The organism is Methylopila jiangsuensis (assembly GCF_027922305.1).
Lineage (GTDB): Bacteria > Pseudomonadota > Alphaproteobacteria > Rhizobiales > Methylopilaceae > Methylopila > Methylopila jiangsuensis.
In genome coordinates, this window is record NZ_BSFK01000007.1 from 223438 (window position 1) to 280080 (window position 56643).

General features: G+C 63.9%; 54 protein-coding genes (1 of these 54 only partly in view). 10 read left to right on the plus strand and 44 right to left on the minus strand.

The window, feature by feature from the left end:
• From kdpF to PKE85_RS08190, 8 genes are all read left to right on the plus strand, one after another.
• A protein-coding gene (gene kdpF, locus PKE85_RS08155; protein WP_067179871.1) for a K(+)-transporting ATPase subunit F crosses the window boundary here: on the plus strand, positions 1-37 show its 3' end. Its footprint begins 53 nt before the window's first position; only the last 37 of its 90 coding nucleotides appear in the window; its start codon lies beyond the left edge, outside the window; it ends in the stop codon at positions 35-37.
• Positions 38-67: 30 nt separating this feature from the next.
• The gene (gene kdpA, locus PKE85_RS08160; RefSeq protein WP_271204296.1) at positions 68-1771 is read left to right on the plus strand and encodes a potassium-transporting ATPase subunit KdpA; all 1704 of its coding nucleotides are present in this window, start codon (positions 68-70) and stop codon (positions 1769-1771) included.
• A 227-nt stretch (positions 1772-1998) separates the two neighbouring features.
• A complete protein-coding gene (gene kdpB / locus PKE85_RS08165; protein WP_003168930.1) occupies positions 1999-4068 on the plus strand; it encodes a potassium-transporting ATPase subunit KdpB in 2070 nt (689 codons plus the stop codon).
• A 72-nt stretch (positions 4069-4140) separates the two neighbouring features.
• Positions 4141-4713, plus strand: coding sequence for a potassium-transporting ATPase subunit KdpC (gene kdpC, locus PKE85_RS08170; RefSeq protein ID WP_003168929.1), 573 nt, complete (start codon positions 4141-4143; stop codon positions 4711-4713).
• Between the two features lie 58 nt (positions 4714-4771).
• Positions 4772-7477, plus strand: coding sequence for a sensor histidine kinase (locus PKE85_RS08175; RefSeq protein WP_231746267.1), 2706 nt, complete (start codon positions 4772-4774; stop codon positions 7475-7477).
• Positions 7474-8169, plus strand: coding sequence for a response regulator transcription factor (locus PKE85_RS08180; RefSeq protein WP_003168927.1), 696 nt, complete (start codon positions 7474-7476; stop codon positions 8167-8169). Before PKE85_RS08175 ends, PKE85_RS08180 begins: the two co-directional genes overlap by 4 nt.
• Positions 8170-8215: 46 nt before the next feature.
• Positions 8216-8668: a PTS sugar transporter subunit IIA gene (locus PKE85_RS08185; RefSeq protein WP_003168926.1), complete on the plus strand. Its 453-nt coding sequence runs from the start codon at positions 8216-8218 to the stop codon at positions 8666-8668.
• A 103-nt stretch (positions 8669-8771) separates the two neighbouring features.
• Positions 8772-9815: a LysR family transcriptional regulator gene (locus PKE85_RS08190; RefSeq protein WP_082635186.1), complete on the plus strand. Its 1044-nt coding sequence runs from the start codon at positions 8772-8774 to the stop codon at positions 9813-9815.
• 28 nt (positions 9816-9843) lie between these two features.
• On the opposite strand, the gene PKE85_RS08195 is transcribed toward PKE85_RS08190, so the two are convergent.
• The 11 genes from PKE85_RS08195 to trbB all read right to left on the minus strand — a co-directional run bounded on the left by PKE85_RS08195 (position 9844) and on the right by trbB (position 19426).
• Positions 9844-10065, minus strand: a complete 222-nt coding sequence (locus PKE85_RS08195) for a DUF2274 domain-containing protein (protein ID WP_003170511.1) — start codon at positions 10063-10065, stop codon at positions 9844-9846.
• On the minus strand, positions 10062-11186 hold the full coding sequence (locus PKE85_RS08200; protein WP_197413744.1) for a TraB/TrbI/VirB10 family type IV secretion system protein: 1125 nt from the start codon (positions 11184-11186) through the stop codon (positions 10062-10064). Before PKE85_RS08200 ends, PKE85_RS08195 begins: the two co-directional genes overlap by 4 nt.
• Before the next feature lie 68 nt (positions 11187-11254).
• Positions 11255-12223 (minus strand): P-type conjugative transfer protein TrbG, encoded by a 969-nt coding sequence (trbG, locus tag PKE85_RS08205; protein ID WP_271204345.1) that lies wholly within the window; start codon positions 12221-12223, stop codon positions 11255-11257.
• Between the two features lie 11 nt (positions 12224-12234).
• Positions 12235-12924, minus strand: coding sequence for a conjugal transfer protein TrbF (gene trbF, locus PKE85_RS08210; protein ID WP_010395139.1), 690 nt, complete (start codon positions 12922-12924; stop codon positions 12235-12237).
• Positions 12921-14279 (minus strand): P-type conjugative transfer protein TrbL, encoded by a 1359-nt coding sequence (gene trbL / locus PKE85_RS08215; protein WP_003170520.1) that lies wholly within the window; start codon positions 14277-14279, stop codon positions 12921-12923. The genes trbF and trbL overlap by 4 nt, the downstream gene beginning before the upstream one ends.
• A 3-nt stretch (positions 14280-14282) precedes the next feature.
• The gene (trbK-alt, locus tag PKE85_RS08220; protein WP_003170521.1) at positions 14283-14570 is read right to left on the minus strand and encodes a putative entry exclusion protein TrbK-alt; all 288 of its coding nucleotides are present in this window, start codon (positions 14568-14570) and stop codon (positions 14283-14285) included.
• A gap of 10 nt (positions 14571-14580) precedes the next feature.
• The gene (gene trbJ, locus PKE85_RS08225) at positions 14581-15360 is read right to left on the minus strand and encodes a P-type conjugative transfer protein TrbJ (RefSeq protein WP_003170522.1); all 780 of its coding nucleotides are present in this window, start codon (positions 15358-15360) and stop codon (positions 14581-14583) included.
• On the minus strand, positions 15357-17813 hold the full coding sequence (trbE, locus tag PKE85_RS08230; RefSeq protein WP_062064762.1) for a conjugal transfer protein TrbE: 2457 nt from the start codon (positions 17811-17813) through the stop codon (positions 15357-15359). Before trbE ends, trbJ begins: the two co-directional genes overlap by 4 nt.
• Before the next feature lie 13 nt (positions 17814-17826).
• Positions 17827-18108 carry a VirB3 family type IV secretion system protein gene (locus PKE85_RS08235; protein ID WP_003170524.1) on the minus strand — a complete coding sequence of 94 codons (282 nt, stop codon included), beginning with the start codon at positions 18106-18108 and terminating at the stop codon, positions 17827-17829.
• Positions 18108-18440, minus strand: coding sequence for a TrbC/VirB2 family type IV secretion system protein (locus PKE85_RS08240; RefSeq protein ID WP_003170525.1), 333 nt, complete (start codon positions 18438-18440; stop codon positions 18108-18110). The genes PKE85_RS08235 and PKE85_RS08240 overlap by 1 nt, the downstream gene beginning before the upstream one ends.
• The gene (gene trbB, locus PKE85_RS08245; RefSeq protein ID WP_003170526.1) at positions 18437-19426 is read right to left on the minus strand and encodes a P-type conjugative transfer ATPase TrbB; all 990 of its coding nucleotides are present in this window, start codon (positions 19424-19426) and stop codon (positions 18437-18439) included. Before trbB ends, PKE85_RS08240 begins: the two co-directional genes overlap by 4 nt.
• A 331-nt stretch (positions 19427-19757) precedes the next feature.
• Here trbB and nhaA point away from each other — a divergent pair, with 331 nt between their 5' ends.
• Together nhaA and PKE85_RS08255 are read left to right on the plus strand one after the other, a co-directional pair.
• Complete coding sequence (gene nhaA, locus PKE85_RS08250; RefSeq protein ID WP_003170527.1) at positions 19758-20990, plus strand: Na+/H+ antiporter NhaA; 1233 nt, start codon at positions 19758-19760, stop codon at positions 20988-20990.
• 45 nt (positions 20991-21035) lie between these two features.
• A complete protein-coding gene (locus tag PKE85_RS08255; protein WP_003170528.1) occupies positions 21036-22280 on the plus strand; it encodes a glycosyltransferase in 1245 nt (414 codons plus the stop codon).
• A 42-nt stretch (positions 22281-22322) separates the two neighbouring features.
• Here PKE85_RS08255 and PKE85_RS08260 read toward each other — a convergent pair whose 3' ends face one another.
• The 33 genes from PKE85_RS08260 to PKE85_RS08420 all read right to left on the minus strand — a co-directional run bounded on the left by PKE85_RS08260 (position 22323) and on the right by PKE85_RS08420 (position 56589).
• Positions 22323-22745, minus strand: coding sequence for a CopG family transcriptional regulator (locus PKE85_RS08260; RefSeq protein WP_003170529.1), 423 nt, complete (start codon positions 22743-22745; stop codon positions 22323-22325).
• Between the two features lie 3 nt (positions 22746-22748).
• Positions 22749-24740 (minus strand): conjugal transfer protein TraG, encoded by a 1992-nt coding sequence (locus PKE85_RS08265; RefSeq protein WP_062064760.1) that lies wholly within the window; start codon positions 24738-24740, stop codon positions 22749-22751.
• A 30-nt stretch (positions 24741-24770) separates the two neighbouring features.
• Entirely contained in the window at positions 24771-26534 is a 1764-nt protein-coding gene (locus PKE85_RS08270) for a relaxase/mobilization nuclease domain-containing protein (protein ID WP_035285838.1), read from the minus strand.
• Positions 26535-26784: 250 nt separating this feature from the next.
• Entirely contained in the window at positions 26785-27570 is a 786-nt protein-coding gene (locus tag PKE85_RS08275) for a lytic transglycosylase domain-containing protein (protein WP_153874703.1), read from the minus strand.
• Positions 27571-27573: 3 nt separating this feature from the next.
• Entirely contained in the window at positions 27574-27912 is a 339-nt protein-coding gene (locus PKE85_RS08280; protein ID WP_003167733.1) for a DUF736 domain-containing protein, read from the minus strand.
• 68 nt (positions 27913-27980) lie between these two features.
• The gene (locus PKE85_RS08285) at positions 27981-28505 is read right to left on the minus strand and encodes a S26 family signal peptidase (RefSeq protein ID WP_428981333.1); all 525 of its coding nucleotides are present in this window, start codon (positions 28503-28505) and stop codon (positions 27981-27983) included.
• Between the two features lie 17 nt (positions 28506-28522).
• Positions 28523-29044 (minus strand): DUF2840 domain-containing protein, encoded by a 522-nt coding sequence (locus tag PKE85_RS08290; protein WP_003167735.1) that lies wholly within the window; start codon positions 29042-29044, stop codon positions 28523-28525.
• A complete protein-coding gene (locus PKE85_RS08295) occupies positions 29041-29295 on the minus strand; it encodes a hypothetical protein (RefSeq protein WP_062064758.1) in 255 nt (84 codons plus the stop codon). The genes PKE85_RS08290 and PKE85_RS08295 overlap by 4 nt, the downstream gene beginning before the upstream one ends.
• Positions 29292-29930 carry a ParA family partition ATPase gene (gene parA, locus PKE85_RS08300; protein WP_003167737.1) on the minus strand — a complete coding sequence of 213 codons (639 nt, stop codon included), beginning with the start codon at positions 29928-29930 and terminating at the stop codon, positions 29292-29294. Before parA ends, PKE85_RS08295 begins: the two co-directional genes overlap by 4 nt.
• On the minus strand, positions 29927-31087 hold the full coding sequence (locus PKE85_RS08305; RefSeq protein WP_003167738.1) for a replication initiator protein A: 1161 nt from the start codon (positions 31085-31087) through the stop codon (positions 29927-29929). The genes parA and PKE85_RS08305 overlap by 4 nt, the downstream gene beginning before the upstream one ends.
• Before the next feature lie 17 nt (positions 31088-31104).
• Positions 31105-31386, minus strand: a complete 282-nt coding sequence (locus PKE85_RS08310) for a helix-turn-helix transcriptional regulator (protein WP_003167739.1) — start codon at positions 31384-31386, stop codon at positions 31105-31107.
• A 135-nt stretch (positions 31387-31521) separates the two neighbouring features.
• A complete protein-coding gene (locus PKE85_RS08315; protein ID WP_271204346.1) occupies positions 31522-32139 on the minus strand; it encodes a DUF2285 domain-containing protein in 618 nt (205 codons plus the stop codon).
• The gene (locus PKE85_RS08320) at positions 32039-32293 is read right to left on the minus strand and encodes a transcriptional regulator domain-containing protein (RefSeq protein WP_003167742.1); all 255 of its coding nucleotides are present in this window, start codon (positions 32291-32293) and stop codon (positions 32039-32041) included. Before PKE85_RS08320 ends, PKE85_RS08315 begins: the two co-directional genes overlap by 101 nt.
• Before the next feature lie 112 nt (positions 32294-32405).
• Entirely contained in the window at positions 32406-32669 is a 264-nt protein-coding gene (locus tag PKE85_RS08325; RefSeq protein WP_171218693.1) for a DNA -binding domain-containing protein, read from the minus strand.
• 94 nt (positions 32670-32763) lie between these two features.
• On the minus strand, positions 32764-33024 hold the full coding sequence (locus PKE85_RS08330) for a helix-turn-helix domain-containing protein (RefSeq protein WP_029371814.1): 261 nt from the start codon (positions 33022-33024) through the stop codon (positions 32764-32766).
• Positions 33025-33303: 279 nt separating this feature from the next.
• On the minus strand, positions 33304-33705 hold the full coding sequence (locus tag PKE85_RS08335; RefSeq protein WP_003167746.1) for a single-stranded DNA-binding protein: 402 nt from the start codon (positions 33703-33705) through the stop codon (positions 33304-33306).
• A 707-nt stretch (positions 33706-34412) separates the two neighbouring features.
• The gene (locus tag PKE85_RS08340; RefSeq protein WP_003167748.1) at positions 34413-34829 is read right to left on the minus strand and encodes a hypothetical protein; all 417 of its coding nucleotides are present in this window, start codon (positions 34827-34829) and stop codon (positions 34413-34415) included.
• Positions 34830-34993: 164 nt separating this feature from the next.
• Complete coding sequence (locus PKE85_RS08345; protein ID WP_035284205.1) at positions 34994-35926, minus strand: DUF2493 domain-containing protein; 933 nt, start codon at positions 35924-35926, stop codon at positions 34994-34996.
• A 334-nt stretch (positions 35927-36260) separates the two neighbouring features.
• Positions 36261-37298, minus strand: a complete 1038-nt coding sequence (locus PKE85_RS08350; RefSeq protein WP_003167750.1) for a DUF7146 domain-containing protein — start codon at positions 37296-37298, stop codon at positions 36261-36263.
• Complete coding sequence (locus PKE85_RS08355; protein ID WP_003167751.1) at positions 37299-41645, minus strand: bifunctional class I SAM-dependent methyltransferase/DEAD/DEAH box helicase; 4347 nt, start codon at positions 41643-41645, stop codon at positions 37299-37301.
• Between the two features lie 158 nt (positions 41646-41803).
• Entirely contained in the window at positions 41804-42448 is a 645-nt protein-coding gene (locus tag PKE85_RS08360; protein ID WP_035284194.1) for a hypothetical protein, read from the minus strand.
• Positions 42441-42857: a hypothetical protein gene (locus PKE85_RS08365; protein ID WP_003167753.1), complete on the minus strand. Its 417-nt coding sequence runs from the start codon at positions 42855-42857 to the stop codon at positions 42441-42443. Before PKE85_RS08365 ends, PKE85_RS08360 begins: the two co-directional genes overlap by 8 nt.
• Before the next feature lie 74 nt (positions 42858-42931).
• Positions 42932-43126, minus strand: a complete 195-nt coding sequence (locus PKE85_RS08370) for a hypothetical protein (protein ID WP_035284207.1) — start codon at positions 43124-43126, stop codon at positions 42932-42934.
• Between the two features lie 9 nt (positions 43127-43135).
• Entirely contained in the window at positions 43136-43537 is a 402-nt protein-coding gene (locus PKE85_RS08375; protein WP_003167755.1) for a hypothetical protein, read from the minus strand.
• Positions 43538-43609: 72 nt separating this feature from the next.
• On the minus strand, positions 43610-44167 hold the full coding sequence (locus PKE85_RS08380) for a hypothetical protein (protein WP_062064756.1): 558 nt from the start codon (positions 44165-44167) through the stop codon (positions 43610-43612).
• A 195-nt stretch (positions 44168-44362) separates the two neighbouring features.
• Positions 44363-44527 carry a hypothetical protein gene (locus PKE85_RS08385; RefSeq protein ID WP_003167757.1) on the minus strand — a complete coding sequence of 55 codons (165 nt, stop codon included), beginning with the start codon at positions 44525-44527 and terminating at the stop codon, positions 44363-44365.
• 971 nt (positions 44528-45498) lie between these two features.
• Complete coding sequence (locus PKE85_RS08390; protein WP_003167758.1) at positions 45499-47646, minus strand: ParB/RepB/Spo0J family partition protein; 2148 nt, start codon at positions 47644-47646, stop codon at positions 45499-45501.
• A 379-nt stretch (positions 47647-48025) separates the two neighbouring features.
• On the minus strand, positions 48026-48979 hold the full coding sequence (locus tag PKE85_RS08395) for an ArdC family protein (protein ID WP_003167760.1): 954 nt from the start codon (positions 48977-48979) through the stop codon (positions 48026-48028).
• A 256-nt stretch (positions 48980-49235) separates the two neighbouring features.
• On the minus strand, positions 49236-50027 hold the full coding sequence (locus tag PKE85_RS08400; protein ID WP_197413587.1) for a hypothetical protein: 792 nt from the start codon (positions 50025-50027) through the stop codon (positions 49236-49238).
• A 79-nt stretch (positions 50028-50106) separates the two neighbouring features.
• Complete coding sequence (locus PKE85_RS08405) at positions 50107-53379, minus strand: error-prone DNA polymerase (RefSeq protein WP_062064752.1); 3273 nt, start codon at positions 53377-53379, stop codon at positions 50107-50109.
• Positions 53376-54896, minus strand: a complete 1521-nt coding sequence (locus PKE85_RS08410; RefSeq protein ID WP_003167763.1) for a Y-family DNA polymerase — start codon at positions 54894-54896, stop codon at positions 53376-53378. The genes PKE85_RS08405 and PKE85_RS08410 overlap by 4 nt, the downstream gene beginning before the upstream one ends.
• On the minus strand, positions 54811-55563 hold the full coding sequence (locus PKE85_RS08415) for an ImuA family protein (RefSeq protein ID WP_003167764.1): 753 nt from the start codon (positions 55561-55563) through the stop codon (positions 54811-54813). Before PKE85_RS08415 ends, PKE85_RS08410 begins: the two co-directional genes overlap by 86 nt.
• A gap of 99 nt (positions 55564-55662) precedes the next feature.
• Entirely contained in the window at positions 55663-56589 is a 927-nt protein-coding gene (locus PKE85_RS08420) for a hypothetical protein (protein WP_003167766.1), read from the minus strand.
• Positions 56590-56643 lie beyond the last annotated feature (54 nt).

Sequence of the window (56643 nt, forward strand, 5' to 3'; positions counted from 1 at the left end):
TCTGCTCTATGCCCTCGCTCGTCCCGAGCGGTTCTGATCAAGACAGTAGCTCGGAAAGAAACCACCGATGACAATAAATGGATGGATACAGATCCTGGTCTTCGCCGGGATCATCATCGCGCTGGTGAAGCCGCTCGGCGGCTATCTCACCCGCGTCCTGAACGGCGAGCGTACACTCCTTTCGGTCATTTTTGGACCGCTCGAACGGGGACTGTACCGCGTCGCTGGAACGAATGAGAAAGAGGAGCAGCATTGGACGACCTATGCGCTGGCCATGCTGCTCTTCAACCTCGCCGGCTTCACGGTTCTCTACGTCGTTCAACGTCTCCAGGGAGGGTTGCCGTTCAACCCTCAGGGTCTGGGGGCGGTTGAGCCGACCAGCGCTTTCAATACCGCTGTCAGCTTCATGACCAATACCAACTGGCAGGGCTATGGCGGCGAGACCACCATGAGCTACCTGACCCAGATGGCCGGTCTTACCGTGCAGAACTTCGTGTCGGCAGCGACAGGCATCGCGATTGCGGTCGCATTGATCCGCGGCTTCTCTCGGGCATCTGGCAAAACGGTCGGCAATTTTTGGGTCGATCTCACCCGCATCACGCTCTACGTCCTATTGCCGATCTGCTTTGTCGGCAGCCTGGTGCTTGTATGGCAGGGCGTCCCGCAGAACCTCAACCCATACACTATCGCAACGACCGTCGAAGGCGCGCAGCAAACCATTGCTCAGGGTCCGGTCGCATCTCAGATGATGATCAAGCATCTGGGAACCAACGGTGGCGGCTTCTTCAACGTCAACGCCGCGCACCCGTTCGAGAATCCTAATGCCTTCACCAACCTCATCCACATGGTCTCGATCTTTGCCATTGGCGCGGCTCTGACCAACGTGTTTGGACGCATGGTCGGCAGCGAGAAGAAGGGCTGGGCCATCTTCACCGCCATGGGCGTTCTGTTCCTCGCCGGTGTCGCAATCACCTATTGGGCCGAGGCCGCGGGCAATCCGCTTCTCCATTCGCTTGGCCTTGAGGGCGGCAACATGGAAGGAAAGGAAACCCGTTTCGGCATCCTCACGTCGGCACTCTTTGCAGTCGTTACGACCGCTGCATCGTGCGGCGCGGTCATATCGATGCACGACAGCTTCATGCCGCTGGGCGGGATGATCCCGATCATCAACATGATGCTCGGCGAGATCATCATTGGCGGTGTCGGCGCAGGCTTCTACGGCATCATCCTGTTCGTCGTCGTCGCGATCTTCGTGGCAGGGCTCATGGTCGGGCGGACACCCGAGTATCTCGGCAAGAAGATTGAGGCGAAGGAAGTGAAGATGGCCATGCTGGCCGTCTTGTGCCTGCCTCTTTCGATACTTGGCTTCACCGCGATAGCCGTAGTGCTCGACACGGGCGTGGCTTCGATGGCGAACGCAGGTCCGCACGGGTTCTCCGAAGTTCTCTATGCCTACACATCCGGCACGGCGAACAATGGTTCGGCCTTTGCAGGTCTTTCCGCCAACACGCCCTGGTACAACATCACGATTGGCCTGGCGATGTTGATGGGACGCTTCATGGTGATCGTTCCGGCGCTGGCTATCGCTGGCTCCTTGGCCGCCAAGAAAACGGTTCCTGAATCCAGCGGCACCCTGCCTACGACCGGGCCTCTGTTTGTCGGTCTTCTGGTGGGCGTGATCCTGATCGTCGGCGGCCTGACGTTCTTCCCTGCCTTGGCGTTGGGTCCGATCGTCGAGCACTTCGCCATGTTGGCGGGCCAGACTTTCTGAGAGCCGCGATGACGGCCAAATGGCTGAGATCGATCCGATTTGTCGTGAACCCTCGCTCCTGGTTTGAGGAGCGAGGGGCGGCCAGACCGCCCAGGGCATCGACGATCATTCTCGGCATGACACTGGCTTTGGGGGGCGTGGTGCTCCTCGCCAAACTTATCACTGAATTGCTCGCGGCGGCGTGACCGAGTGGTTGGCCCCCAAGAACAAACTCGCTGGAGTTTCTTATGAACCAGTCCAAATCCGCGAGCATGCTGGACGCTCGCATACTCGTTCCGGCCATAGGAGATGCGTTTCGGAAACTGAATCCGAAAAGCCTCGCTAAAAACCCGGTCATGTTCGTCGTCGCCGTCGTGTCGGTCCTGACGACGGTGCTCCTGCTCAAGGACATTGCTACAGGAGCCGAAAGCGTTGGCTTCTCTCTGCAGATCGTGCTGTGGCTTTGGTTCACCGTGCTGTTCGCCAATTTCGCAGAGGCCGTGGCCGAAGGGCGCGGCAAGGCGCAGGCTGAATCGCTTCGGCGAACCCGCACGGAGACCCAGGCCAAGCTGCTCTCGAACGGCGGCTCCGACTACAAAATGGTGCCGGGCGCCACGCTGAAGGTCGGTGACGTCGTTCTCGTCGAGCCGGGCGACATCATCCCCTCTGATGGCGAAGTCATCGAGGGTGTGGCCTCGGTGAACGAAGCGGCGATTACGGGCGAGTCAGCTCCGGTCATCCGCGAGTCTGGCGGGGATCGCTCTGCCGTCACAGGTGGCACCCAGGTCCTTTCCGACTGGATCAAGGTCCGGATCACGGCTGCGGCCGGCTCGACCTTCATCGATAAGATGATTGCTCTGGTCGAAGGCGCCGAACGCCAGAAAACGCCGAACGAGATCGCGCTCAACATCCTGCTTGCGGGAATGACGTTGATCTTCGTCCTGGCCGTGGTGACCATTCCGAGCTTCGCGACCTATGCGGGCGGGTATGTTCCCATCATCGTTCTGGTCGCCCTGTTCGTCACGCTGATTCCGACCACCATTGGCGCGCTGCTGTCGGCCATCGGCATTGCCGGTATGGACCGGCTGGTCCGCTTCAATGTTCTGGCCATGTCCGGCCGCGCCGTTGAGGCCGCCGGCGACGTCGACACGCTGCTGCTCGACAAGACCGGCACGATCACGCTCGGCAACCGTCAGGCGAGCGAGTTCCGGCCGATCCGGGGCGTCACCGAAAAGGAACTCGCCGATGCAGCGCAGCTTGCTTCGCTTGCCGACGAGACCCCCGAAGGCCGCTCGATCGTCGTGCTCGCTAAGGAAAAATACGGCATCCGCGCACGCGACATGGCGAGCCTCAACGCGACGTTCGTGCCGTTCACGGCGCAGACCCGCATGAGCGGCGTCGACCTGGAGAGCTCTTCCGTCCGTAAAGGCGCGGTCGATGCGGTCTTGAAGCATGTCGAGCTTGCCACGGTTGCGACAGGCAGCCCCCGTGCTTCTGCTGAAAGCGTCCGTGAGCTCCAGGCTATCGCCGACGAGATCGCCAAGGCAGGCGGCACGCCGCTCGCCGTGGTGAAGGATGGCCGCTTGCTCGGCGTCATCTATCTCAAGGACATCGTCAAGGGCGGCATCAAGGAACGTTTCGCCGAGCTGCGCCGCATGGGCATTCGCACGGTGATGATCACCGGCGACAACCCGATGACCGCGGCGGCTATCGCTGCCGAAGCCGGTGTCGACGACTTCCTGGCGCAGGCGACGCCGGAGAACAAGCTGGCCCTGATCCGTGAGGAACAGGCCAAGGGCAAGCTGGTCGCCATGTGCGGCGACGGCACCAATGACGCCCCGGCGCTCGCCCAGGCGGATGTCGGCGTCGCCATGAACACCGGCACGGTCGCAGCCCGCGAGGCCGGCAACATGGTGGATCTCGACAGCGATCCGACCAAGCTGATCGAAATCGTGGAAATCGGTAAGCAGTTGCTGATGACGCGCGGCGCGCTGACGACGTTCTCGATCGCCAACGATATCGCGAAGTATTTCGCGATCATCCCGGCGATGTTCCTGGCGTTCTATCCGCAGCTTGGTGCGCTCAACATCATGGGCCTTGCTTCACCGCAGAGCGCTATCCTGTCGGCGATCATCTTCAATGCCCTCATCATCGTGGCGCTGATCCCGCTGTCGCTGAAAGGCGTGAAGTATCGCGCGATCGGAGCCGGTTCGCTGCTGTCCCGGAATCTCCTGATTTACGGGCTGGGCGGCATTCTCGTGCCCTTCGCCGGTATCAAGCTCATCGACATGGCCATCACAGCCGCTGGCCTCGTTTAGTCGAAAGCGGTCACCAGAGACACAATCCGCGAAGCGATATCCATCAGCAGCGGACCATTCAGGACAGAAACGATGCTCAAGCAAATCAGACCCGCGATTTTCTTTATTGTCGCACTAACCGTCATCACCGGTCTCATCTACCCCCTTAGCGTGACCGGTATCGCGCAGGCCATTTTTCCCCAACAGGCCAATGGGAGCCTCATTGAACGTGAAGGCGTGGTCATAGGCTCCGAACTCATCGGCCAGAACTTTGCCGGCGAGCGCTACTTCCACCCGCGTCCTTCGGCTGCCGGTTCAGATGGCTACGATGCCGGCGCTTCCAGCGGCTCCAATCTTGGCCCCACCAGCCAGGCGCTTCGTGATCGCGTCGCAGCCGATACTGAGGCTCAGCGGGCCGCGAACGGTGGCGCAGCGGTCCCCATGAACCTTGTTACGGCCTCTGGCAGCGGCCTCGATCCCCATATTACGCCTGAGGCCGCCTACTTCCAGGTGGGCCGTGTCGCCAGAGCGCGCGGCATCGATGAGGCCACGGTGCGCGTACTGGTCGATCAGCACGTCGAGCAGCGCATACTCGGCTTCCTGGGAGAACCCGTGGTCAACGTTCTCAAGCTGAACCTGGCGCTCGACAGCGCCAATAGAGGCTGAATGAAGTTGTCAGGACGGCTATAATAGCCGTCCTGACCGTTGATCCGGAGTTCATGAAGTGTCTGACGACCCAATACGAGAGCAGAGCCGTCCATCGCCCGATGCATTGCTGGAAAGTGCGCAGCGGGAGACGCGCGGCCACCTCAAGATCTTTCTTGGGGCGGCGCCGGGTGTGGGCAAGACGTACGAGATGCTCATGTCGGGCCGGGCCCAGCGCGCAGACGGCGTCGATGTTGTCATCGGGGTGGTCGAGACCCACGGGCGGGCGGAGACCGAGGCTCTGGTCGAGGGGTTCGAGATCGTTCCGCGCCGCACTGTGCCGTATCGAGGGCATGTGCTCGATGAGATGGATATCGACGCAATTCTGGCGCGCAAGCCGGCGCTGGTCCTGGTGGACGAGCTCGCCCATACCAACGCGCCGGGCAGTCGCCATCCGAAGCGCTATCTCGATGTCGAGGAACTGCTCGCGAACGGCATAGACGTCTACAGCACCCTCAACATCCAGCACGTCGAAAGCCTCAACGACGTGGTGGCGCAGATCACACGGATTCGGGTGCGCGAGACCGTTCCGGATTCGATCATTGACCGCGCCGACGATATCGAAATCATCGACATCACGCCGGGCGACCTGATCAAGCGCTTGAACGAGGGCAAGGTCTATCTGCCCAAGACCGCGAAGCGTGCGACGCAGAACTACTTTTCGCCGAGCAACCTGACCGCGCTGCGCGAACTTGCGCTTAGGCGGACAGCGCAGCGCGTTGACGATCAACTGGTGACGCACATGCAGGCGCATGCGATCGCCGGGCCGTGGTCGGCCGGCGAACGCGTCCTGGTTTGCATCAACGAACGCCCTGGAGCGATGGCGCTTGTGCGCTCTGGCCGGCGTCAGGCGGACCGCTTTCGTGCGCCATGGGCCGCGGTTCACGTCGAGACGAGCAAGGACGCCCGACTCTCCGAGCAGGATAAGGACAAGATTGCCAGCGCCTTGCGTCTTGCCGAGCAGCTCGGTGCCGAGACTGTTACCCTGCCCGGCGAGAACGTTGCGCAAGAGATCCTGGCCTACGCATCCACCAACAACTACACACACGTCATCGTCGGCATGCCGACCTCGCCCAGGTGGCGGGAGATCTTCGCGGGCTCCGTTTCGCATGATCTGATCCGCGCCAAGACGGATGTGAGCGTTCATGTCATCTCGCCGGGCAACGGCGAGGAAACGCGATCTCCAGCGACAGTCAGCGCGCGGCCCAAACGACGAGTCGACTTCGGCGACTATCTGTGGAGTTCGCTCTACGTCGCCATGGCGTTGGGTATTGGAACGGCGCTGTCGCGCTTTCTGGATGTCCGCAACATCGCCCTCGTCTTTCTGATGGCCGTGCTGGCCTCGGCGATGGGCGGCGGCCTCTGGCCGGCGCTGTTCGCTTCCGTATTGGGCGCGCTAGTCTTCAACTTCTTTTTCCTCGAACCGCGCTACACGCTGGATATCGGCGATCCCGAGAGCGTCGTGGCCTTCGCGTTTTTTCTCGGCGTTGCGGTTGTTGCCAGCAATCTGGCGGGCCGGGTGCAAAGGCAAGCCGTGACGGCGCGCCAGCGGGCCAAAACGACCGAGGGCCTTTATCTCTTCAGCAAGAAGCTCGCCGGCGCCGGGACCTTGGGCGACGTTCTCTGGGCCACGGTCTATCAGATCGCTTCCATGCTTCAGGTCAGGGTCGTCGCTCTGCTGCCTGAGAACGGCCGTATCGCGGTCCAGGCGGGTTTCCCGCCCGATGACACGCTCGACGATGCCGATATTGCGGCGGCCCAGTGGGCCTGGGAGCATGACAAGCCTGCAGGGCGTGGGGCGGATACGCTGCCGGGAGCGAAGCGCCTTTACCTCCCTCTGAAGACCGGCAGAACACGGGTCGGCGTCATCGGTCTGGACAATGACAAGCAAGGGCCGGTTCTGACGCCCGCAGAACAGCGGCTTTTCGATTCTCTGGCGGATCAGGCTGCTCTGGCGATCGAGCGGATCCAACTTGTCGCCGATGTCGACAATGCGCGTCTGGCCGCCGAGGCGGACAAGCTGCGCTCCGCGCTTTTGACGTCACTATCGCATGACCTCAAGACGCCTTTGGCGTCGATCCTCGGTTCGGCGGGAGCGCTGAGAGACTATTCGACGTCCCTGACGGACTCCGGCCGGGTCGAACTGCTAACGACGATTGTCGAAGAGGCCGAACGGCTGAACCGGTTCATCGCGAACCTGCTTGACATGACCCGGCTGGAATCCGGCGCTGCGGCGGTGTCGCTGACGCCACTGTTCATCGGTGACAGCGTCGGCAGCGCCCTGCGCCGAGCTGAGAAGATTTTGGCTCTCCATCGGGTCGACCTTGCCGTGCCGCCCGATCTGCCGATGGTCCGGCTCGATCCGGTCTTGTTTGAGCAAGTGCTGTTCAATCTGCTCGACAATGCCCGCAAATACGCACCTTCAGGGTCGCGGATCGGGCTTCGGGCGTGGGCCGACGAAAGCCACGTCACATTGCAGGTCGTCGATGAAGGGCCTGGCATTCCGCCCGACGATCTCACCAGAATTTTCGACAGTTTCTATCGCGTCCGGAAGAAGGACCACGTCCAGGCTGGAACCGGGCTTGGACTTTCCATCTGCAAGGGATTTGTCGAGGCGATGGGCGGAACGATTTTCGCGACCAACCGGGCCGACAGACCCGGCGCCATTTTCACGCTGCGGTTTCCGATCGGACCGGAGCCCTCGACTTTGGAAGGAAGGATATGAGTACGTCCGTAGTCAAGATTCTCGTCGTCGATGACGAGCCGCCGATCAGGAAACTTCTGCGCGTCGGCCTGACAGCCGAGGGCTATGCCATGGTCGAGGCTGCAAACGGCGAGGACGCCGTCGCGCTGCTCACAGAGGAAAAGCCCGATCTCATTCTGCTTGATCTCGGGCTGCCCGATATTTCCGGCCATGAGTTGCTTGAAAGGTGGCGGGCCGAGCTTGTCGAACTGCCGATCGTCATCCTCTCCAGCCGGACCGATGAAACGGGCATCGTCAAGGCGCTGGAACTGGGTGCCGATGACTATCTCACCAAACCATTCGGGATGCGCGAGCTGGCGGCGCGCATTCGGGTGGCGCTCAGGCACAAGCTCCAGCAGCAGGGCGAACGCCCGATATTCCAGGTCGGCGATCTCTCGGTCGACCTGGTGAAGCGGATCGTCAAGGTCGCAGACAAGGAGGTGAAGCTCTCACCCAAGGAATACGAAATCCTGCGCATTCTCGTGCAGCACGCTGGCAAGGTCATCACGCACCAGCACATCCTCAAGCATGTGTGGGGCGGCTCGACCGATGTCCAATATCTGCGGGTCTATGTCCGCCAGTTGCGGCAGAAGATCGAGGCCACGCCCGATCAGCCGCAATATATCCTTACTGAAACTGGTGTCGGTTACCGCCTCCGTGAGCCGGAGCAGTGACCGCGCGCGCTCGTCCACGGGCGGGCGACTTAACGTGAGTACTCCTATGAACCTGTCATCTGCCATCGCACCAGAGGACGTGATCCTTGATCTATCCATCTCGACAAAAGCCGTCCTGATCAAGAAGCTGGCCGCGCATGCGGCCGCCCGCACCGGGCTGACTGAGGAAACGATCCATACAGCTTTGCTAGGGCGCGAGCGTCTGGGTTCGACCGGCATCGGCCATGGCGTCGCCATGCCTCATGCGCCGGTTCCCGGACTTCAGGCATCCTTCGCCGCGCTGATGGTGCTGAAGAAGCCCATTGAATTCGAGGCAGTGGACGACCTTCCGGTCGATGTTGTCTTTCTCCTGCTCTCGGCCCCCGAAGGCAGCAACGAGTACCTGAAGATTCTCGCCGCGGTCGCACGCCGGACCCGCGATGAGCAGGTCATGAAAATGCTGCGCGGCGCGAAGACCGCGACTGCCGCGTATTCGGTCCTGGTAGAGCAGCCGGTATGAGGAGTTTCCGACGACCGGATCGACAAGAGGTCGCGGAAGTCGATGGCTTCGCCCGAAAGGCGGGACCGGGACAGATCGTAGTTGTTTTTTTCAAAGGGGACCGTTGCCCAAGGCCAATGGTCTTGAGGGAGTTATCGCTTCCTCCGCCGACAGACTGAAGGTCGAGTGGATGGAGGAGGAAAACCAGGACTCAGAGGGGCCTTCTTTTCCTCCTGTGTCCGCGAAGATCCCGTTTGACCTGAGCTCGCTTCAGTATGTCGTGGCGGCGGCGGACTACCGCTCCTTTCGGCGAGCTGCGGAGGCGTTGGGCCAGTATCCGGCGACAGTGAGCCGGGGCGTGCAACGCATTGAGGATGTGGTGGGCGTTTCGTTCTTCGAGCGATGCCCTTCCGGGATTCGCCTGACTCATGCCGGAGAGCAATTTGTCGCCGCCGTCCGTCCAGCGATTGAGCAGATCATGCGAGCGACCCAAACCGCCGGCGCGGCGGGCCGCGGCGAAAACGGAAGCCTGAGCATCGGCGTTCTGACGTCGCTTGCGGGCGGCTTTCTGAGGGAGCTCATCGAACAGTATGCCTTGTTGCACCCCGACGTATCCATAGAGATCAGGGATGGAGGAAGGGCCGAACACATAGCCGCACTGCGGTCCCGGCAACTGGATATCGCTTTCTTTACCGGGAAGGGCGCGATCGCCGATTGTGAAACTGCCGAGCTCTGGCAAGAGCGGGTACATGTTGCCTTCTCGGCGGATCATCATCTAGCCGAGCGTGAGTCGATTGAATGGTCGTGGCTCCGCGACCAGAAATTCCTGGCGACGAAATGCGCGCCCGGACTCGAGGTCCACGATTACATCGTTCGTCGGTTGGCGGATTACAGCACCTATCCCGCCATCAAAATCATGCCATGCAACCAAGAGACCTTGATGAACATGGTCGCTATCGGCAGAGGCATAACCGTGGTGTCGGCCGGCTGGAGCTTTGTTTCCGTCCCCCGGCTCGTACTGCGACCTCTGGTCGAGGACGAAGACATAGTCCCGTTCAGCGCAGTTTGGGCGCCTGGCCGGGATAACCCGTCACTTCGACGTTTTCTTTCGCTAGCCTCGAGACTAGCGTCCAAAGACTCTGGAGAGCGCCTGCGGCGGCTTATCTGATCTTGCCGAACCGGGGTCCGGGTCGCGATCACTCGCGATTTCGGCGCGCTTTGGCGAACCCCCGGTCCGTCGCCATGAACCGCTCAAGCATCGGAATAATGAGCTTTTTGGGGTCGATGACCGGCTGGCCGGATTCACGGCCAAGCGCCTCCGCATAGGCACTGAGGTCACGGTGAAGGGCGCCGGGCAGATCCAGGGTTATCTTCACCGGTTTATCCTCAGCGATCGGGCCGAGCTTCAGTTTTGTCATTGCGCTGCTCCATAGGGTTCGAGCACCAGGTCGCGAGTGACGATCACGCGGACCGGGAATCCCGGCCGGATTGTCAAAGTGGGCGCGACCTGCAACTGACGGCGGATGATCTGCTGGCCAGCGTCATTGATGGTGTCCTGGGCGCCGTCGCGAATGGCGCGGATCAGACGGTCCTCATCGTCTACGGCGATCTCGGCGCCCACGGCGAGAAGGGTCGACAACCCGGCGGCTTTCGCAAGGTCCCACCAATGGTAGTCGACTCCGTCCTCAAGGCCGGCATAACCTTGCGTGTCGGCGCCGGGCTGGCGTTCCAGGACGATAGAGCGCCCGTTCGGCAAGATCAGCCGGTTCCAGACCAAGAGCACGCGGCGCTGTCCGAAACCGACATCATTGCTGTATTCGCCGATGATACGGGTGCCCTGGGGGACGAGCAGGATGCGGCCGGTGGGACTGTCATAGATGTGCTCGGTCACCTGCGCGGTGATCTGGCCGGGAAGGGCGGAGCGGATGCCGGTGATGAGGGCGGCGGATATCACTGCGCCGGCCTGAAGCACATAGGGCGATGCCGGCGCCATGACGCGATCTGGCGACACCGTTCGCCGATCGACGGCGGCATTGAGGAAAGCGCTCTGCCGGTCTTGGGCGGTTGGCGTTCCAACCTGCCCCGGGAGACCGAGACCCGCCAGTGACGGATTGCTCATGCCGGGGCTTGCGGGCGGCGCGCCCGTTCCGGGTCCGGTTTGGAAGAACACCCGGCTCGTTCGGGCAGCTTCTTCCTCGGCGAGACGACGTTGCTCCTCGGGATCGACCTGAGGTGTCACCATTGCTGGCGGCACGACGGGCTGGCCGCGGTTCTGGGCGTCGAGGATCGGACCGCCGAGATCGCCCGGCAAAGGCGGGCCGAGGACCGGTCCGGTATAGTCGCGCGGCAGTCCCGCAAGACCGTCGGCAGTGGTTCTGTTCTCCGTGGAATAGAGCTCCTCGTTGCCAGGCCCGCCTTGGCGCGTCTGCAACGCATAAATCAGAGCGCTGCCGATGCCGATGCTGGCGACGAGGCCGACACCAGCCAATACCTTTCGGGACAGCCGGGTGACGCGCGGAGGCTCAGCGCGCAGCCGCATGGTCGAGGTTGACTCGACAGTGGGACCGGCGGGCGCCAGGCTATCATCGCGGTTATCTTCCTTGTTGCTCATGACGCTGGCCTCCCGTCGGTACGGACAATCCTGACGGTTTGCTGGCGGTCGCCGCTGCCGAGTCTCAACTCGGCCGCGCCGAAGAGGCGATCGACGATCAGGATGTGCTGGAAAATGCGGCTGTTGACGATCTGCGCTTCGCCATCGGAACCAATGACGAAGAGCGGCGGCATCTCGCCCTGCACGATGCCGCGCGGGAACTCGACATAGACCCGCCGCCCGTCATCATAGACCGACACGGGCCGCCAGGGCGGTGAATCACCGGTCAAGCCGTAGCGATAGTTGCGCGCCGAGGCGACGGGGATGACGGGCGTCGCCGGGACGCTCTGCCTCTGACCTGCGGGCGGCTGCGGGTAGGCCCAAGCGACGGCGGGCATATAGGGCGCTTCGCCGGAGCGCAGTTCGATCATGTAAACCCGCCGATCGGTCGTGATGACGAGGTTGGTCGTGATGTCAGCGCGACTTGGTTTGACGAGGATATGGACGCGACGGGTCGCGCCGCTGCCGCTTTCGGTATCGCCGATGATCCATCGTGCCGTGTCGCCAGCGGCGATGGGGCCGGCTCCGGTCAGGCTCTCCCCTGGCTCCAGCGCGATATTGGTGATCTGGCCGGGCGCGGCATAGACCTGATAGAGCGCGCCTTCGCTCCAGGGATAGATCTGGATCGAGTTGAAATAGCCTTCGCGGCGAGGCTGAACGCGGGCGGCCGAGTTGGCGTTCTGGACGCGTCCCTCCGGGGTGTTGGCGGCTGTCCCCCCTCTTGCCGGCGTCCATGCCGGAGGGACATGCAATGGCCTCGGCTGCGCGTCCGTGACGACTGCCGGCACGGCGGGCAGCGGCGGCACGTCCGAATCGTAACTGATTTGCGGCGGCCGATTGGTCGCGCAACCGGCAAGTACGGTCGCGGAAAGCAGAACGATCGCGAGGCCAGATCTGGATAAACCCTGAAACGCGGATTTGCTCATCGGAAGGCGGCTCATTGGCTCATCTCCCGCGACCAGTTGATGGCATTGACATAGATGCCCAGAGGATTGGCGCGGAGGCGTTCTGCGTCGCGCGGCGTCTGGATGACGATGGTCAGGATGGCGGTCCAGCGTTCCGTTCGGGCGAGCTGGCCGTTTTCATAATGACGCTCTGTCCAGGCGACACGGAAGCTGTCGGGGGAAGCCCGGATCACACTTGAGACTTCTACGGCGACTTGCTGGCGGCCGACCCGTGTGAAGGGGTCGTTGGAGCGGGCGTAGTCGTTCAGCGCTGCGGCGCCGCGATCAGTGGTCCATTCATAAGCGCGAAGCCAGTTCTGGCGAACGATGATGGCGTCAGACGGGATCGCGCGGGTCTGTTCGATGAAGCGAGCAAGGTGGAAAGCGATCTGAGGGTCGTTGGGCCGATAGTCCGCGGAGGCTGGCGCGACGGTTTGCGCTTGGCCGAGATTATCGACCTGCACGACCCAAGGCACGACGGTCCCGCGAGCTGACTGCCAGACCAGGGCTGCGGCAAACCCCGCAGTGAGAATCAGGCTGCCGAACGCCATGTAGCGCCAGTTCTTCGCCTGCACGCGGGCCGAGCCGATGCGTTCGTCCCAGACCTGAGCAGCCTTCTGATAAGGCGTCTCAGGCTCGGGTGTCTTGCCATAGTGGGTTGCGGGTCGTTTGAAGAGGCTCATGAGCGATCACTTTCAGAAAGGTTGACGGAAGAGCCGCCGCCATGGCTGTCGCCGGAGCGCACGGCGTGACCGGCCGCTGAGACGCCGTGGCTGAGGGCCTGGCTGCGTTTCATGCGCTTCGCCCAGTCAGGGGCTCCATCTCGCGGGGGGCTGGCGGAAGCAGCGGCAGCGTCGGCGCCGCCGATGGTCCCCATGGTCGAGGACCCGCCGGTGGCTCCGAAACCGGCCTTCGCGCCGTCCGCGAAGCTGGACTTGACGCTTTCGCCAGCTTTCGTTGCGGCGCGCTTGAGCGGCGATGCGGCAGCCGAACCTGCTGCGCGTGCGACGCCTCCGAGGCCCGAGGCCACGCCCGACGCGCCAGTCTGACCAAGAGAACCGAGACTGTAGGCCGACGATGCGGCGCCGGCAGCGGCAGCGCCACCACGCACGGCGGCGGCTCCACCGGACATGGCGGCGGCGCCGCCTTTGACGGCCAGACCCGCTGCACCACCTGCGGCCAGCGCCGCGCCGCCGACGGCAAGCCCCGTGCCCACAGCGGCGCCGGCGCCGAGCTGCGGACCGCCTGAGACGAGGCCGCTGGCGATGCCAGGACCGAAGATTCCCAGGCCGAGCAGCGAAAGCGCAGCGAGGACCACGGCCATGGCCTCGTCAATCGTAGGGGTCTCGCCGCCGAAGCCAGCGGTAAACTGGGAGAAGAGGGTCGATCCGATGCCGATGATGACGGCAAGCACCAGGACCTTGATGCCGGATGACACGACATTGCCCAGCACGCGTTCGGCCATGAAGGCGGTCTTGCCGAACAGCCCGAAGGGTATCAGCACAAAGCCCGCAAGCGTCGTCAGCTTGAACTCGATCAGCGTTACGAAGAGCTGCACGGCCAGGATGAAGAAGGCGAGAAGCACCAGAGCCCATGCGAACAGCAGGCAGGCGATCTGGATGAAGTTCTCGAAGAAGGCGATCCACCCCATCAGATCGGAAATGGATTCGAGCAATGGACGGGCGGCATCGAGGCCGGTCTGCGCCACCTTGCCGGGGCGCAAAAGATCCTGAACGGTGAAGCTGGTGCCCGAACCCTTCAGACCGAGGCCGGCGAAACTGTCGAAGACGATGTTCGCCAGATTGTTCCAGTTGCCGATGATGTAGGCGAAGACGCCGACGAAAAGTGTCTTCTTTACAAGGCGCGCGATGATGTCGTCGTCGGCTCCCCAGGACCAGAAGAGCGCGGCCAGCGTCACGTCGATGACGATGAGGGTTGTGGCGATGAAGGCGACTTCGCCGCCAAGCAGGCCGAAGCCGGAATCAATGTAGCGGGTGAAGGTCCCGAGGAATGTGTCGATGACGCCGGTGCCGCCCATGGATCACTGTCCTTGATTCTGAGGTGGGGCTGTGGGAGCCGGCGCACGGCCGAGGAAGCGGTCGCGGGTTTCGGCCCAGACGCGCATGCAGTCCGTATCGCTTGCGGCGCTCTGACCAAGCTGCTGGCACCGGCGTTGAGCCTCGCGCAGGGGATCTCGCACGGGGTCTGCGAGACGCGCGGGCTCCTCTGCGGGAGCTCCCTCCTTCCGGGTCATCTCGATCGCCGTCGCAGTGATCGCGATGGCGACGAAGACGACCGCGCCGAGCCGGGCCAGCAGCTTGCCATCCATGCTTGCGCCCTCAGTTGCCGTTGTTGAACATCTGGGCGTTGCCGGGCTGATAGCCGGAGCCAGGCGTCAGGAACCGGCGGCGTTGTTCGCGCCCCTGTTCGGCTGCGGCAGCCCTTTCTGCTTCGGTCAGCGCCCCGGCACGTCCATCGGCCGCGAGCAATGCGACAAGATCGGAGAGCTGCTGCGACTGGAGAGCGAGAAGCTGGTTGCCGGCCTGGGTCGCCTGGAGCGCGCCTGTCGCCCCCTGGCTTTGGCCGACCAGCGTCGAAACTTCGGCGCGGTTCGTGTCGATGTTGCCGACCACGCCGGCCTGGACGCGCATTGCGTCCTGCAGTCCGCCCACGGTGTTCTGCCAGCGTGAGCGTGCATCGGCGACGAGCTGTTGTTCCGTCGTCGACAGTGAGACATTGCCGTATTGTTGCTGAAAGGCCCGATCGATGCTCTGAACATCGAACGCGATGTTCTGAGCCTGGCTCAGAAGCTGTTGCGTGCGCTGAAAGCCCTGTTGAAGCTGCTGGAGCGAGGAATGCGGCAGGCTCGCGAGATTGCGCGCCTGATTGATGAGCATCTGCGCTTCATTCTGGAGCTGTGTGATCTGGTTGTTGATCTGCTCCAGCGTGCGCGCGGCAGTGAGCACGTTTTGCGCGTAATTGGACGGATCATAGACGATCCGTCCGAAGCCAAATTGAGCTTGCGCCGGAGAGATGAATATCGGCGACAGGGCGACGGGCATCGCCAGCATTGTCGCGGCCATGAATAGTGCGCGCGAGCGGGAACGATGGATGGTCATGACGTAGTCTCCTTGGGGGCTGGGGGAACGAGATTGGCGAGATCGGGGATAAGGTCGGCGGCCCAGTCGACGCCGCGCAGGCGCAGCCATGCGGGGAGGAACCCGTCTGGCCCATGCTCGGCGAAGATCCTGGCGATGGCCGTCTGATCGGTTTTGGAAGAAGCTGCGGTGAGCGCGAGGCCCACTTCGGAGAGGCCCAGGTCGAACAAGCGATTGCCTCGTCGCGACTGGCAGTAATAGTCCCGCTTCGGGGTGGCCCGCGCGAGGATCTCGATCTGCCGATCATTCAAGCCGAAGCGACGATAGATTGCGGTGATCTGGGGCTCGATCGCCCGCTCGTTAGGCAGCAGCAGCCGCGTCGGGCAGCTTTCGATGATGGCCGGCGCGATCGCCGAGCCATCAATGTCGCTGAGCGATTGGGTGGCGAAGATGACCGATGCGTTCTTCTTGCGAAGGGTCTTCAGCCATTCGCGGAGCTGACCTGCGAAGCCTTCGTCATCGAGGGCGAGCCAGCCTTCGTCGATGATCAGCAGTGTGGGCGATCCGTCGAGGCGGTCGCCGATGCGATGAAAGAGATAGGCGAGAACAGCGGGCGCTGAGCCTGTGCCGACAAGGCCCTCGATCTCGAACGCCTGCACCGCTGCATGCCCAAGATGCTCGTTCTCGGCATCAAGAAGCCGACCATAAGGCCCGCCGACGCAATAGGACCGCAAGGCTTGCTTGAGATCGTTCGATTGCAGCAGCACGCACAGGCCGGTGATGGTCCGTTCTTGGACAGGGGCGGAGGCGAGCGACGTTAAGGCGGACCAGAGGTGTTCCTTTACCTCTGGCGTGATCTGGATGCCTTCGCGCATGAGGATGGCGATGAGCCAGTCAGCGGCCCAGGCGCGTTCGGGCACGTCATGGACGCGCGCGAGAGGCTGAAGTGATACGGAAGACTCGGCGCCGTCCGTCAGATCACCGCCAAGGTCGTGCCAATCGCCGCCCATCGCCAATGCCGCGGCCCGAATGGAGCCGCCGAAGTCGAAGGCGAAAACCTGAGAATTTTCGTAGCGGCGGAATTGGAGCGCCATCAGCGCCAGCAGCACGGACTTGCCCGCACCAGTCGGACCGACGACGAGCGTATGGCCGACATCTCCGACATGAAGGGAAAACCGGAACGGGGTGCTTCCTTCGGTCTTGCCGAACAGCAAGGGGGGCGACCCGAAGTGCTCGTCCCGTTCCGGCCCCGCCCACACCGCTGAAAGCGGGATCATGTGGGCGAGATTGAGCGTGGAAATCGGCGGCTGCCGAACATTGGCGTAGACATTGCCCGGCAGCGAGCCGAGCCATGCGTCTACGGCGTTGATGGTCTCGGGCATGGCGGTGAAGTCGCGGCCCTGGACCACCTTCTCGACCAAACGCAGCTTTTCGTCAGCGATCCGCGGGTCTTTGTCCCAGACGGTGATGGTCGCCGTGACATAAGCCTGGCCGGCATAGTCGGCCCCTAGTTCCTGAAGTGCGAGATCGGCGTCTGCGGCCTTATTGGCTGCGTCGGTGTCAACGAGGGCGGACGCCTCGTTGGTCATGACCTCTTTCAGGATTGCGGCGATGGATTTGCGCTTGGCGAACCATTGCCGCCGGATCTTTGTCAGCAGCTTGGTGGCGTCGGTCTTGTCGAGCAGGATTGCCCGTGTCGACCAGCGATAGGGGAATGCAAGACGGTTCAGCTCGTCCAGGATTCCGGGTGTCGTCGCGGTGGGAAAGCCGACGATAGTGAGGATGCGCAGATCGGAATGTCCCAGACGCGGCTCAAGCCCGCCGGTAAGCGGCTGATCGGCGAGCAGCGCATCCAGATAGATCGGCGTTTCGGGGACCCGCACCCGATGACGGTTGGTTGAAACGCAGGAATGCAGATAGGTCAGCGTCTCGGCGTCATCGAGCCAGCCGCATTCCGGCATAAAGCCATCGAGCAGCGACAGCACCCGGTCGGTGCGATCGATGAAGCCGCGCAGGACCTCATGCGGATCGACGCCGTTTCGGTCGCGTCCCTCATAGAGCCATGCTTCAGTCCGCGCCGCATCTTCGGCCGGCGGGAGATAGGTGAAGGTGAGGAAGTAGCCGGAAATGAAATGGGCGCCGGCTTCCTCGAAGTCCGCCTTGCGCTCGGCATCGACCAAGGCCGACGCCGGATCGGGAAAACGGCTCTCGGGATAGGTCGAGGCTTCGTGCCGTTGCGCTTCAACGAAGATCGCCCAGCCGGAGCCGAGCCGACGGAAGGCGTTGTTGAGGCGTCCCGCGACCGCGACTAATTCGGCCGCAACGGCACTGTCGAGGTCAGGGCCGCGGAAGCGTGCGGTGCGCTGGAACGAACCGTCCTTGTTGAGGACGGCGCCCTGGCCCACCAGAGCCGCCCAAGGCAGGAAATCCGCCAGGCGGCTGGAAGTGCGGCGATATTCAGCGAGGTTCATCATGAGCGCTGCTCCTTCAGACCGACAGGTGGCCGGGGATGCGCAGATGCCTTCGGCCGACCTCGACGAAGAGCGGGTCGCGCTTGGCGGCCCAGACGGCGGCGAAGTGGCCGACAACCCAGATGGCCAGGCCGACAAGCCAGAGGCGCAGACCGAGGCCAACGGCTCCGGCCAAAGTGCCGTTCATGATGGCGATGGAGCGCGGTGCGCCGCCGAGCAGGATGTGCTCGGTTAGCGCCCGGTGGACCTGCACGGTGAAGCCCGGCACCTCGTCGAGCTGTTCCAGCCTCCCCGCCATCACACGAGCGCCCCGCCGCCGAACGAGAAGAAGGAGAGAAAGAAGCTGGATGCGGCGAACGCGATCGACAGACCGAACACGATCTGAATCAGACGGCGGAACCCGCCGGACGAGTCGCCGAAGGCCAGTGTGAGGCCGGTGACGATGATGATGATGACAGCGACGATCTTGGCGACCGGGCCCTCGATCGATTGCAGTATCGATTGAAGCGGCGCTTCCCAGGGCATGGACGAACCGGAAGCGTGAGCGGCGGGGGTGAGGATCAGGGTCGCATAGGTGACGGCTGCTGCTGCCGTGACATGGCGGCGGATGCGCCGGGCGTGACGGATCATGAGGGATCTCCTGTTGGGCTTGAGGCTGAGGTTGCGGGAGTGACGCGGTAGTCGCCGTCCGGGCCGAGGCCATCGACGCGCGCGAGTTCGGCGAGCCGGCGTTGCGAGCCACGACCAGCGAGGACAGCGACGAGGTCGATGGTCTCGGCGATCAGCGCCCTTGGGACGGTGACGACGGCTTCCTGGATGAGTTGCTCGAGGCGGCGCAGCGCACCGATCCCTGTGCCGGCATGGATGGTGCCGATGCCGCCCGGGTGACCGGTCCCCCAAGCCTTGAGCAGGTCGAGAGCTTCGGAGCCGCGGACCTCTCCGATCGGAATGCGGTCTGGTCGCAATCGCAGCGAGGACCGCACCAGATCCGACAAGGTGGCGACACCGTCTTTGGTGCGCATGGCGACGAGGTTGGGTGCGGAGCATTGCAGCTCGCGCGTGTCCTCGATGATGACGACGCGATCCGTGGTCTTGGAGACCTCGGCGAGCAACGCATTGGTGAGTGTGGTCTTGCCGGTCGAGGTGCCGCCGGCGACAAGGATGTTGGCCCGGGCGGCGACCGCCTCGCGCAGAGCCTCGGCCTGGTCCGCCGACATGATTCCGGCGGCCACATAGTCGTCGAGCGTGAAGACTGCGACGGCAGGTTTGCGGATCGCGAAAGCCGGCGCCGCAACAACTGGGGGCAACAGGCCCTCAAACCGCTCCCCCGTCTCGGGCAGTTCGGCCGACACCCGCGGATTGCCGGGATGGACCTCGGCGCCGACATGGTGCGCGACGAGTCGCACGATCCGTTCGCCATCTGCGGGCGCCAGCTGCTCGCCTGTGTCAGACAGGCCTTCGGACAGCCGGTCGATCCAGAGCCGGCCGTCAGGATTGAGCATCACCTCGACGATCGACGGATCTTCCAGAAACCGCGCGATGGCCGGTCCAAGGGCCGTGCGCAGCATGCGCGCGCCGCGCGTGATCGCTTCCGATTTCTGGTGAGATGCCGCCATGTCGTCCCCTTGCGGCCAGGGACCGTTCAGCCGGCCCTGGATCGGGGACGATTAAAAGAGCCCGAAGTTGGGCTGATTCAACAAGTCTTTGTCGGAGTAGTAGCGTGGCGTGCAAATACAGGAGAACGGCGGACAGTGCTTTACTGAAAAGCATGGGCGGTCAGGGAGTGGTTGCGACGCGAATCCAAAAAATGCGACGCAATCGACACGGTTTCGCTGGCGATGTCGGACGGTTTGAGTATGATAGGAACACCACGGCGTGTGCTGCGTGCGCCAGGGTCTCGCCCTCATACGGAGAAGAGAATAACTCTTACCCAGAGGACGCAGCCCTATGGCCTCAACGCAGCCTGTCAGCCCCAATCGCGGGCGTATCAATTCCACGCTTCGGCAGTTTCTCGACAATGAGGCCTCTGGCGGCATCATTCTCATGGGCGTTGCAGCGCTCGCCATTCTGACGGCGAATTCGCCACTCGCCGAGGGCTACTTCGCCGCACTACACGCCTATGTCGGTCCATTAAGCGTCCAGCACTGGATAAACGACGCGCTAATGGCCGTATTCTTTCTGCTGGTCGGGCTTGAGATCAAACGGGAGATGCTGGACGGGCAATTGTCCAGTTGGAGCCGAAGGCTACTTCCCGGCGCTGCGGCCGCGGGCGGAATGGCTGTTCCCGCATTGATCTATATTGCCTTCAATCTCGGCAACACGGCCGCCCTGCGCGGATGGGCGATCCCTGCCGCAACAGATATAGCTTTTGCACTCGGTGTGCTGTCGCTGCTCGGGCCAAAGGTCCCAGCGTCGTTGAAAATCTTCCTCGCGGCGCTCGCAATCATAGACGATCTCGGGGCCGTCATCGTGATTGCCCTGTTTTATACCGCCGATTTGAGTCTTCCCGCGTTAGCTGGTGCGGTGCTCGTTGTCGGTGCGCTGACTGTGATGAACAGGTCCGGCGTCATGCGCCTTTGGCCTTACCTGATTCTTGGTGCCGTGCTTTGGGTGCTGGTGCTGCGCTCAGGTATTCATGCCACCCTGGCCGGCGTCATACTGGCGTTGACCGTTCCTATCCGTCTCACACCCGGAACCCCGGAAGCCTCGCCGTCGGTTTCCCCTCTGCATCAGCTCGAACATTTTCTGCAAAAGCCAGTCGCCTTTCTGATCGTCCCGATTTTCGGCTTTGCTAATGCCGGGGTTTCCTTCGCGGGCGTGACGCCTGCGGTCTTGATCGAGCCGCTCACACTTGGCGTGGCGGCTGGTCTAGTTGTCGGGAAGCTGGTTGGGGTGTTCGGCACCGTAGCCATTCTGGTAAAAGCCCGGCTTGCCGATCTCCCTGCCGCCGCAAGCTGGGGACAGACGCTTGGCGTTGCGCTGCTGTGCGGAATAGGCTTCACGATGAGCCTGTTCATCGGCTTATTGGCGTTTGACGATCCTGCATTGCAGGACCGAGCCAAGTTCGGGATTTTGTTTGGTTCGCTGATCGCCGGATTGGCGGGTTACTTCATCCTGAGGATTTCTAATCGCAGGCAGGCCAGTTCCGCCTTGCCCACGTCGGTGGAGCGCAAATCGTAACACTCACTACGTTGCATCATCGGCGACCTTTACAGGGATAAGAGGATGCGTTTTTCCATCCATACGCTCGGCACGCGCGGCGACATTCAGCCTTATCTGGCGCTTTCTCGTGGACTCAAGGCGCGCGGGCACGAGTTGCTGATTGTTGCGCCTGCTCAATTCGCCGAGATGGCAGCGGCGGAAGGCGTTGCGTTTGCGCCTTTGCCAGCCGAGTTCCTAGAGCTCCTTGAAACCGCTGAAGCGAAAAAGGCTATCGGCAGCTCGGGCGCTGGTTTTGGAGCCGGCTTCAAGCTGCTGCGGTATTATCGCGAGATAGGCCGAAAGCTGCTTGATGCCGAGTGGGATGCCGCTCGTATGTTCGCTCCCGAAGCGATTTTATTCCACCCCAAGGCGCTCGGCGCACCCCATATCGCGGCGAAGCTCGGCATTCCACTCTTCCTCGCATCGCCGCTGTCGGGCTTCACCTACACGTCGGCTTTTCCAACACCTATCCTTCCGTTCGGTTCGCTTGGACCGCTCAATCGGGTAAGTCATGCGCTGATGATCCACGGCGGACGCATCCTGTTTGCAAAGACAATCCGGGCTTGGCGAGCTGAGGCGCTCGGGGCTTCTGCTCGCGGCAAAACGGCTCCGCTGAGTGGAACACTCTATGGTTACAGTCCGCATGTACTGCCGAAGCCGAAAGACTGGGGCGCAGACGTTGCAGTGACCGGCTATTGGTTCCTCGATACGCCGGATTGGAAGCCCGACGCGGAGCTTGCTGATTTCCTCGCGGCTGGCGATCCGCCGATCTATATCGGCTTCGGCAGCATCCCCGGTGTTGATCCGCAACGGCTGGCAAGTCTCGTGGTCGACGGTTTGAAGCGAGCGGGCAAGCGGGGGTTGCTCGCGACCGCGGGCGGTGCGCTCGGGCAGATCGAGCCGAGTCGGCATATCCATGTCATCTCGGGCGCTCCGCACGACCGGCTCCTTCCGCTTATGCACGCAACGCTACATCACGGCGGTGCTGGGACCACTGGCGCTGCTTTGCGTTCGGGCAACCCCACGGCCATTTGTCCATTTCTCGGTGATCAGCCCTTCTGGGCGCGTCTTGTCGTTGCTCTTGGGGTGGGGCCAAAGCCCCTCGTCAAGGATGCGATGACAGCCGAGGACCTGGCTTCCGCCTTTCTGGCGATGGACGATGTCGGCATGCGCGCCCGTGCCGCCGAAATTGGAACAGCTATCCGTGCCGAGGACGGGGTCGCGGCCGCCATCGACTTTATCGAGAGAAAGCTGAACCAAGCCAGATGACAGCAATGTGCTCAAAAGCCGTCGCTGCCACACCGCCACTCTTCAGCTCTCGCGTTGATCGTCCGAACCGATATCGTCGGGTATCTCACGCAAGAAGCTCTGACCCTGTTGGAGGCGCCGTCCGATCGTCTCGATAAACCCTTCGTAGCGTTCGCGGCCCTTCGCCTGCGCAGCTGAGTTGGCGTCGCCGGTCAGCGGCGGCGTGACCGACAGCCAGAAGCGAACGTATAGGGCAAGCGTCTCGGCCGTGATGCCGAGATCGCGTTCGATGCGGTGGATCTGCCTGGTCATGCGGTCGAGACGGCGTGTGAGGGCGGCTTCGCGCTTGTCTGCTCCATCAGGCGAAAGGAACGATGCGACCGCAGCCTCGACGATCGCCGAGCGCGAGATCTTCTTGCGGTCCGCGAGGTCGGCGATCTGGCGCAGCATCTCAGGCGGAAAGTACACATTCATGCGGTCGCGCATGGCTCAGAGCTCCATATTGTCGTTGGGGTCCATGGCGACCTGGCGGGCGATTCCAGTCATGTGGCGGCGAAGCGCTTGCCGTTGGCGCGCGGCGTCCTCGGGTTCGTCGTCGAGCAGAGCTTTGAACTCGTCGGCAGGGTTCGGATCGGTCGTTTCCTTGACGATGGCGACATGATCGGGAAGCTCGGGTTCTCGACGAAGGCCGCTATTGGCCGCGTCTTGCTCGGCCTTCTGGATCTCGGCGAGCAGCGCAGCGTCCGGCGCCTGCGGCTTCAGCTCTGTCCAGGCGTCCTTGCGCGTCGTGCGACTGGTTTGGGCCGGGTCCGGCGGGGGCAGTACGCGCTCGACGAAGCGCTTGTCCTCGAAGTAGCGCGCCTTGTTGGCCCGGATTGGCGGGGTCGCCGCCAACATGACGATTTCATCGTTGGGCGGAAGCTGCATGATCTCACCGGGGGTCAGCAGCGGACGCGCGGTTTCAGAGCGCGACACCATGAGATGACCGAGCCAGGGCGACAGACGGTGCCCGGCGTAGTTTTTCATCGCCTTCATTTCGGTGGCTGTGCCGAGCGCATCCGAGACGCGCTTTGCGGTGCGCTCGTCATTGGTCGCGAAGCTCACGCGGACATGGCAGTTGTCGAGGATCGAGTTATTGGCGCCGTAGGCCTTTTCGATCTGGTTGAGCGACTGGGCGATGAGGAAGGCTTTCATGCCGTAGCCGGCCATGAAGGCGAGCGCGCTTTCGAAGAAGTCGAGGCGGCCGAGAGCCGGAAACTCGTCGAGCATCATCAGCACGCGGTGCCGCCGGGCCTTGGTGTGCAGATCCTCGGTCAGGCGGCGACCGATCTGGTTGAGCACAAGCCGGATCAACGGCTTGGTGCGCGAGATGTCGGATGGCGGGACCACCAGGTAGAGGGTGGCCGGCCGCGCGTCCTCGATCAGGTCGGCGATGCGCCAGTCGCAGCGGCGTGTCACTTCAGCGACGACGGGATCGCGATACAGGCCTAAAAAGGACATGGCGGTGGACAGGACGCCGGAGCGCTCGTTGTCGGATTTGTTGAGCAGTTCGCGGGCCGTTGAAGCGATGACGGGGTGCGGGCCGGCCTCGCCGAGATGTGGCGTGGTCATCATCGCCGCCAGCGTGGTTTCGATCGGGCGCTTCGGGTCGGACAGGAAACCTGCGACGCCGGCGAGGGTCTTGTCCTTCTCGGCATAGAGGACGTGAAGGATGGCGCCGACCAGCAAAGAGTGACTGGTCTTCTCCCAGTGATTGCGTTTCTCCAGCGAACCCTCGGGGTCGACCAGGACGTCAGCGACGTTCTGAACGTCGCGCACCTCCCACTCGCCGCGCCGCACTTCGAGCAGAGGATTGTAGGCGGCCGATTTCGGATTGGTGGGGTCGAACAGCAGCACCCGACCGTGCTTCGATCGGAAGCCGGCGGTGAGCTGCCAGTTTTCGCCCTTGATGTCGTGGACGACGACGGAGCCCGGCCAGGTCAGCAGGGTTGGGACGACGAGGCCGACACCCTTGCCGGATCGGGTCGGAGCAAAACACAGAACATGCTCCGGTCCGTCGTGGCGAAGATAGTCACGATCGAGCTTACCAAGGACGACGCCGTCAGGGTTGAGCAGCCCCGCCGCCTTCACCTCCTGCGGCTTCGCCCATCGAGCCGAGCCATAGGTTTCGATGTTCTTCTGTTCGCGGGCGCGCCACACCGACATGCCGATGGCGACCGCGATGGCGATGAAGCCGCCTGATGCGGCGATGACGCCGCCCTTGGCGAACACGCCCGGCGCATATGCGTCGAAGAAGTACCACCACCAGAAGATCGCAGGGGGATAATAGATCGGCGTCCTGGCAAGCTCGAACCATGGTGTGCCGAGCTGGGCCTGATAGCCAAGTTGCCAGGCGACATATTGCGTCGCGCCCCAGGTGGTGAGGAGGATGATCAGAAAGACGGTGAGGATCTGGCCCCAGAGGATTTTGGTGGCGGACATTCGCCGGGTCCTTTCTTGCTGCTTGTGGTGCTAGAGGCCCAGGCCGCGCTGGCGGCCCAGGCTCCACTCGATGCCGCCATGCCCCTTGGCGACGCCGGCGATATGCTGGCCGAGCTTCTTTTCGAGCGGCGGTGTCCAGGGCACGAGCTGGAAGCCGAGCCCATTGTCGATCATGGCGAAGCGGCCCGAGGTGAGCGCGATACGCTGGCGATAGACACCGGCGACATGCTCGCCGGCCTGCGCTTTCTGGTACGGCAGTCCGTGTTCGCTCTGGAGCTTCGTGCCAACGGCATCGAGCTCGCGCTGCCGCAGCGTATTGAGGAGATCGCGTTGCAGCAGGATGCGTTGGCCATGCCGGTGGGCAAGGCCTTCATCGGCCAGATGCTCGGCGCGCGCCTGCATGGCGTCGCGCACCTCGGCGCCGAAGCCTCCCATCGACATGGGCATCGCCTCGCGCTCAACCAGGCGATGATCCAGCCAGGTCGCGCCCGGCGCCGTGATCTGGCGGTTGAGATCGAAATCCGATCGGTTGGCGAGCGCCAGCGTCGGCCGGGGATCGTCGGGGCCGCCGAAGCGACGTACCTCGACGATGCCGCCAATCGGGGGCGCATGCTCGAAGGCCTCGATCCCGCGGAAGCGGACATGGTGCGCGCGGCCGTCCGTGCCGTCGATCACGGCATAGGCTTCGCCGGTCAGCTCGTCATGCAGGCCGCGATCGACCAGGCGGCCAATAACGGGTGAACCCGCCCCGCCGCCGTCGATCGTGTAATCGCTGACGCCGCGATCCTGACCACGCTCGGTGAAGGCGCGGTGCATGGTCTTGATGATGTCGCCGCGAATGCCGAGATCGCGCAGTGTGCGTTCGGCCTGCAACCCGACGGTCCATTCCCCTGGAGCGCCTTGTGCCGCGAGCTCCATCCTTTCGAGATGCTGGAGTCTGCCGATCATCAGGCGGCGCAGCGAGGGATCGGTCTTGCCGTTCGCCTCGGGGCGCAGGTCGATAAAGCCGGTCTCGTCGGCGGCGATGCGGATTTCAACATCGAGCCGTGTCCAGCGCTCGGCGGTGACTTCCTTTTCCAGCGCGTTGCGGATTTCATGTTCGGGCTTGGGGCCGAGCTCGATGGAGACAAGATCCTCGGCGCGGGAGCGCAGGCCGCGGCTGATGTAATCGCGCGAGATGACCAGATCGGCGCCGGTCTCGTCGACGCCGCGCACAAGCAAATGCACATGTGGATTGTCGGTGTTCCAGTGATCGACGGCGACCCAGTCGAGCTTGGTGCCCAGATCCGATTCCATCTGATTGGCGAGGTCGCGGGTGAACTCTCGCAGATCGGTCATGTCCCCCGCGTCTTCGGGCGAGACGATGAATCGAAAATGATGCCGGTCATCCCTGCATCGGTCGGAGAAGGCGAGATCGTCGGCGCGCTCGTTCGTCGCGTCGAACAAGACCCCCTTCTCCCCGTCACGGCTGACGCCTTCGCGCTTCAGGTAGGACACATGAGCCGAGAGTGGCGCGGAGCGGAATGACTTGCCCTGATGGCGGACCACGCGCGCCTTGATGACGACACGGCGCAAAGCAGTGAATATGCGCGAACGGCTGAAGCTGGTTCGTCCACGCCCGAAGGTTGAATGACCACGGCCGGCGCTTCTCTTGGCGGTCTGCCCTTCGCCAGAGCTGTGCCCGGCCTTCTTCGAAGCCCTCAGCACTTGATTGATGAAGCTCTTGGACTTGGGTGCGCGCGTGGATTTGATGCGTCCTGGGCGGACGCGGAAATCGCTGTCGCCCTCGCTCATGGGAGGGCCCCCCGAGACGGCGCGAAGGCGCACAGTGCCGAAAACAGCGTTGAAATCGCTGGGTAAAACAGCAGTCGCGGCACGCGACCCGACCGACCGGCACGCCAAAAGCCAAGCCATGTCAATGGCTTGTGCGAATATGGCGAGGCCCTTTTATCTCGCCGTCCTGCTGTCGTTGCTCTCTGCTCCTCCCACCCTTCCGCACAACGCTCTCTGGAACACGCCAAGGTGCGCCATGATGCGAACCGGCTCATTGCGGGTCTCCATCGTCGGCACGGGCAACGAAAATGCTGCCGCTTTGCACAGAATTGGTGGGACCTTCGCCCGATGACGGCGCAGTCCGGGCGTCGTTTTCTTGCGGTTCGGATATCGTTTTGCGCGCATCCAGACCGTGGGCTGACGGCGTGACGAAGAGCGGAGCTCGCCGCCAAGCGTGCGGATCGGCGGCGGCAACAGCGACGGTCCCCGGTGCGGGTGGCGACAGGTTAGCCCCCCCGATCAATGGCGCGAGCGTGGCGACATAGGCGCGGGTTTCTGCCGGAAGGGGGCGGCCCGCGAGGTATTCCTCATAGCGTCCGGGTCCAGCGCTATAGGCTGCAAGAAAGCCCGGCGATCCGTAGCGATCGTACATTTCGCGCAGATAGGCCGTACCAGCGATGATGTTGTCGCGCGGGTCGAACGGATCGCGTCCAAGGCCATAACGGACGCGCAATTCCGCCCAGGTGGCGGGCATGACCTGCATCAGGCCCATTGCGCCCGCCGATGAGACGGCGCGCACGTCGTCGGCGCTTTCGACGCGGCGCACCGACCTGATCCAGTGTTCGGGAATGCCGAAACGCTGCGAGGCTTCGGTCACGAAGGCGGCGTGAGGATCGTGGATTGGCTGCGCGATCGACTGAGCGCTCTGCGCCAGTACAGCGAGCGGCGGCGCGGCGGAAACAGACAGGCCGGAAAGGAGGAAGAGGATGATGCACCGGGCAGCGCGAGGCCGCCCGGTTAACATCGGCGATGCGGGGTTCGTGCGAGCGATCCGCATGCGCTATTCCCGTTCGCCGCGCTTCTGAGGGCGGCTCCAGTGCAAAGACCAGGAGGTCGTATCAGCCCCGTTCTGGAACAGGCGGGCACGGATCGGCTGCGCAAAGCTGGGGTCGTCGATCAGCAGTGACAGATATTCGCCAGCCTTTTCGCTGGACTCCGTCCAAGCCGCGCCGATCTCCGGTGCGTTATCGTCCGCGCCGTGATGGACGCGGTAGCTCGGCGCGTTCTCGACGTCCGAAGGATCGACGGGAACGATGGTGATCTCGCGAAACAGGGTGAGCGTATGAATGCGGCCGGTGAAGCCAGATTCCTCGCGGGTGAACTCGCCGATTTGCGGCATGGCGGTTTCCTTTCAAGATGCGGTGGAGAAGGATTGGGCGAGCACTACGCCCGCCTCAGGCTGGGCGATCACCGCGTTGGCGCCCGCCATTCGAAGCGGCCGTGGCCGTCCTCGTCGGTCCACAAGGGAACCGCGCGGCCGATGACGGCGCTGGCCGGGATCGGGCCGAAATAGCGGCCGTCCAGACTGTCGGGAACGTCCCAGTTCATGAGGAAGATCTCGCCGTCCGCGACGATGCGGCAGCCCTGCCAATCGGGGAGCGGTCGGTCGATGCGGTCGCGTTGGAGTGCCGTTCCCATCGCGACGCCGTCGACACTGATCAGGACGCCGGAGCGGCAGACGGTCTGCCCGGGAAGGCCAAGGACCCGTTTCAGGAGCGGCGTGTCGCGCGGCAGGTATCCGCCATCGGCGAGGAAGCTCGCAATCGGTTCCGGCGCAGCGACGGCGACCAGATCGGTGACTTCGAGCCGCTTTGCAGGTTCGACCGAATAGAAACCGATCGGGGTGCTGGCCGAGGCATTCCAGATGAGTTTGGTGGGGGCGTCGATCCACGTCGTCACGGCGATCGCGCTGGACGCTACGAACGTCGCCATGGCCCATTTGAGGTCGGTCATGGCGCGATCCTCCGACGCTTAAGCCACGCCTGGTGCTGATCGCGCGAGTAGCGGCGTGCGTCCTGGCCGGCGCTCAGTCGGTTGTGTACATGCCGCCAATAGTCTGGCGCGGCTTCGGCCGGATCGAGCGAAAGGGCCTCGATCGCGTCGATGAGCTGCAGCACGCGTTCAACCTTCGGCCAGCTTTCGATCTTGAGCAGGATGTCGCCGCCGGGGCGTACAAAGGGCAGCGTCTGATAGGCTTCGCCGGGCGTGATGGCGCGCACGATATCGATGCGCGAGATGATCGTGCCGAAGTCGTTGGACGCCCACCGGACGAAGGCGAAAGTCGTGCCGGGCCTGAAGGAGAGGACGCGGCGGCGGCGATCAAGGATCGTCTCCTGCACGTCTTGACCGAACCTGATCCAGTATTCGATCTGCTTTTCCACCCATGTCAGCTCGACGTGGGTGAGACGGTCGGTTTGAAAAGACGACGGCATCGAGCCGCCGCGCATGCGGGGGGCCGCGATGCCGGTCATGACGGGTCTCCTGGCGATTGGGGGAATTCGCGCGCGAGCAATTCGCGAAGCATGTCGGCGACGGTGACGCCGCGTTGAAAGGCGGCGATCTTGATGCGACCGCGCACCTCCGGCGTAACGTCGATGGTCAGCCTTGCGGTGAAGCCCGTGCTGGAAGCTGGACCGGGCGACCCCGGTTCAGCGGACTTGATCCAGTCGTCTGGATTGGAAGGCCGGGCGACGAAGCCGCGCCGGGCGCTGGCTTTGGTCATGGCGCCAACCTCCCGACTTCCGCAGTCAGGGCGGCGATCTCGCGCGCGGCCGCGCTATTGTCGTCGGCCTCAAAAACGAGGCGCCCGGACTGTGCTAGGTCGGCGAAGGCGACACGCTGGCCGATCGTCGCCGACAGCAGGGGCGGATCGTGGTCGGCCAATGTCTCGGCGGTCTCGCGGGCGATGACGGTGCGTGCAGCGCAGCGGTTGAGTACGAAGCGGGCCATGAGTTGCGGCCGATAGATTCGGGCCTCTGCGAGCAGCGCCAGCATTTCGGCCGAGGCCCAGCCATCGAGCGGTGACGGCTGCACAGGGATCAGGACAAGATCGGCGGCGAGCAGCGCCGAACGCATAAGACCTGCAACGCGCGGTGGTCCGTCGATGACGATGTGATCGGCGTCACGCGCGAGCTCGGGCGCTTCGCGATGAAGTGTGTCGCGCGCCAAGCCGATGACGCCGAACAGGCGAGGCAGGCCCTCGCGGGTGCGTTGCTGCGACCAGTCGAGCGCCGATCCCTGTGGGTCGGCATCGATCAGGGTGATGCGCTTGCCTTCACGCGCCCATTGACCGGAAAGATGCAGCGCGAGCGTCGTTTTGCCGACGCCGCCTTTCTGATTGAGAAGCGCGACGATCATTTCGCGCCTCCAGGCTCGTCGCCGAAGGTGCGATGCGCGTGGCCGGAAGAGCGGTCCGTACAGGCGGAGCTACGAAGAGCCTGATCGGTTACATGCGCTTGAAGTGATGGCTTTTTGGCCTGGTTCGGCCGCCTTCCGGCGATGTTTTCCACATCGCGCGCGCGCTCTAAGAAGTTAGATTCTTGGTTAGACTCTAAGTTAAGGGCGCGATTTCGCTTTTTGTTTCCAGAGCTTACACCCTGTTTCGGTTCCCGATAGCACGAGCCTCCGGTTCCCGATAGCACGATAGGTCGGGTTCCTGATAGCACGAGGCCGTCCACAGGTTGTCCACAGGCCGCCGATGGTTCAAAAGCAAGCAGCAACCGGCCGCCGACTTCGACCTCAAGGAACAGCGAGTAGCCGGGCAATGGCTGGCGGCGAATGATGTCGCGCAGCTCGAACGCGAAGCGCTTGAATGGCGAAAGACTGCCGGATTTCTGATGCAGGTGGCGGAAGTCGAAGCGCCAGCCATTGCGTTGTTTGCCGCCATGCTTGCGCACAATGCGGTAGAGCCAGCGGTCGAGGCCTCCAGTGAGACCGAAATAGTCCCGGTCGATGGTCAGGACGAGCGCATCGTCGAGAACGGCGCGGTAGAACCAGTCCGGCACGATCAGCTCGATGCCGGCGGGACGCCCATGGCGATCGGTGCGCTCCTGCCATTCATTGATCCAGGAGAAACGGTGGCGGCGGCCTTCGGCCGCTTGCCGTATCGAGGTTGCGACCGTGGTCGACTGCAGCCGGTCGAGGGCAGCCTTGAGGCGCTGATAATCGCGCATCGATACGCCGCGGCCGATGAAATTGAGGATCTCGTAGGGGGTGGCGGCCATCAGGCGCGAAGTGCGAAGACCTTTGTCGCGCGCTTCGACGATCTGGCTCGCCGCCCAGATGAGGATGTCGGCATCCCAGATTGTGGCCATGCCATGATCGGGAACCGCCTCGACGCGGATGCTCACGTCGCCGGCGACGAAATCGATCGGCGCGGTGCGGTGTGACTTGGAGAGGGAGAAGAACGGATAGGCCATGAGGTCCTGCGCGTCGCGGGGCGCGAAATCGCCAGGGAGCGCGTGGAACAGATCGAGTTGTCCGCGCTCCGGAGATGGGCGATGCCGCGTCGTCATTGAAAAGACCGCGCGGATCAGCGGGCGTGACGGCCGGCATGGGATGCCGGTGCGGGCTCATGGCGTTTCGCGGGCAGCACGCTGCCCCGCGGATCGGAGGTGGACGTCACGGCGCCGCGTTCAGCCCATGCCTCAAGCTCATTGACGGAATAGACGACGCGCCCGCCAAGCTTGCGATAGGCCGGCCCGGTGCCGTAGGTCCGGTGCTTTTCGAGAGTACGGGCCGAGAGACTGAGGAATTCTGCGGCTTCCTTGGTGCGGAGGAAGCGCGGCGGCAGGGTCGCGAGATTGGCGTTCATGGTGGCCTCCGTGGCTTTCGTTGGAGCCGCTGGCGATCAGCGGCGAACGAAGGCCACGGTGGCGAAGAAGAATAGCGAAGGGGGAGTGCGAACTTGGGGGGGCCTAATTCGCACACCTTGCCCTAGTAGCGCAGGTTACGAACGACGGCGGTGACGAAGAAGCTTGCGGTAACCGCCGTCGATCATCGCGAAGCCGTCCTTGACCAGATCGAGGACAGCGTCCCGGAGCGCGGACGTTTTCCATGGGTCGCTGGCAACGCGTTCAACGCCGAAAATCGCTTCGGCGATCTCGCGATAGTCGGCATTGTGCAAACGGCCGTCAGCGGCGCGGAGCATGTTTTTGAGACGACGGCGCTGCTGCGCCGTCATCCGGCTGTCCTGTGACACAGGCAGGCCGTGAAGGCTTCGCCAGAGTCTGATCAGTGACTGGACACGATCCAGGCTGTGGGCGTCGAGCGGAATGATGGCGGCGATGGACTGCGTCGGCTCGAGACCCGCTCTCGCGACAAGGTGCAGGCGACCGCTTCCGGTGAGAACCGATATATGCAGTCCTTCCTCTGAACTGCGGCTGATTTCCGAGCGAATATCCTCGAAAATGCGAGGGCTGACCTGCTCAATTTCCGGGGCGGGTCCGATATGGACTACGCTGGTGTCAGCTTCCGGCGTCCAGAAAACCGGTTGTTCGAGTGCATTCAGGCTGGGCCTGGCGGGGAAATCGGAGACCCCAGCGACCGCCGATCGCTTCGGTCTCAGGCCCGAGTTCGGAGGCCGTGCGGATGGAGTTTGCGTAGTCGCGCTGGTAATCGAGATTGCGCCGAAGGCACTCCCACGCCAGTGCATTCACATCTGCCCGATCGAGATAGTCGTATGTAGTTGATGATCGCCATTCTCTTGTATCGGGCGTCATTTAATCCTCCCCGTTCAGCGAATACGCGTACAGAGCGAATTGATTCCGGGGATTCTATTTCTTGGGAAGGTTGCAAGGCGCAACAGGCGTTGCACTTGAGACAACACGGGATCTAATGAGGCCGGCCGCGCCTGAGCTGCCGGTAGCCATGCTCGGTCATCCAGTGTGCGCGAGCCAGATGGCTGTCGTGGACGCGGCGAGCGCGGTCCGGCTCAGTCCTTGGACAGATGCCGAAAAGAACCTCGGCCGCTTCCCGCCAGTCTGCTCCATCTGCCTCTGCGTCCAGCAGACGAGCATAGAGTTTGATGTGCTGTCGGTCATATTCGGTGAGCGACAGCATGGAAGGGGCTTCGTCGAGGAAATCAATTGTGGTCATTAGTCGGCACGTGACACTCTGGGATGGCGGTTGCTATTCTTAAGCACCATTACAGCGCGACGATGACAAGCGGGAGGCGGTAGAAGGGTGGGAATTACCGGACTCTGCTGCGTTCGGCTGCTTCGTGCACATCGACAAGCATAACCCCTTCGTTGCGGCCCGATCTGATGAAGGCGATTCCTTCGGCCTCAAGCGCTCTGCGGACCTGGTCGCTGGTGCTTTCATACACACGCAGTTCAGCGGCCGACTCCATGCGCTTGAGCGCCGTCAGCGAAACCTTGGCCTTGTCAGCGAGCATCTCCTGTGTCCAACCCAGTAATGCGCGCGCGGCCCGTGTTTGTCGGGAAGTGATCATGCATGATCACCTCCCACCGTGCGTCAACGTCACGCCAGAACTACGGCTATTATAGACGGAGTTGGAGTGGAAAGCGACCCAGAATCGGTGTTCCTAGAGATTTGACGTCTGGTCAGCGGCGGGGGCGATTCGGGCAGTGCTGGGTTCTCTCCAAGCCAAGGCGAGCAGGAGAGATTGTTCGAGGCTTATCGTGCTGCCGGGAGACGACGACCCATGCCAGGAACGCCAGACAATTAGGAAATCCCGGCGGCTTGCGCCGCCGGGCTCCCGGTATCCCGCTCAGAACGGGATGTCATCGTCGTCGATGAACTTGCCGTCTTCGTTCTGGGTCTGCTTTGCCCGGCTGAGGAAGTCCACCGTCTCGGCGATGATCTCGCAGCCGTAGCGCTCAACGCCCTGCTGATCGGTCCACTTGGTGTAGTGGATGCGGCCGCGAACCAGAACCTTCATGCCCTTCTCGCAATGCTGCTGGATCGTCTTACCGAGGCCGTTGAAGGCGGTGATCCGGTGCCATTCGGTGTCCTGGACGCGATAGCCGTCCTTGTCTCGGACAACCTTGCCTTCCGAGTAGCGGGGGCGCGAGGTGGCCAGCGTGAAGTGGGTGATCGAGGTGCCGCTCTGGGTGTTGCGGGTTTCGGGGTCCTGGCCGATGTTGCCGGCAAGAATGACGATGTTCTGCATTGTAAGTCTCCGTTGCTTCTCGAAGGGACCATCCCTCCGACGAGACCCGGCCAAGGCCGTCGGGAGACGCCAGCAAGTGCCGCCTTGGCGGCACCTCGCCCTTAAGGCCCGGAGTGGAGCGGGCAGCCGCGCTTGCGCGGCAACACGGTCCGGAGCCGCGGGGGTTGCGGTCGGAAACCGAACGGACTTAGGGGATCAGTCAGTCGGAGGGATTGGCGCCTCGGAAAGCTCACACCGGGGACGCACAGCAGAACCGTTCGTCCTTCCCGGCAACGAGGGCACTACAGGCCCCGATATGAAACCCGCATCAGAGCGGGGTGCGCGCCGCCGGGATCGCCGTCACGAGCCGCAGCACGCCGCCAGTCGGAAGGCGAGCCGGGACCAGGACGAAACGGCTATTGGGCTCGAGGATGTATGGCGTTGTTCCACCCCGTCGGCCGAAGGTGCGATCTAGTGAATTGCAGGGCTGGAGAGCATGAAGGTGTTCGCGGACGCCACGACACGGAGGGGAACGAAGCAGAGAGTGGCGACCTTGCTAAGGCTGGGAGGGTATCAGCCGATGACCGACTTCCACAGCGGGGCCAATCGGAGCGAAGACCCTGGCCCTTACAGCGCCGGTGGCGCCATTCCTCAGAGCAGGATGCCGGAAGCCCAACAGTGCAAACCGGCGCAGATTTTTTTGTGACGAGCGGCGATTCGCGATCGCATCAGCGAGACAGGACGCCTGTACCGAGCGCATTGAGATTGAGCATCGCCGCTATGCCGATGAAGAGACCGCCGGCGCCGCCGAGCAGGTTCAGCATAATCGTCGAGTCGACGAAATTCTTCGTGACGCCATGCACGAGCGCATAACCGGCGATCATCGCCGGCACCGCGAATACGGCGAGGGCGATAAGCCCCAAGGCCGGGTTCTTGGCAAAGCCTACGACGGCGATGACCAGCGCCACGGATAGCAGCGCCGCGCCGAGGGCGGCGAGCGCCGACAGCAGGAAGCCGGCCTCCATTCCATAGACATATTGAAAGGCCGTCAGCCCGACCATGAACGGCAAGGCGTAGATGGCAAAGTTGTAGGCGATGACGCAAAGCGCGATCGTCAGGGAGATGGCAAGCAGGATGAGGGTCACGGCAGCCTCCGCATGAACGATTGAGGATCACCACAGGCTGCCGGATAATACGCTCCGCCTGCGACTATGCCAGTTCGCCGTTGCTGCAAATATTCTTCAAGAAAGCCATCAACCTCGTGTTCAGTCAAGTAGAGGCGGCTGGCAGGCCGCCGAGCGGCGGCGCTTTACGCGCCGCCGTCGAACTTCATGACTGGAATGCCGAGCTTGCGCGCCTTATCCGCAAGGTTCTCCTGAATCCCGGTGCCGGGGAAGACCAGGACGCCGACCGGCAGGACATCGAGCATGGCGTCGTTGCGCTTGAAGGGCGCGGCCTTGGCGTGCTTCGTCCAGTCGGGCTTGAAGGCGACCTGCGGCACCTTGCGACTGTCAGCCCAGCGGGAGGCGATCAGTTCGGCGCCCTTCGGCGAGCCGCCGTGCAGGAGCACCATGTCCGTGTGCTTGGCATGAACCTGATCGAGCTTCGTCCAGATCAGGTTGTGATCGTTGAAGTCCGCACCGCCCGTGACGGCGACTCTGGGACCGGCGGGCAGCAGCACCTCGGTCTCGGTCCGGCGCTTAGCGGCGAGGAAATCGCGGCTGTCGATCATTGCCGAGGTGAGGTTGCGATGGTTGACCATCGAACCGCTGCGCGGCCGCCAGGGCGTGCCGGTGTGGTGCTCGAAGGCGTCCGCCGAGAGGTCGCGGAAGAGTTCCATGCTGTTGCGCCGTTCGACCAGGGTCTGTCCCTCCGCCGTGAGGCGTTCGAGTTCGACGCTCTTGACCTCGCTGCCATCCTGTTCCCGCTGAAGGCGGCGCTGCCCCTGCTCGTTGTCGTCGAGTTCGCGTTCGACCCGGTCGGCGGCGCGATGGAAGAGATTGACCGTCGACCAGAGGAGATCGTCGAGATCGGGTTCGAGGCGGGTGTCGCCGAGCGTCGAGACGAGGGCGTCGAAGATGTCTGCGACGGCTGCGGCGACGGCGTTGCCCTCCGGTAGCGGACGCGGATCGGGTTCGTCCTGGAAAGCGCGGTAGCCATAGAGCTGGAGTTCGGTGAGGACGTGATCGGTGGGGGATGAGGTGTGGAACGGCTCGAAGCCTGCGTCATCGTCTTCGTTCATCATCGGGAGCATCCTTCGTCTGGAGACCGCGCCCATCGCGGCCTTCGCAGGCGTCGAAGCTCACGGGCGGGACGGCCTGGCAGCCCTCGTGCTCCCGCGAGGGCCTTGATGGCCAAGCCGGCTATTTTGCTTCGCGATGCAAAGGCGGGGCTTGCCCCGCCGGCGGAAAATAGCCGAAAGCGCAGCGCCATTGCCCGGCTGGCCCGTTTGTGAGCCGATCGCCCCCTCAGAAGGCCGTGGGCGCCCTCTCCGACGCGGGAAGGGTGTTCCCGATGATGACTGGAGACGGCAGGCGGAGCCTTTCAGTGCTTTGCCCCATCCCCCGCCGATCCTCTCACCCCTCCATGAACCGGCTGACGTCCACGGGATGAAGCTGATCCTTCAGGGCCGCCCGGAGGGCATCGACGCCGCGCCAGCGCAGATCCTCGTTGAAGTCCTCGCGCGCTGGCGACATCGCAACCGCTTCGATCCCGACGCTCGCAGCTCGGGCGATCAGGCTGTCTCTCGCGCCGTCCCCAGCCGGATCACGATCGCGAAGGACATAGAGCCTGCGTAGCGTCGCCGGGAACAGGATGGCGGCGAGGTGTGCGGCCGAGAGCGCCGCCAGCATCGGCATGTGCGGCAGAACCTGACGGGGCGACAGCACGGTCTCGATGCCCTCTCCGGCGACCAGCACATCGCCGGCAACGCCAAAGCGGACGCCGTGTCCGAGAAGGTCGCCCATCGCCCGCCTCGGCGTTTCGACAGGCGCCTTGCCCGAGCCGTCCGGGGCGAGCCAGGTGCGGTGCGCGCCGGTCTGTCGCCCGTCAAGGTCGGTGACGGACGCGATCATCGCCGGCCAGATCTCCGTGGGCGAAGGCTCGTCGGGCCGGTAATAGCACCGGGGATGGTAGCGCAGTGCGGTGCCGCCGATGAGCGACGTGATTGCCCGCCCGCTGAGGTAGGTCGCCGCGAGCGTGCCGGGGATCGGCTGCGACATGGCGAACAGCCGCCGCGACGCTTCGGGCGAACCGACGGCAATGCTCGATGTCCTGCCGGTCGGTGTCCCTGTCTGTTCCGGCGAGGGATGCGGGAGACTGAGGAAACGGCGCGCTTCCTCGGCCACATCCTTGAAATCGACGAGGCCAAGCGCCTCGCGGATGATGTCGAGCAGATCGCCATGGTCGCCGGTGGCGGCGTCGGTCCATTTCCCGGCCGGACCTTTGGGGGTGTCCCTGAGCCGGACATAGAGGGAGCGGCCGGGGCTGTTCTGCGCGTCCCCGACCTGCCAGTAATTGCCTGCCCTCCGACCGGAGGACAGGTATTCGCGGCAGACCGCCTCGGCCTCGCGGCCGAGGCGATGCGCCAGTTCTGAGGCGTGACGCGAAGCCATTTATGCGGCCTCCCGTTCGCCGATGCGTTCGACCGGCCAGCGGTCGAAGAGCTTGCCGATGATTACCGGCCCCTGAGCATCCACCGGCACGAAGAAGCGCAGCTTCCACGAGATGATCTCGTGATAGAGGCCATAGGCCGTGAGGCGCTGGCGCATCGTGTCGGTGAAGCCGGTGAGTTCGATGCGCAGCGCGCCCATGACGCGGACCCGGCGAAGCTGAAGGCCCTCGGCGAGATCGAGGATCGTCTTTCCGTCCATAAGGGCGGTGAAGGCATCCTCCGGCGTGATCGACGCGACGCCGGTCGCGGTCGCGTGGGCGACCCAGGCAGGCGAAACGCGGCGGCCGATGATCCGCTCGCCAGCATCGGTCTGGAGCCGATAGACGCGGGTGGATTCGTTCGGCAACCGCTTCCAGATAGGCAACAGGAGACCTGTCACCATATGCAGGGTGCTGTCGGAAAACTCCGGCACCTCGGCAATCTCGGCATTCCAGGCAGAGGCGAAGGCGTCCCGGTCGGCTTCGACCCAATGGGTCTCGGGCATGGTCTTGACCGGGATGTTGTGCGCTTCCATCGGCCGGATCAGCCGGACACGGCGCTCGATCTCGCCATCGTCCAGCATGACGCTGGTGGTCGGAACCTGCACGGCGGCGCGGCCCGACCGCTCGTTGACCAACAGGACCGCGCGCGGATCGTCCAGGTTGCCTATGGCCTCCGCCAGCGTGACCGGATGGTTGCGCTTGCGCTCGGTGATGGTCAGCAGGCGGGTCTGGGCGCCGGTGCGCGGGTGCGTATAGATCGTCTGGCGGTCGGTGACGACAAAGCTCTCCGCTCGCAGCGTCTCCAGCCCGGCGTCATAGGTGCCCGACGCGATGGCGCCCTCGATGCGCGCCGTCAGAAGTTGCTCGAAGGCGGTGAACAGCACGCCCTGAAGCTCAATCGTCAAGGCCAGCAGCCGGTTCAGGAAGGTCGTGATGGCTGGGAGGTCATCCTTGATGCCGTTGGAGTCCATCAGCTTCAAGCCGGTGGCGCTCTCAAAGCGGTCGAGCGAGCATCCCTCGACCTTACCGCGCACCAGCAGGAGATAGAGCTGGCGCAGCGCGTCGCGTGCGTAATGGGACTCCAGGTTGTCTTCCGGTCTGAACAGTCCCTGACCGCCGGTCTGTCGCTGGCCGCGCGTGATCGCGCCCAGGGTGTCGAGACGGCGGGCGATGGTCGAGAGGAAGCGCTTTTCGGCTTTGACGTTCGTGGTGATCGGCCGGAACAGGGGCGCTTGCTTCTGGTTGGTCCGGTGCGTTCGGCCAAGCCCCTGGATCGCAGTATCGGCCTTCCATCCGGCTTCGAGCAGGTAATGGACGCGCAACCGCGTGTTCCGGGCCGACAGTTCGGCATGATAGCTGCGGCCTGTGCCGCCGGCGTCGGAGAACACCAGAACCTGCTTGCCGTCGTCCATGAACGCTTGGGTTTCGGCCAGGTTGGCCGAAGCTGCGCGGTTTTCGACGACAAGGCGATCAACAGTGACGCCCTTGCCAGCCTTGCGGATGATGCGCCGCGACCGGCCCGTCACTTCAGCCACGGTATCGGTGCCGAAATGCTGGATGAGCTGGTCCAGCGCACCGGGGACCGGCGGCAGGCTGGCGAGCTTTGCGATCAGTTCGTCGCGGCGGGCGACCGCTTCACGGCTTTCGACGGGCTGGCCGTCGCGCATGACGGGCCGCGACGACATATTGCCCTCCGAGTCGGTGAACGGCTCGTAGAGCTGCACCGGGAAAGAATGGGCAAGGTAGTCCAGGACATATTCCCTCGGGGTGATGTCCACGCGGACGTCGTTCCATTCCTCGGTCGGCAGCTCGGCCAGCCGGCGTTCCATAAGCGCCTCGCCGGTCGAGACGATCTGGATGACGGCCGAATGGCCCGCCTCCAGATCGGCTGCGATGGAGCGGAGCAGCGTCGGGGTTTTCATGCTGGTCAGGAGGTGGCCGAAAAACCGCTGCTTGGCCGACTCGAAGGCCGAGCGCGCGGCGGATTTCGCCTGCCGATTCAGGGTGCCGGTGCTGCCGGTGATATTGGCCGCTTCCATCGCCGCATCCAGATTGTTGTGAATGATGGCGAAGGCCCCGGCATAGGCATCGTAGATGCGGGTCTGTTCCGGGGTCAGCTCATGCTCGACCAGCTCGTATTCGACGCCGGCGAAGGACAGCGACCGGGCGGTGTAGAGGCCGAGGGCGCGCATGTCGCGGGCCAGAACCTCCATCGCCGCGACGCCGCCGCCCTCGATGGCCTCGACGAATTCGGCCCGCGTGGCGAACGGGAAATCCTCGCCGCCCCAAAGGCCAAGGCGCTGGGCATAGGCGAGGTTGTGGACCGTAGTGGCGCCGGTCGCGGAGACATAGACGATGCGGGCATCCGGCAGGGCGTGCTGGAGGCGAAGCCCGGCTCGGCCCTGCTGGCTGGCGGCGACATCGCCCCGTTCTCCCTTGCCGCCTGCGGCGTTCTGCATCGAATGCGCCTCGTCGAAGATGATCACTCCATCGAAATCCTCGCCCAACCATTCGACGATCTGCTTGACGCGGGAAACCCTATCGCCGCGGTCGTCGGAGCGTAGCGTGGCATAGGTCGTGAACAGGATGCCTTCGGGCAGCGTCACGGGCTTGCCCTGCGGGAAGCGCGACAGCGGCGTAACCAGGAGGCGCTCCATGCCGAGCGCAGACCAGTCGCGTTGTGCGTCTTCCAGCAATTTGTCGGATTTGGAGATCCAGACGGCCTTCCGGCGGCCCTGCATCCAGTTGTCGAGGATGATGGCGGCGGATTCCCGACCCTTGCCGACGCCGGTGCCGTCACCGACGAAGAAGCCTTGCCGGAAGCGGACGGCGTTCTTGGCGTCCTCGGCCGCCGCGCTGACCACATCGCAGGTCTCGTCGACGGTCCAGGCCCCGGCGAGATGGTCGGCATGGGCCTGGCCGGCATAGATGACGGTCTCAAGCTGCGCGTCGGACAGAAGACCGAGAATGATCCTCGGCAGATGCGGCCGGTAGTTGGGCTTCGGCGGGGCGACGCTCGCCATCGCCGCCGACTGGACGAGCTGGGTTGGATGAGGCTGGGCGCCGGGAATACGGATGACCTGAAGCGCGTATTCCTCATAGATGGCGTCGGTGATGTGGCCGCCCTCGGCCGGCTGCCAATCGACGATCTCATAGTCGAGCGGTGCGGCTTCCGGTTCGGTCTGCGGCGCCGGGCGGGCGGCTTTCGCCGTGGCGGCGATATAGCCGCGCACGGTGCGAGGCGTAGGCGCTGCGGCAACCGGAACAACGACTGAAGGATCGACAGGCTGACGCGCGGGCAGGCTCGCGCCGATCCAGACCATCAGTGTGGCGGCATCCGGTGCGGCGCCGGGAGAGGTCGGGAAGACTGCCGGATCGTCGGCGGGCAGCTTGTCGATGACGGTGATCCGGGTATCGATCGTCGTGCCATGCTTGGCATAGACAGAACCATCGACTGCGGCGGAGAAGACCACGCGACCGCGCTCCTGCAGCCGGACGAAGGCCGGGGTCCAGGCAGGATTATCGGGGGCGAAGCTCGCGCCGGTGATCGTCACCAGCCGCCCGCCGGGCGCAAGGCGCGCAAGCGCCGAAGCGACGTGGCGGAAGGCGGCATCGGCGACGCGGCCCTGGACATTCGCCAGCGCCGAGAACGGCGGGTTCATCAGCACCACGGACGGGACCAGGGCGGGATCGAGGTGATCGTCGATCTGCGCCGCGTCGAAACGCGCGACGGACAAGGCGGGAAAGAGGGAAGTAAGAAGACCGGCGCGCATCTCGGCCAGCTCGTTGAGGACGAGCGCGCCGCCAGCGATCTCGGCCAGGATGGCGAGCAGTCCGGTCCCGGCCGAGGGTTCCAGAACCCGGTCGGCGGGCGTGATGGCGGCCGCGGTCGCCGCTGCCAGCCCCAGCGGGATCGGGGTGGAGAATTGCTGGAAGGTCTGCGCCTCCTCCGAGCGGCGTGTATGGGTCGGCAGCAGCCCGGCGATCCGCGTCAGCAGCGGCAGGCTATCGGCTGGCGAACCGGCTTTACGCAAAAGCGCCTTTCCGTACTTGCGCAGGAACAGGACGATCGCGGCCTCGCAGGCGTCATAGGCGGTTTTCCAGTCCCAGGCGCCAGCGGTATCGGACGCGCCGAAGGCGGTTTCCATCGCGCTGCGAAGCGTGGCGGCGTCGATGCGCTGGCCGCGCTCGAGGTGAGGCAGAAGAAGACCTGCCGCCGAAAAGACGGACGTGGCGGCATGGCTGTCGGGGACAAGCGGAAGCGGCCCGGCGACCGATGCCGCCGCAGATGCGGAAATCATGTTCATGGAGGAGACCTCGGGAGAGCAGGACAGGATTGACCCGCGCAGCGCTCTCTCTCGACCGCACAGGCTCAAACCCGTCCCGGCCTCCTCTGACTCTCGAAAGGTGGGCCGTGGCTGGCATGCAAAAAGCGCCCTGCCGAATGGCAGGACGCTTGCCTGGTTCAGCCGAAGCGACGGCCCGTTGCCGTGAACGTGTATTCGTTGGCGGCGATGACCTCATCGACGGCCTCGTCCGTGGTGAGATATTCGTGTTCACGTTCGAGCTGCCGATAGAGCCAACGGGCCAGGTCGCGCAGCGCCTCGGCCACGGCGTCTTCCGCATCGGCCGTCATATCCTGATAGGTTGGACTGTCGCGCTCGACCGAGATCGTCATGCAGTATTCGTGGTAGTAGTGACCGCGATGGCTCGCCTCGGCGCGAAGCTGGTAGAAATTACGCCGCTGGACCGCCTGAAGTGCATCGGCGATGCGGTGCAGTTCGGCGTCTTGCGGCGCGTGTTCCCTGATCCGGCGCGGGGCGTTTTTCCGGTAGGAATAGAAGGTCTCGAAGCAGGCGCCGTCGCCCTGGCTCCAGAACCCCCGAAACCAGATGCAGGGCTTCTGCCGGGAGCCGACGCCGTTGAGCCGCATGCTGCGGGTTTTCAGCCGAAGGCCGAGGATTTCCGCGATCTGTTGGAAATCCTCGTAAACGGCATCATACCAGTCGTAGTCGAAGCCGCCTTCGCGATACCAATCGCGGGCCTTCTCCTTGGCGGCGTCAGCAAGCTCGTCGAGCTGATAGACCGTGGTTTCGATGACCTTACTCATCTGAGCCGCCTCCATCGAGAACCTGGGCGAGCCAGCCATCGGTGTAGGTCCATGCCACCGTCTCGCCGGTGGCGAGGTCGAGGACATGAGCGCCGCCGCCGAAACCGTCGAGGCGTGGCCGCGAGCAGGTGTTGGCGTATTGGAAGCCCCAGAGACCACTGAGGCGGAACTCGGTCGCGCAGATCTTCACGAACCGGAGCAGACGCTCGGGATCGCCTGTCTGGTCATCGCGCATCCAAAGCCGGGCACCCCCGTGCTCCGGCTGGATCGATAGGAGAAACCCCTCGGACGGCGGTTCGTCGGAAGCGCCTTCCTCCGAAAGCTTGTTGTAGAGGTCAAGCGCTCGGGCGGCATTATCGGGCGTGCCGACGTCAAGCAGGCACGAGAAATGGGTAAAGTAGTTGGCCATGTCAGGCTCCTGAAACGAGAAAGCCCGGCGCGATGGCCGGGCGAGGTTCAAGGGATGGACGCGGTGCGGAAGCGTCAGAGGCGGAACTGCGCCACAAGCCGCTGGGCATCGGCATGGTGGCGCAGCATGTCGCGATAGAACCGCTTTCGCGCGCCCCGCAGTGCGGGATCGCGCCGGGCCGATAAAGCCAGCTTGCAGCGCGCGGCGCGGATTACGGCGCGCTGGCTGTCCCAGACCAGGATGTCGAGGCGCAGGTAGGTCGCATACATCGCCACCACCTAGACGTTGATGCGTTCGCACAGAGCGTCGATACGAGTCGGATCGAGGCCGGTATGCGCGCCGTCATTGGTGACGATGTTTTCGAGCGCAGGTTCGAGATCGCCGCGCCCAAGGGCGAGCTGGAGGAGGCGCAGCCCCGCCAGCAAGGCGTCGCGCTCCTGGGCGGTGACGCCGATGTTCAGGAAGGCCTCTACGGCTTCACCGTCTTCGAGGAGGCGAACGCCGCTATGCTCGTCGATCTCGTAATCGTCGAACTCCTGCACATAGCCGGTGGGGAGCCATGCGCCTTCGTAATGAACGCTCCGGACGAGACTTCGCGCCTCTTCGGGCGTGTCGGCCTCTAGGACGGTTTCGTAATAGACGAAGGCGTCGTGGCCTTTGCTGACGACGAATTTCGGCATGGGAAAACTCCATAGGTGAGAACCCGGCGAAGCGAAGCGCCGGGTCGGATGGGTGGAAATCGGGGGATGGGATCAGGCGGCCTGTGGCAGCCGGAGCAGATCGGCGGCGGCCTCGCGCCAGAAGGGGTCGACCAGGCGTGCTTCGAGCAGGCCTGCTTGGTGGCGATGATTGCGGGCAGCACGCTGCTCGCCCCGGCCGGAGGCGGCGAAAGCCAGTCCGCGCAGGCGGCTGGCTTCGGTCACGATCCGGCGGGCCTCGCCGTCGCTGGCGACGGGCTGTTGCCAGAGAATGATCCCGGCGCGGATTTCGCCGGCCAGAACCAGATTCTGATCGTTATCCTGGATGACGGCGAAGCGTGGATGAAAGCGCAGCGTCTTATCTTGTCTCACGCCAATGCCGCCGCGCCTGACCGAAACGGCCGCGAAGCTGGTGGCGTTCTCCAGCGACGGGCGGTCGCCGAGAAAGACGCTGCGGTCGAAGCTGTCGGCCTCGTCGGTACCGACATAGCGGGCCGTGCCGATGCAGGTGATGCGCAGCGGCAGCTTCGCGGCAAGGCGCAGCCGGGGCAGGATCTGATGCGCGAGGATGTCGCCGACCGGGGCGAAGGTGGTTTGAGGTGCAAGGGCCATCGCAGGATGCTCCAGGACGGGCGCCGGGAGCTCTCTCTCCGGCAACCAACCCGTCACGGAAAACCCGTCCGCACTCTCACTCTCCCTTGTCGGGGCATGAGCCGGCGCCGCTGCCGGCGATGAGCGGTAGCGCAGCGCTGAAGGCCCGGACGCGATCTTGCGCTCCGAGCCGTCGGGGTGAGGCGCTGTCGCGCCTCAGCCGAATGGATCAAGTTCCAGCCTGACCATTTCTTCGTCGCCATCGAATTCGTCGGCGGGCATGGCGCCGTGAGTGCCGTCCCCGGCCTGGAAGACGATGATCGAAACCATCAGCGTGGTGGCTAGGCTTGCGGCGAAGGCGGTGGCATTTGCATAGGACATGGTTCCGGCTCCTGTCTTGGGAGGCGGGGGACCATCCCCCGCGCGACAGGCGCCCGAAGTGTCTGACCGGCTCTGCAATCACCCTCGGGCGTTCGGACCTTTTCCGAATCCCCGAAGGCGGCACGCGCGCGTAAGCCGACCCCTTGCGGGTTGATTGACAAGGAGACGGATCGGACCAAGGTTTGCGAATGGAAGCGGGATGGTGTCCGGCATCAGACAGCAGCCGGATCATCAATCTAGAGGGATGCCATTGCCCCGCACTTCCCGCCTAATGGTGAAGCGAAGATGTTTGAGGGTCTGAGCTGTCCGGGCACGAGCTTGGCCCGCTATGGCGTTGCATGGCGCCGAGGTCCACCGGTCGAATTGATGAGAATACTATGAGCGGCCGGTTGCGTCAGGATGGAATTCATACGCGCTCGAAGCTTTGATGCGGCCTCTTGTTGAGGTGAAACCATGAGCAGAAATGCACTTTTGCGGGCAACGATGAAGACGAACGAGAGCAGCCGATCATCCTGGCGTATGGCGATGGCGGTTATCGGGGCGGCCTTCGGGGTTTGGACGAAGTCCGACACACCGAATCAACGAAGCGATCGACGCTCATGATGAGTGGCTATGTGACGGGTAAGTCCGCCAATGTCGGTGGAGAGCGACGGCGTTATACGGTCATTGAGAAGCCCGATGGGTGGTGCGTAAGCCTGAACGGGATGACAACAGGGGCGTTTCCGAACCGGGCCGCGGCTGCAACGGTGGCGAGGAGCCTCCAGCACCAAGCCGATAACCTCAATCACGTCTATGAGCGGAAATCCCACTGAGAGGGGAACCGGCTACCGCCATTTGACGGCCGGCTGGTAGATAAATGTCGGAGGTGGGAGTTCCCTGAAAATGAAAAAAGGCCCGACGACGGATCGCCGGGCCTTGAAGCTGAAAATGAAGACGGCGGGGCGGCTTCGACCGCCCGCCGGGGTTTGGCGTCATTCCGCGGCGATCATCGCTGGCGCCTCGGCTTCCGGGTCTTCGGCGGTTTCCTCGTCCTCGTCCTCACAGGCAAGGAAGGCTGGGAGCGCAGTCTCGGCCTCGCCTTCCGAGGTATCGGATGTGGTCGGCTCGTCATGGTCGATCAGGCGCAGCGGCTCCGGTAGCCAGCCACTGTCGGCCAGCAGGCGTTCGGCCTCCTTGGCCATGTCGCCCTTCTTCAAGTGGTCGATGAGCTGGGCCGCGCGTTCGCCCGCGCCTTCGCGGACGGCCGCAAGAATGCGGGGCTTGGTGACGCGGCCGAGATAGTTCTCGACCGTGGGTCGGAAGCCGACGTCCACCATGTCGAGGCCGGTGGCGCGGGCCAGTCGATCGGCCTCTGCCATACGCCGGTCGAGGCCCGACTGCGACACGCCGCTGCCGCTGTAGGGATTCGGCCGTTCATAGAGGGCGTTGATCCCATAGCTGACGCAATGCGCGAGCAGCGCCATGCGGCTGGCGTCGTCGAGCACGGCGAGCCAGTCCCACAGCGCATCCTCATCGGCTGGTAGGTCAGCCTTCCAGTCCTCATGCCGCTGGATGACGGACTTGGCATAGGCCGTCTCGGCGAGATCCTTGCCCTGTTCGCGGAAGAAGACGTGATTGACGGACGCCTGCAGGCTGGCGCCGGAGGTGGCCGTCCGCTGGAAGGTGTCGCGCACGAGCTTGTGCAGCAAGGCGGTAAACGCGACCTGGGGATTGGCGCCCACGGCATCGCGGAGCGCCAGGGTGCGGTGCGCAGTCAGCTCGGTAACGAGCCGTTCGGGCAGCGGCTTGATGACGTCTTCCTCGTCGTCATCCTCCGGTTCGGCCGACTGGCCGCCGATGGTGATGACGGCGCGCTGAACGGTGCCGGATGCCGCGACTTCGGTACCGGTGGCTTCGGCCTCGCCGTCGGGGTCCTCGACGCCGACCGGCGTCTCGTCCTCCGGGCGCACATAGCCGCGATCGACGACGGGCTCGCCATTGCGGTCGACGCTGATGAAGACGCCGCCACGCGCGATGTCGGCCGGATCGTAGATGACCGGGCGCTTCTCGAAGGCTTCGAGCGCCGTCTCGATCTCGCCGAGACGCTGGTCGATCTCGTCCGGCAGCTCATCGGCTTCCGAGTATTCAGCCTCGATCCGTTCGTATTCCTCACGCAGGGCTTCTCGGGCCGCGCGCTCGTCATCGTTCAGATCGACGAGGGTGAAGTCGAGCGCCCGCAGCCCCTGATCGTAGCCATAGGGCAGATCGGTATCGACGGTGATCCACTTCCAGCCCTCGGCGGCGATTTCCTCGGCGAGGGTCTTGAGCTTCTCCGCGACCAGGCGGTCGAGAAGCGCGGGGTCCTGAAGCCAGCCGCCTCTATCGGTCTGGAAGAGATCGCGCAGCACGCTGCCGCCCGCCTGCTCATAGGTTTCGATGCCGATGAACAGGGCGCGCTTGTCGGTGGCCGGCACCGTGGTTTCAGTGAGCAACTGGCGAATATACCAGGGTTGGCGATTGTGGGAGGTCTGGACCGTCTCCCAGACCTGCTCCTGGCGGGCATGGTCGGGATTGACGGTGAAGGCCATCAGCTCTTCGAGCTTCATGCCGTCCTCGGCATAGATGCCGAGGAGCGTGGGCGAGACAGAGGCCAGACGCAGGCGCTGCTTCACAACCTGCGCGGTCGTGAAGAAGGCGGCAGCGATCTCCTCCTCGCTCATGCCCTTGCGGCGCATGTCGTAGAAGGCCCGGAACTGATCGAGAGGATGCAGCGGCACGCGCTGGGTGTTTTCGGCGAGGCTGTCGTCCTCGGCGAGAATCGACGTCGAGGGATCACGCACGACGCAGGGCACAGGCGCGGTCCTGGCGAGACGCTTCTGCTTCACGAGGATGGCGAGCGCCTGATAGCGGCGACCGCCGGCGGGAACTTCATACATGTCGGTCTCATCGCCCCTGGCGTCGAGGACCGGGCGGACATTGAGGCTCTGGAGGAGCGTGCCTCGGCGGGCGATGTCCTCGGCCAGTTCCTCGACCGAGACGCCGGCCTTGACACGTCGGACGTTGGATTGGCTGAGCACGAGCTTGTTGAAGGGGATGTCGCGGGAAGGCGACAGGATGATTTTCTGGGCGGCAGTAGCCATCGTGGTAGTCTCCGCGACGGGCGCCGAGAGCCTCTCTCTCGACCCGAACCCGTCACGAAAATCCCCACCTCCCTCTCACTCTGCTGGTCAGGCCTATCGTCTAGCCAGGGGCGAGAACGGAACGGCGATGTTCAGGGCGCCCAGAAACCCGAAAGCCCGGAAAGCCGCAGAAGCGGCTTTGCGCCTCTGCAGATTGGAGGAGATCCCGGCTGAGACGATGTAGACGGGAAAGGGCACGATATTGGGCCGACTTCGCCTTGCGCCGCCATCAGGGCCAGCGTGGTGGACTTGATACCGGCGGCGAGACTGAGGACGCGCAGGCGGATGTCAGCCAACTACGCGGGGGCGGGAACGAAGCCCGGAAAGGCGAGCGCGTTCATCACGCCGCCTCCCTCTCATCGTCGTTCTGGTCGATGCCGCCGGAATCCGGCAGGAAGCTGAGAAGCCAGTCGGCCGCCTTGCTGGCCTGGGAGGCGGCTCGGACGATGGCGCGATTGTCCTCGCGCAGGACGTCCAGCCAGGAGCCGATATAGTCGGCATGGCGGACGGTTGGAGCGATACCGAACGAGGCACAGCAGAAGGCCGCGTTGATCTCGGCGATCAGCTCCTCGAAGGCGTATTTCTTGGTGCCGAAGGAGCCGGAAAAATCACGGCCGAGGCGCGAGGGATGGCCCGTCGCGTGTCCGAGCTCGTGCAGGGCCGTACGGTGCCAGTTGATCGGCTCGAAATACGCCTGCGGCGGCGGAACGACGACATAGTCATGCGTCGGGACATAGAACGCGCGGTTTCCGCCGATGCGGAAATCGATGCCGGTCGCCCGGATCAGGGCCTCGACGCGCGGCTCAATCAGGCCCAGTTCGGGCGGCGGTGCGACGGCGGCGACTTCCTCGGGCAGGCCATCGCATTGAGCAGCGTTGAAGACCGTGAAGCGCTTCAGGAACGGAATCGCCTGAGCGTCCCCGCCAGCCTCACGGGCGCGGCGCTTTTCGTCCTCGGGGGTGAAACGGTCGACATAGACGACGGTTGTGCCGCGCTCGCCCTTCCTGACATTGCCGCCGAGGGAAAGCGCCTGGCGGAAGGTGAGCCAGCTCTGGCCGGGGAAACCATGCTCGATGACGGCGCCCCAGAGAATGAGGACATTGATCCCCGAATAGCGCCGGCCTGTGGCGGCGTTCTGCGGCATGGCAAGCGGCGCCTTGACCGCGGCCGAGCCCCAGGGCTGAACCCAGGGGAAGCGGCCGGCCTCCAGTTCGTCGATGATCTTGTTTGTGATATCGTCGTAAAGGCTCGCCCGATCCGAGCCGGCGCGCGCGCTGCGATCCTGTCTGGACATCGCGGTTCTCCGCGACGGGCGCCGGAGACCTCTTCTCCAGCCCTCAACCCGTCACGGCAAACCCGGTCCGCACTCTCACTCTGAAGGGGGCGTTGCGGGGTCTCCCCGCAGAAGGGGTGCGCCGGCAACGCAGTGCCGGCCAGGGGGAAGGCTTTCCCCCGTTAAAACCTGCTTCTGCGGAAGAACTAACCGCCCCACACGTCAAAACGGCCACCGCCAGCCTCCGTACAAACCGCACGGCGAGAACGGCGTCGGCCTAATCCGTCGCACAGCCCTTCGCGGGTGCCTCCTGAGGATTGGGAGGTTCCTCGAACCTGATCAAGCCGAGATCCATAAGAATCTGGCGTCCGACGAAAAGCAGCTTCACTTCGTCGGGATTGAGGGTGTCCCCGGTCACGCTGTTCTCCACCTCGCCGGCCAGTTGGGCCATCATGAGGATGTAACTGACGTGAAGCGCATAAAAGTTGAGGGTGATTTCATGGTGGTAGATCGGTAGCAGCGAAGGACCGTCGTGCTCACCGATCGCCATAATAACGAAGTTTTTGAGCAGATTCGCGTGCGAGACATGGGCACCACCGCTGAGGTCGCCGTAGGTCCGCCCCATGTCACGAAGAACACCGATGGTCGCATGCGGCGTCTTTCCGTCCTTGCGCCGACCTACGGTGAATTCTTCGACAGCCGCGATGATTTCGTGCTGCTGGCGCAGCAGCGTTGCGGCCTGAGGATAGAACCCTTCAACGATTGCCGTTTCACAGAGGTCGATCCCTTGGACAAAATGGGCGATCAGCGCTGCCTGACCCTGTACGTCCTCACGATCGGCGGGAATTGGCTTTCCGGCTATTCGTGAGAGGAAGTTGACCAGAGCGTTGACCGCAGATGCGTGCGCTTGTGTAATCAGCCCCCATTCTTTTGAGTTTTTGAAGGCAGCGCGGTTTTGCTCTCGGCGCTTCATTTGTAACCCGCCATGTATCGCTACGGGGCCAAGCGTCTTTTCGCCGATTCCCTGCATCCGGCTCATCCAGTCTTCTCCGATGTCCCAATCACCCATTTCTTTGTTGGTCCTCACTGCCCTGTTGTCTCAGAGATGACTATTCAGTTGGAACGAGATTTCCCACTGGCGCTAACCTTTACTGAAAATCCCGCGTCTTCACCTTGATCGTATCGATGTGCAGGTCGGGTATGTAGATGTCGCGCGGTCGAACCGTTTTCGGCGGCTGACCGCGAGGGTCCGGGGTTGGCGAACCATGGTGGAATTCGTCGCCGCGCCCATGCGTCAATGGAAAGGCCGTGTCGCGCTCGCCAACGCTGGCCAACTCGGCGGAGAGATCGGTCAGCCTCTGGGCGACAAGATGGACCACTTCCCCCTCCCGCTGAACGCGCCCGCGCACCGCGATCATGCCGGCCGACAGAATGGTGCGGCGGTTCTGCTCGAAGACCTTGGGCCAGACCACGAGGTTGGCGATCCCGCTCTCATCTTCGAGCGTGATGAACATGACGCCCTTGGCACTGCCGGGACGTTGCCGCACCAGCACGATGCCGGCCGCCTCCAGCCATCGGCCGTCCTTTGCGTCCATCGCCTCCTGGCAGGAGACCACACGACGACGGCGCAGCTCCTGGCGCAGAAACGAGACCGGGTGGTCCCGCAGCGACAGGCTGACATGCCGATAGTCTTCGACGACTTCACCGCCCGCCGTCATCGGGCGCAGGATAACGGCCGGCTCGGCGACCTCAGGCACGATTTCCGCCTCGCGGGCCGACGCGCCAGCGAAGAGCGGAAGCGGCTCGTCGCGCAAAGCCTTGATCGCCCATAGCGCCTCACGGCGCGTAAGACCGAAGGGCGGGCGAAACCCGTCGGCTTCGGCGATCTGCGTGAGCGCCGTAACGGGCACGCCGGCACGGCGCCAGAGATCGTCCACTGAGCCGAAGGGCTGGTCCGCCCTGGCCGTGACGATCGACGCGCCGTGGGCGTTGGCGAGCCCCTTGACCATGCGCAGACCAAGGCGAACGGCGAACCGCTCATCGCTGCCGGTGGGCTCGAGCGTGCAGTCCCATCGGGAGGCGTTGGCGCAGACGGGGCGGATCTCGACGCCGTGATCGCGCGCGTCGCGGACGATCTGGGCCGGCGCGTAGAAGCCCATGGGCTGGCTGTTCAGCAGCGCGGCGCAGAAGATTTCCGGGTGCCAGCATTTGAGCCAGGCCGAGGCATAGGCGATCAGCGCAAAAGAGGCTGCGTGACTTTCCGGGAATCCGTAACTGCCGAAGCCCTCAAGCTGCTTGAAGGTCTGCTCGGCAAACGCCTGCTCGTAGCCGTTGGCGACCATGCCGGCGATCAGCTTGTCACGGAAGCGCGAGACGCCGCCGGTGAACTTGAAGGTGGCCATCGACTTGCGGAGCATGTCGGCCTCGCCGGGGGTGAAGCCGGCGCATTCGATGGCGACACGCATCGCCTGTTCCTGAAAGAGCGGCACGCCGAGCGTCTTGCCGAGCACTTTCTCCAGCTCAGGCTTCGGATAGTGGACGGGCTCGAGGCCCTCCCGGCGGCGAAGATAGGGATGCACCATGTCGCCCTGGATCGGACCGGGCCTGACGATCGCGACCTGGACGACGAGGTCATAATAGGTGCGCGGCTTCAGGCGCGGCAGCATCGACATTTGTGCGCGGCTCTCGATCTGGAAGGTGCCAAGCGTGTCCGCCTTGCGGATCATCGCGTAAGTGCGCGGGTCCTCGGCCGGGATGGAGGCAAGGTCGAGATGGACGCCCTTGTGCTCAGCCAGGAGGTCCAGCCCTTTCTTCATGCAGGTCAGCATCCCGAGCGCCAGGACGTCGACCTTCATGAACTTGAGGGCGTCGATATCGTCCTTGTCCCATTCGATGACCTGCCGGTCCTTCATCGCAGCCGGTTCGATCGGCACGAGGTCGTCGAGCCTGTCATGGGTCAGCACGAAACCGCCAGGATGCTGGCTAAGATGGCGCGGCGCGCCTATGAGCTGCCGGGCGAGGTCGAGCGTCAGGCGAAGCCTGCGATCGGCTAGGTTGAGGTTCAGCTCCTCGACGTACTTCTGTTCAACGCCTTCCTCCGACCAGGCCCAGACCTGCGACGACAGGGTGCCGATCAAATCCTCGGGGAGGCCAAGCGCCTTACCGACATCCCGCAGCGCGCCCTTGGTGCGATAGCGGATGACGGTCGAGCAGAGCGCGGCGTGGTCGCGGCCGTAGGTGTCGAACACCCACTGCATGACGATCTCGCGCCGCTCGTGTTCAAAATCGACGTCAATGTCGGGCGGCTCGCGCCGCTCCTCGCTGACGAAGCGCTCGAAGAGAAGATCGTTCCGGCCGGGATCAATCGACGTGATGCCGAGGACGTAGCACACCGCAGAGTTGGCGGCTGATCCACGGCCTTGGCAAAGGATGTCCTTCGATCGCGCGAAGCGGACGATCGAATTCACGGTCAGGAAGTACGGCGCGTAGTCGAGCTTCTCGATCAGCCGCAGCTCGTGTTGAAGCGCGGCGGTCACGCTGTCAGGCACGCCGTCCGGATAGCGCGCGGCGGCGCCTTCCCAGGTGAGCTTGGCCAGTGTCTCCTGCGGCGTAAGGGCAGGATCGTCGCGCTCCTCGGGATATTGATAGGCCAGCTCGTCGAGATTGAAACGGCAGCGGTCGGCGATCTGCAGGCCTCGGGTGAGCGCCTCGGGGTAGCGGCCGAAGAGACGGTGCATCTCCTCGGGCGGCTTGATGTAGCGGTCGGCATGACGCTCGCGGCGGTCGCCGATCGTGTCGATCGTGACGTTGTGCCGGATGCAGGTGACGACGTCCTGGAGGGTGCGGCGGGCCGGCTCGTGGAAGAGGACGTCGTTCGTTACCACGGTCGCGACCCGGATTTGGGCGGCGAGGTTGGAAAGCTCGTGAAGACGGAGCTGATCGTTGGGGCGGCGACGCAGCGTCAAAGCCAAGTAAGCCCGATCGCCGAACGCATCGCGCAAGCGGCGCAGCCGAAGGCCGCATTCCTCGTCCGCGAGCTCCGGCACGAGCACGGCGATCAAGCCTTCGCCGTAGGCGACGAGGTCCTGCCATTCGAGCACGCACTTCGCCTTTCCGCCGCGCCGCTTGCCGAGCGACAGCAGCCGGCAGAGACGGGAATAAGCGGGTCGGTCGGTTGGATAGACCAGCACCGACATGCCGTCGGTGAGGTCGAGACGGCAGCCGACAATTAGGCGAACCCCGGTTGTCTTCGCCGCTTCATGAGCCCGGACGATGCCGGCGAGCGAATTCCGGTCCACCACGGCCAGCGCTTCGATCCCGGCGAGCGCGGCTTGGGCGAACAGCTCCTCGCAAGATGAGGCCCCCCGGAGAAAGCTGAAATGCGAGGTGACCTGAAGTTCGACGTAGCGGGGCTCGCTCATCCGAAGACCCCGTGAATGAACCAGCGGTGCGAGCCTGTGGCGACATCTTCGCCATCGCCGGCGCGGAACAGCCAGTAGCGTTCGCCGGCATCGTCCTCGACCCGGAAATAGTCGCGGACGGCAACCAGCTCGGCATCGCGCTTCCACCATTCGCCGAACACGCGCTCCGGCCCGTCGCCACGCCGAAGGCGGCGGCGGATGCCGCGCCAGGTGAACGACACCGGCGGATGGTCGGGAAGCAACGCCACGGTCTCGACCGGCTCAGGGGCCGGCAGAAGCCGGGAGGGCCGCGGCCAATGGCCGGGCCAGCCCGCTCCCGTGTCGGCCGCCATCGCCGGGATACGACAGACAGACCGCTCCGGAACATCGCTGGCGACCGGTGCAAGCCGATAGAGGGCACGCTCGCCCACGCGGTTCATCAAGGTATCAATGAGATCGGAGACGTCCGGGGTGCTCTCCTCGACCAGCGAGCTGACGATCTGCTTGCGCTCAAGCGGCTCAGCGACGCTTGCGGCGAGGGTCATCACCTCGATGCCGAAGCCGGGCGAGATGGTCTCGATCTTGTCGCACAGGAGGCGCGTCAGCCGCTTCGCATCGCGGACCGGCGTGGCCATGCCGACCCGCACGGCCTGGGCCCGGCTATCGACGCGGTGGCAGATGAGATCGAGCCTGCGTGCGCCGAGGCCGCCTTCCTCCAGACGTTCGCAGAGCTGGGTGACAAGCTTGCCGATGTAACGGGCGATGGTCTCGGCCGCGCCGATCGGCTCGGCGAAGGCCCGGCGCACCTCGATGAGATCGGCCGGACGGACCGGCTCGATGAGTTCGGCCGCAATGCCCAAGGCCTGGTCCAAGCGTCGGCCGAGTTCGGGGCCGAAGCGAAGGGTGAGCGGCGCGCGCGGCTGCGCCAGAAGGTCGCCGACCGTTCGGAAGCCGAGCGTGCGAAGCGCCGCGATGGTGGGAGATGGAATGCGCAACGCCTCTAGCGGCAAACGCTCCAAGATGGGCGAGCCGTGGCCCTCGGGCGCGATGACAGCCGGCTGCGCTGAAAATCGGGCCAGCGCATGGGCTGCTCCCCAGGTGTCGGCTATCGCGACTCTCGCGGAGATCCCGGACATGGCGAGGCGCCCGATCAAGCCGTCCAGCATGACAGTCTCCCCGCCGTGGAGATGATCCGCGCCTGTCGAGTCAATGATGAGGCCGTCGGGCGGATCGGGGGCGACGATTGGCGCATACCGGAGAAGCCATACCGCGAGACGCTCAAGCGCCTCGGCGTCGGCAGCGGGATCGGCATCCTGCACGAGGAGACCCGGCACCAGGACTTGCGCCTTAGTGACGGGCATGCCGGCGTGCAGGCCGGCGGCCTGGGCCGCAGCATTCGCCGCCAGCACCACCCGCCTGTTCCCGTCGCGGCCAATCAGGACGAGCGGCGCCTCAGCCGGAGGCGCCGCGTCGCCAGCCTTCCGCCGAAGCCGGTCCGTGGACCAGTTCGGCAGGAAGAGCGAGACGACCCGTGTCATCGCACGCCTCCAACTCGAAATCGGCACTTTCGCCCGCTCGCGCGCGGATGAGTTCAACCAGCCAGCGGGCGCGGCCTACGCCGGGAACAGGCAGCGGCGTCGAGGGCAGCGCGGACACACGCCAGCGCGTCATCGCCGCGGTCGGCTGGCCAAAATCCGTTGCCTCTGTCTGTCGCCGCCAGCGCCGCAGGGCGATCCCGAGCGAGCCCGTACCTTCGGCCGCCAGTTGCAGCCGCCGCGACGCTGTCATGGAAAGACGGGCGACCTCGCCGATCACGGCTCCGAGGCCGCCGTGGCGCAGTCCTTCCTCCATGCAGGCGAGCACAGTCTTATCGTCGCCGGCTTCGAGATAGATCACGCGGTCGCTTGCGAGGCCTGCTTGAGCGATGGCCGGAGCGAACAGGTCCGCGCGCGTGATGCACCAGAGGATCTTGCCCTTGGTGCGGGCGGCGAGGCCCGCGCTGAACGAGGCGGCTGCCGCCCCGTCGACCGCGCCGTTACCGCCGCCGGCTATCTCATGCAGGGCGCCGAGCGCGAGACCACCGCCAGGGAGTCGTGAATCCACCTCGGTGATCCCGAAGGGGAGTACCGATTTGGCGCGCCGGCTTCGGCCTTGGATCTTCTCGATCTGCGCGCGCAAGGACTCTATGGCGGGCTCTGGCCGCAAGCTTCCTGTTGACCTCCGGGAGCAGGTTCTGCATCATGTTCTCTATTTGTTCTTACGTCCCGTCTTCCGAGTCAAGCGGCTTTCTGCCGTGGAGGGCGGCTACGACACCTTTTCGCGAAGCCATGACGATAGGCCCGCGTCGAGAATCATACGGGAGAGCTTCTGCGGTCCGAGAAGAACGACGCCGGCAGGAGCATCGTCTTCCGGGATATCTCCGGTGTGCCAGACAAAAAACATACGGTCGTATGCGTCAGCTTGGCTGAGCCGCGCCGCGTAATCACGCAGCCCGCTCGGGGAAGCTTGAGATTTGACTTGAACGAACGCTCGCTCTGCGGTGCTCGGGAGGATGAGTTCGAGGTCCACGGTCTTCTGCGTGCGACCGACTTGGCTCAAGCGTCGCCAACCGCTGGTCGAGAAGACAAGATCGACAAGAAGCTCGAAGTCCTGCCATGTGAGCAGACGCATGAGGCCAACGATCGCAGCTAGCAGCACCCGCTCGGCTTCCTCGGCAGCCGCTACCTCAGGAGCAAGCTCGTCGTTCAGTCTGCGCAATACATAGTCGCTGGCGCGAACATCGCAGATAGTCCCTCGAAACATCTGGACCTTGAGCAGTCTACCTGAGAGCCGATCTGCTGAAAGGACGGTGCCGCCGGCGCTGGTGCTGTGCCATCCGTCTAGTGTGGTGCGGCGATGGCTACGGTCTTCCAATAACTCGACCTCGCCGCCGGGACGGCACCAATAAAGCAAGCCTCCAACGAAGGTGATGAAGATCGACCGGTCGTCGGCTTCATAGAAAGCCCGAATTTGATTGACGTCACGAGTGGCGGCGCCAGCGTCACCACGAATAGCTTTCATCGCTTCCCATACACCCTGCCATTCACCTTTGGAGCAGAGTTCGTGAGGCGCTTCCCGATAGCCAAACCGTATGACGCTGTCGCGCAGACTTTCGGCCTCCCAGTCTCCGCCTCGCCCGAGCTTGATGTAGTAGATTTTCGAGGCTGTGATCGGATGGGATTTGGCCGCCATCAGGTTAGGACCCGTTGACAAGACGTCTACGCGGGGATGCGCAGCGCCCCGGAT

Excerpts from the sequence above, each read along its gene's own strand:
- kdpA (WP_271204296.1), top strand. The coding sequence starts at position 68 with ATGACAATAAATGGATGGATACAGATCCTGGTCTTCGCCGGGATCATC.
- kdpB (WP_003168930.1), top strand. The coding sequence starts at position 1,999 with ATGAACCAGTCCAAATCCGCGAGCATGCTGGACGCTCGCATACTCGTT.
- kdpC (WP_003168929.1), top strand. The coding sequence starts at position 4,141 with ATGCTCAAGCAAATCAGACCCGCGATTTTCTTTATTGTCGCACTAACC.
- PKE85_RS08180 (WP_003168927.1), top strand. The coding sequence starts at position 7,474 with ATGAGTACGTCCGTAGTCAAGATTCTCGTCGTCGATGACGAGCCGCCG.
- PKE85_RS08185 (WP_003168926.1), top strand. The coding sequence starts at position 8,216 with ATGAACCTGTCATCTGCCATCGCACCAGAGGACGTGATCCTTGATCTA.
- PKE85_RS08195 (WP_003170511.1), bottom strand. The coding sequence starts at position 10,065 with ATGACAAAACTGAAGCTCGGCCCGATCGCTGAGGATAAACCGGTGAAG.
- PKE85_RS08200 (WP_197413744.1), bottom strand. The coding sequence starts at position 11,186 with ATGCGGCTGCGCGCTGAGCCTCCGCGCGTCACCCGGCTGTCCCGAAAG.
- trbG (WP_271204345.1), bottom strand. The coding sequence starts at position 12,223 with ATGAGCAAATCCGCGTTTCAGGGTTTATCCAGATCTGGCCTCGCGATC.
- trbF (WP_010395139.1), bottom strand. The coding sequence starts at position 12,924 with ATGAGCCTCTTCAAACGACCCGCAACCCACTATGGCAAGACACCCGAG.
- trbL (WP_003170520.1), bottom strand. The coding sequence starts at position 14,279 with ATGGGCGGCACCGGCGTCATCGACACATTCCTCGGGACCTTCACCCGC.
- trbK-alt (WP_003170521.1), bottom strand. The coding sequence starts at position 14,570 with ATGGATGGCAAGCTGCTGGCCCGGCTCGGCGCGGTCGTCTTCGTCGCC.
- trbJ (WP_003170522.1), bottom strand. The coding sequence starts at position 15,360 with ATGACCATCCATCGTTCCCGCTCGCGCGCACTATTCATGGCCGCGACA.
- trbE (WP_062064762.1), bottom strand. The coding sequence starts at position 17,813 with ATGATGAACCTCGCTGAATATCGCCGCACTTCCAGCCGCCTGGCGGAT.
- PKE85_RS08235 (WP_003170524.1), bottom strand. The coding sequence starts at position 18,108 with ATGGCGGGGAGGCTGGAACAGCTCGACGAGGTGCCGGGCTTCACCGTG.
- PKE85_RS08240 (WP_003170525.1), bottom strand. The coding sequence starts at position 18,440 with ATGATCCGTCACGCCCGGCGCATCCGCCGCCATGTCACGGCAGCAGCA.
- trbB (WP_003170526.1), bottom strand. The coding sequence starts at position 19,426 with ATGGCGGCATCTCACCAGAAATCGGAAGCGATCACGCGCGGCGCGCGC.
- nhaA (WP_003170527.1), top strand. The coding sequence starts at position 19,758 with ATGGCCTCAACGCAGCCTGTCAGCCCCAATCGCGGGCGTATCAATTCC.
- PKE85_RS08255 (WP_003170528.1), top strand. The coding sequence starts at position 21,036 with ATGCGTTTTTCCATCCATACGCTCGGCACGCGCGGCGACATTCAGCCT.
- PKE85_RS08260 (WP_003170529.1), bottom strand. The coding sequence starts at position 22,745 with ATGCGCGACCGCATGAATGTGTACTTTCCGCCTGAGATGCTGCGCCAG.
- PKE85_RS08265 (WP_062064760.1), bottom strand. The coding sequence starts at position 24,740 with ATGTCCGCCACCAAAATCCTCTGGGGCCAGATCCTCACCGTCTTTCTG.
- PKE85_RS08270 (WP_035285838.1), bottom strand. The coding sequence starts at position 26,534 with ATGAGCGAGGGCGACAGCGATTTCCGCGTCCGCCCAGGACGCATCAAA.
- PKE85_RS08275 (WP_153874703.1), bottom strand. The coding sequence starts at position 27,570 with ATGCGGATCGCTCGCACGAACCCCGCATCGCCGATGTTAACCGGGCGG.
- PKE85_RS08280 (WP_003167733.1), bottom strand. The coding sequence starts at position 27,912 with ATGCCGCAAATCGGCGAGTTCACCCGCGAGGAATCTGGCTTCACCGGC.
- PKE85_RS08285 (WP_428981333.1), bottom strand. The coding sequence starts at position 28,505 with ATGGCGACGTTCGTAGCGTCCAGCGCGATCGCCGTGACGACGTGGATC.
- PKE85_RS08290 (WP_003167735.1), bottom strand. The coding sequence starts at position 29,044 with ATGACCGGCATCGCGGCCCCCCGCATGCGCGGCGGCTCGATGCCGTCG.
- PKE85_RS08295 (WP_062064758.1), bottom strand. The coding sequence starts at position 29,295 with ATGACCAAAGCCAGCGCCCGGCGCGGCTTCGTCGCCCGGCCTTCCAAT.
- parA (WP_003167737.1), bottom strand. The coding sequence starts at position 29,930 with ATGATCGTCGCGCTTCTCAATCAGAAAGGCGGCGTCGGCAAAACGACG.
- PKE85_RS08305 (WP_003167738.1), bottom strand. The coding sequence starts at position 31,087 with ATGACGACGCGGCATCGCCCATCTCCGGAGCGCGGACAACTCGATCTG.
- PKE85_RS08310 (WP_003167739.1), bottom strand. The coding sequence starts at position 31,386 with ATGAACGCCAATCTCGCGACCCTGCCGCCGCGCTTCCTCCGCACCAAG.
- PKE85_RS08320 (WP_003167742.1), bottom strand. The coding sequence starts at position 32,293 with ATGACGCCCGATACAAGAGAATGGCGATCATCAACTACATACGACTAT.
- PKE85_RS08325 (WP_171218693.1), bottom strand. The coding sequence starts at position 32,669 with ATGACCACAATTGATTTCCTCGACGAAGCCCCTTCCATGCTGTCGCTC.
- PKE85_RS08330 (WP_029371814.1), bottom strand. The coding sequence starts at position 33,024 with ATGATCACTTCCCGACAAACACGGGCCGCGCGCGCATTACTGGGTTGG.
- PKE85_RS08335 (WP_003167746.1), bottom strand. The coding sequence starts at position 33,705 with ATGCAGAACATCGTCATTCTTGCCGGCAACATCGGCCAGGACCCCGAA.
- PKE85_RS08345 (WP_035284205.1), bottom strand. The coding sequence starts at position 35,926 with ATGAACGAAGACGATGACGCAGGCTTCGAGCCGTTCCACACCTCATCC.
- PKE85_RS08350 (WP_003167750.1), bottom strand. The coding sequence starts at position 37,298 with ATGGCTTCGCGTCACGCCTCAGAACTGGCGCATCGCCTCGGCCGCGAG.
- PKE85_RS08355 (WP_003167751.1), bottom strand. The coding sequence starts at position 41,645 with ATGAACATGATTTCCGCATCTGCGGCGGCATCGGTCGCCGGGCCGCTT.
- PKE85_RS08360 (WP_035284194.1), bottom strand. The coding sequence starts at position 42,448 with ATGAGTAAGGTCATCGAAACCACGGTCTATCAGCTCGACGAGCTTGCT.
- PKE85_RS08365 (WP_003167753.1), bottom strand. The coding sequence starts at position 42,857 with ATGGCCAACTACTTTACCCATTTCTCGTGCCTGCTTGACGTCGGCACG.
- PKE85_RS08370 (WP_035284207.1), bottom strand. The coding sequence starts at position 43,126 with ATGTATGCGACCTACCTGCGCCTCGACATCCTGGTCTGGGACAGCCAG.
- PKE85_RS08375 (WP_003167755.1), bottom strand. The coding sequence starts at position 43,537 with ATGCCGAAATTCGTCGTCAGCAAAGGCCACGACGCCTTCGTCTATTAC.
- PKE85_RS08380 (WP_062064756.1), bottom strand. The coding sequence starts at position 44,167 with ATGGCCCTTGCACCTCAAACCACCTTCGCCCCGGTCGGCGACATCCTC.
- PKE85_RS08385 (WP_003167757.1), bottom strand. The coding sequence starts at position 44,527 with ATGTCCTATGCAAATGCCACCGCCTTCGCCGCAAGCCTAGCCACCACG.
- PKE85_RS08390 (WP_003167758.1), bottom strand. The coding sequence starts at position 47,646 with ATGGCTACTGCCGCCCAGAAAATCATCCTGTCGCCTTCCCGCGACATC.
- PKE85_RS08395 (WP_003167760.1), bottom strand. The coding sequence starts at position 48,979 with ATGTCCAGACAGGATCGCAGCGCGCGCGCCGGCTCGGATCGGGCGAGC.
- PKE85_RS08400 (WP_197413587.1), bottom strand. The coding sequence starts at position 50,027 with ATGGGTGATTGGGACATCGGAGAAGACTGGATGAGCCGGATGCAGGGA.
- PKE85_RS08405 (WP_062064752.1), bottom strand. The coding sequence starts at position 53,379 with ATGAGCGAGCCCCGCTACGTCGAACTTCAGGTCACCTCGCATTTCAGC.
- PKE85_RS08410 (WP_003167763.1), bottom strand. The coding sequence starts at position 54,896 with ATGACACGGGTCGTCTCGCTCTTCCTGCCGAACTGGTCCACGGACCGG.
- PKE85_RS08420 (WP_003167766.1), bottom strand. The coding sequence starts at position 56,589 with ATGGCGGCCAAATCCCATCCGATCACAGCCTCGAAAATCTACTACATC.